The organism is Massilia endophytica, assembly GCF_021165955.1.
GTDB classification, from domain to species: Bacteria; Pseudomonadota; Gammaproteobacteria; order Burkholderiales; family Burkholderiaceae_D; genus Rugamonas; species Rugamonas endophytica.
The window spans coordinates 5,135,920-5,189,843 of sequence record NZ_CP088952.1; the positions used below are offsets into that span (position 1 = coordinate 5,135,920).

General features: G+C 63.9%; 59 protein-coding genes and 1 pseudogene (2 of these 60 only partly in view). 43 read left to right on the forward strand and 17 right to left on the reverse strand.

Annotation, left to right across the window (positions count from 1 at the left end):
- Nucleotides 1-1,463: the 5' portion of a TonB-dependent receptor plug domain-containing protein gene (locus LSQ66_RS23490; protein WP_231767581.1), read on the reverse strand. The gene continues 976 nt to the left of window position 1, outside the view; only the first 1,463 of its 2,439 coding nucleotides appear in the window; its start codon is at nucleotides 1,461-1,463; its stop codon lies off the left edge, out of view.
- Nucleotides 1,464-1,748: 285 nt separating this feature from the next.
- Between LSQ66_RS23490 and LSQ66_RS23495 the strand changes: the two genes are divergently transcribed.
- Nucleotides 1,749-3,593: a glycosyl hydrolase family 18 protein gene (locus LSQ66_RS23495; protein WP_231767582.1), complete on the forward strand. Its 1,845-nt coding sequence runs from the start codon at nucleotides 1,749-1,751 to the stop codon at nucleotides 3,591-3,593.
- A 19-nt stretch (nucleotides 3,594-3,612) separates the two neighbouring features.
- On the opposite strand, the gene LSQ66_RS23500 is transcribed toward LSQ66_RS23495, so the two are convergent.
- From LSQ66_RS23500 to LSQ66_RS23530, 7 genes are read right to left on the reverse strand one after another with little or no spacing between them, the layout of a single operon-like run.
- Nucleotides 3,613-4,371 carry a fused MFS/spermidine synthase gene (locus tag LSQ66_RS23500; RefSeq protein ID WP_231767583.1) on the reverse strand — a complete coding sequence of 253 codons (759 nt, stop codon included), beginning with the start codon at nucleotides 4,369-4,371 and terminating at the stop codon, nucleotides 3,613-3,615.
- A 25-nt stretch (nucleotides 4,372-4,396) separates the two neighbouring features.
- The gene (locus tag LSQ66_RS23505) at nucleotides 4,397-5,788 is read right to left on the reverse strand and encodes a sensor histidine kinase (protein ID WP_231767584.1); all 1,392 of its coding nucleotides are present in this window, start codon (nucleotides 5,786-5,788) and stop codon (nucleotides 4,397-4,399) included.
- On the reverse strand, nucleotides 5,788-7,137 hold the full coding sequence (locus LSQ66_RS23510; RefSeq protein WP_231767585.1) for a sigma-54-dependent transcriptional regulator: 1,350 nt from the start codon (nucleotides 7,135-7,137) through the stop codon (nucleotides 5,788-5,790). The genes LSQ66_RS23505 and LSQ66_RS23510 overlap by 1 nt, the downstream gene beginning before the upstream one ends.
- 30 nt (nucleotides 7,138-7,167) lie before the next feature.
- Entirely contained in the window at nucleotides 7,168-8,409 is a 1,242-nt protein-coding gene (locus tag LSQ66_RS23515) for an ABC transporter permease (protein ID WP_231767586.1), read from the reverse strand.
- An 8-nt stretch (nucleotides 8,410-8,417) separates the two neighbouring features.
- Nucleotides 8,418-9,728: an ABC transporter permease gene (locus tag LSQ66_RS23520; RefSeq protein WP_231767587.1), complete on the reverse strand. Its 1,311-nt coding sequence runs from the start codon at nucleotides 9,726-9,728 to the stop codon at nucleotides 8,418-8,420.
- A gap of 9 nt (nucleotides 9,729-9,737) precedes the next feature.
- On the reverse strand, nucleotides 9,738-10,430 hold the full coding sequence (locus LSQ66_RS23525; protein ID WP_231767588.1) for an ABC transporter ATP-binding protein: 693 nt from the start codon (nucleotides 10,428-10,430) through the stop codon (nucleotides 9,738-9,740).
- 23 nt (nucleotides 10,431-10,453) lie between these two features.
- Nucleotides 10,454-11,725 carry an efflux RND transporter periplasmic adaptor subunit gene (locus tag LSQ66_RS23530; RefSeq protein ID WP_231767589.1) on the reverse strand — a complete coding sequence of 424 codons (1,272 nt, stop codon included), beginning with the start codon at nucleotides 11,723-11,725 and terminating at the stop codon, nucleotides 10,454-10,456.
- A 200-nt stretch (nucleotides 11,726-11,925) separates the two neighbouring features.
- Here LSQ66_RS23530 and LSQ66_RS23535 point away from each other — a divergent pair, with 200 nt between their 5' ends.
- Nucleotides 11,926-13,335, forward strand: coding sequence for a MutS-related protein (locus LSQ66_RS23535; RefSeq protein WP_231767590.1), 1,410 nt, complete (start codon nucleotides 11,926-11,928; stop codon nucleotides 13,333-13,335).
- A gap of 2 nt (nucleotides 13,336-13,337) precedes the next feature.
- Here the strand turns inward: LSQ66_RS23535 and LSQ66_RS23540 are convergent, their stop codons facing one another.
- The 3 genes from LSQ66_RS23540 to LSQ66_RS23550 form a co-directional block, all read right to left on the reverse strand.
- The gene (locus LSQ66_RS23540) at nucleotides 13,338-15,146 is read right to left on the reverse strand and encodes a phosphoethanolamine transferase (RefSeq protein ID WP_231767591.1); all 1,809 of its coding nucleotides are present in this window, start codon (nucleotides 15,144-15,146) and stop codon (nucleotides 13,338-13,340) included.
- A 102-nt stretch (nucleotides 15,147-15,248) separates the two neighbouring features.
- Nucleotides 15,249-15,380 (reverse strand): type II toxin-antitoxin system RelE/ParE family toxin, encoded by a 132-nt coding sequence (locus LSQ66_RS23545; RefSeq protein ID WP_231767592.1) that lies wholly within the window; start codon nucleotides 15,378-15,380, stop codon nucleotides 15,249-15,251.
- A gap of 1 nt (nucleotide 15,381) precedes the next feature.
- Entirely contained in the window at nucleotides 15,382-15,630 is a 249-nt protein-coding gene (locus LSQ66_RS23550; RefSeq protein ID WP_231767593.1) for a ribbon-helix-helix domain-containing protein, read from the reverse strand.
- 266 nt (nucleotides 15,631-15,896) lie between these two features.
- On the opposite strand from LSQ66_RS23550, the gene rpsL reads away from it, so the two are divergent.
- The 7 genes from rpsL to LSQ66_RS23585 all read left to right on the forward strand — a co-directional run bounded on the left by rpsL (nucleotide 15,897) and on the right by LSQ66_RS23585 (nucleotide 22,168).
- A complete protein-coding gene (rpsL, locus tag LSQ66_RS23555; protein ID WP_231767594.1) occupies nucleotides 15,897-16,280 on the forward strand; it encodes a 30S ribosomal protein S12 in 384 nt (127 codons plus the stop codon).
- Nucleotides 16,281-16,394: 114 nt separating this feature from the next.
- Nucleotides 16,395-16,865 (forward strand): 30S ribosomal protein S7, encoded by a 471-nt coding sequence (gene rpsG, locus LSQ66_RS23560; protein WP_050409780.1) that lies wholly within the window; start codon nucleotides 16,395-16,397, stop codon nucleotides 16,863-16,865.
- 102 nt (nucleotides 16,866-16,967) lie between these two features.
- On the forward strand, nucleotides 16,968-19,073 hold the full coding sequence (fusA, locus tag LSQ66_RS23565) for an elongation factor G (protein WP_231767595.1): 2,106 nt from the start codon (nucleotides 16,968-16,970) through the stop codon (nucleotides 19,071-19,073).
- A gap of 71 nt (nucleotides 19,074-19,144) precedes the next feature.
- Entirely contained in the window at nucleotides 19,145-20,335 is a 1,191-nt protein-coding gene (gene tuf, locus LSQ66_RS23570; protein ID WP_231767596.1) for an elongation factor Tu, read from the forward strand.
- A gap of 109 nt (nucleotides 20,336-20,444) precedes the next feature.
- Nucleotides 20,445-20,762: a 30S ribosomal protein S10 gene (rpsJ, locus tag LSQ66_RS23575; protein ID WP_028101676.1), complete on the forward strand. Its 318-nt coding sequence runs from the start codon at nucleotides 20,445-20,447 to the stop codon at nucleotides 20,760-20,762.
- 119 nt (nucleotides 20,763-20,881) lie between these two features.
- Entirely contained in the window at nucleotides 20,882-21,535 is a 654-nt protein-coding gene (locus LSQ66_RS23580) for a MarR family winged helix-turn-helix transcriptional regulator (RefSeq protein ID WP_231767597.1), read from the forward strand.
- Nucleotides 21,536-21,625: 90 nt separating this feature from the next.
- Complete coding sequence (locus LSQ66_RS23585; protein WP_231767598.1) at nucleotides 21,626-22,168, forward strand: carboxymuconolactone decarboxylase family protein; 543 nt, start codon at nucleotides 21,626-21,628, stop codon at nucleotides 22,166-22,168.
- Between the two features lie 24 nt (nucleotides 22,169-22,192).
- Here the strand turns inward: LSQ66_RS23585 and LSQ66_RS23590 are convergent, their stop codons facing one another.
- Genes LSQ66_RS23590 through LSQ66_RS23605 form a run of 4 tightly spaced genes read right to left on the reverse strand, consistent with a single transcriptional unit; the run spans nucleotide 22,193 to nucleotide 25,312 of the window.
- Nucleotides 22,193-23,083: a hypothetical protein gene (locus LSQ66_RS23590; RefSeq protein ID WP_231767599.1), complete on the reverse strand. Its 891-nt coding sequence runs from the start codon at nucleotides 23,081-23,083 to the stop codon at nucleotides 22,193-22,195.
- 12 nt (nucleotides 23,084-23,095) lie between these two features.
- On the reverse strand, nucleotides 23,096-23,563 hold the full coding sequence (locus LSQ66_RS23595; RefSeq protein WP_231767600.1) for a DUF2269 family protein: 468 nt from the start codon (nucleotides 23,561-23,563) through the stop codon (nucleotides 23,096-23,098).
- Entirely contained in the window at nucleotides 23,560-24,660 is a 1,101-nt protein-coding gene (locus LSQ66_RS23600) for a saccharopine dehydrogenase family protein (protein ID WP_231767601.1), read from the reverse strand. The genes LSQ66_RS23595 and LSQ66_RS23600 overlap by 4 nt, the downstream gene beginning before the upstream one ends.
- 19 nt (nucleotides 24,661-24,679) lie before the next feature.
- Nucleotides 24,680-25,312, reverse strand: coding sequence for a LysE family translocator (locus LSQ66_RS23605; RefSeq protein ID WP_231767602.1), 633 nt, complete (start codon nucleotides 25,310-25,312; stop codon nucleotides 24,680-24,682).
- Between the two features lie 86 nt (nucleotides 25,313-25,398).
- Here LSQ66_RS23605 and LSQ66_RS23610 point away from each other — a divergent pair, with 86 nt between their 5' ends.
- The 11 genes and pseudogenes from LSQ66_RS23610 (at nucleotide 25,399) to LSQ66_RS23660 (ending at nucleotide 41,320) form a co-directional block, all read left to right on the forward strand.
- Nucleotides 25,399-26,280 carry a LysR substrate-binding domain-containing protein gene (locus LSQ66_RS23610; RefSeq protein ID WP_231767603.1) on the forward strand — a complete coding sequence of 294 codons (882 nt, stop codon included), beginning with the start codon at nucleotides 25,399-25,401 and terminating at the stop codon, nucleotides 26,278-26,280.
- 107 nt (nucleotides 26,281-26,387) lie between these two features.
- Complete coding sequence (locus LSQ66_RS23615) at nucleotides 26,388-27,662, forward strand: serine hydrolase domain-containing protein (RefSeq protein ID WP_231767604.1); 1,275 nt, start codon at nucleotides 26,388-26,390, stop codon at nucleotides 27,660-27,662.
- A gap of 33 nt (nucleotides 27,663-27,695) precedes the next feature.
- Nucleotides 27,696-28,697: a LacI family DNA-binding transcriptional regulator gene (locus LSQ66_RS23620; RefSeq protein ID WP_231767605.1), complete on the forward strand. Its 1,002-nt coding sequence runs from the start codon at nucleotides 27,696-27,698 to the stop codon at nucleotides 28,695-28,697.
- A gap of 117 nt (nucleotides 28,698-28,814) precedes the next feature.
- Entirely contained in the window at nucleotides 28,815-29,765 is a 951-nt protein-coding gene (gene rbsK, locus LSQ66_RS23625) for a ribokinase (RefSeq protein WP_231767606.1), read from the forward strand.
- Between the two features lie 80 nt (nucleotides 29,766-29,845).
- A complete protein-coding gene (locus LSQ66_RS23630; protein WP_231767607.1) occupies nucleotides 29,846-32,011 on the forward strand; it encodes a TonB-dependent receptor in 2,166 nt (721 codons plus the stop codon).
- Nucleotides 32,012-32,033: 22 nt separating this feature from the next.
- Nucleotides 32,034-32,816: pseudogene (locus LSQ66_RS23635) on the forward strand (HpcH/HpaI aldolase/citrate lyase family protein); the annotation flags it as partial.
- 9 nt (nucleotides 32,817-32,825) lie between these two features.
- On the forward strand, nucleotides 32,826-34,091 hold the full coding sequence (locus LSQ66_RS23640) for a CaiB/BaiF CoA transferase family protein (RefSeq protein WP_407659652.1): 1,266 nt from the start codon (nucleotides 32,826-32,828) through the stop codon (nucleotides 34,089-34,091).
- 29 nt (nucleotides 34,092-34,120) lie between these two features.
- Nucleotides 34,121-36,595 (forward strand): sodium:solute symporter, encoded by a 2,475-nt coding sequence (locus LSQ66_RS23645; protein WP_231767608.1) that lies wholly within the window; start codon nucleotides 34,121-34,123, stop codon nucleotides 36,593-36,595.
- Between the two features lie 14 nt (nucleotides 36,596-36,609).
- Entirely contained in the window at nucleotides 36,610-38,799 is a 2,190-nt protein-coding gene (locus tag LSQ66_RS23650) for a formylglycine-generating enzyme family protein (protein WP_231767609.1), read from the forward strand.
- Between the two features lies 1 nt (nucleotide 38,800).
- Nucleotides 38,801-40,654 carry a glycoside hydrolase family 127 protein gene (locus LSQ66_RS23655; RefSeq protein WP_231767610.1) on the forward strand — a complete coding sequence of 618 codons (1,854 nt, stop codon included), beginning with the start codon at nucleotides 38,801-38,803 and terminating at the stop codon, nucleotides 40,652-40,654.
- A 30-nt stretch (nucleotides 40,655-40,684) separates the two neighbouring features.
- The gene (locus tag LSQ66_RS23660; protein ID WP_231770188.1) at nucleotides 40,685-41,320 is read left to right on the forward strand and encodes an SAM-dependent methyltransferase; all 636 of its coding nucleotides are present in this window, start codon (nucleotides 40,685-40,687) and stop codon (nucleotides 41,318-41,320) included.
- Between the two features lie 133 nt (nucleotides 41,321-41,453).
- Here the strand turns inward: LSQ66_RS23660 and LSQ66_RS23665 are convergent, their stop codons facing one another.
- Nucleotides 41,454-42,098 carry a glutathione S-transferase family protein gene (locus tag LSQ66_RS23665; RefSeq protein ID WP_231767611.1) on the reverse strand — a complete coding sequence of 215 codons (645 nt, stop codon included), beginning with the start codon at nucleotides 42,096-42,098 and terminating at the stop codon, nucleotides 41,454-41,456.
- A gap of 72 nt (nucleotides 42,099-42,170) precedes the next feature.
- Nucleotides 42,171-42,638 carry a MarR family winged helix-turn-helix transcriptional regulator gene (locus LSQ66_RS23670; RefSeq protein WP_231767612.1) on the reverse strand — a complete coding sequence of 156 codons (468 nt, stop codon included), beginning with the start codon at nucleotides 42,636-42,638 and terminating at the stop codon, nucleotides 42,171-42,173.
- A 139-nt stretch (nucleotides 42,639-42,777) separates the two neighbouring features.
- Here LSQ66_RS23670 and LSQ66_RS23675 point away from each other — a divergent pair, with 139 nt between their 5' ends.
- The 23 genes from LSQ66_RS23675 to rpmD all read left to right on the forward strand — a co-directional run.
- Nucleotides 42,778-43,788 (forward strand): alpha/beta fold hydrolase, encoded by a 1,011-nt coding sequence (locus LSQ66_RS23675; RefSeq protein WP_269449116.1) that lies wholly within the window; start codon nucleotides 42,778-42,780, stop codon nucleotides 43,786-43,788.
- A gap of 22 nt (nucleotides 43,789-43,810) precedes the next feature.
- A complete protein-coding gene (locus tag LSQ66_RS23680; protein WP_231767613.1) occupies nucleotides 43,811-44,611 on the forward strand; it encodes an alpha/beta fold hydrolase in 801 nt (266 codons plus the stop codon).
- A gap of 123 nt (nucleotides 44,612-44,734) precedes the next feature.
- The gene (locus LSQ66_RS23685) at nucleotides 44,735-44,989 is read left to right on the forward strand and encodes a type II toxin-antitoxin system prevent-host-death family antitoxin (RefSeq protein ID WP_231767614.1); all 255 of its coding nucleotides are present in this window, start codon (nucleotides 44,735-44,737) and stop codon (nucleotides 44,987-44,989) included.
- The gene (locus LSQ66_RS23690) at nucleotides 44,979-45,290 is read left to right on the forward strand and encodes a type II toxin-antitoxin system RelE family toxin (protein ID WP_231767615.1); all 312 of its coding nucleotides are present in this window, start codon (nucleotides 44,979-44,981) and stop codon (nucleotides 45,288-45,290) included. Before LSQ66_RS23685 ends, LSQ66_RS23690 begins: the two co-directional genes overlap by 11 nt.
- A 174-nt stretch (nucleotides 45,291-45,464) precedes the next feature.
- Nucleotides 45,465-46,121 carry a 50S ribosomal protein L3 gene (rplC, locus tag LSQ66_RS23695; RefSeq protein ID WP_231767616.1) on the forward strand — a complete coding sequence of 219 codons (657 nt, stop codon included), beginning with the start codon at nucleotides 45,465-45,467 and terminating at the stop codon, nucleotides 46,119-46,121.
- Between the two features lie 3 nt (nucleotides 46,122-46,124).
- Nucleotides 46,125-46,745, forward strand: a complete 621-nt coding sequence (gene rplD / locus LSQ66_RS23700; RefSeq protein ID WP_231767617.1) for a 50S ribosomal protein L4 — start codon at nucleotides 46,125-46,127, stop codon at nucleotides 46,743-46,745.
- Nucleotides 46,742-47,056 carry a 50S ribosomal protein L23 gene (rplW, locus tag LSQ66_RS23705; protein ID WP_231767618.1) on the forward strand — a complete coding sequence of 105 codons (315 nt, stop codon included), beginning with the start codon at nucleotides 46,742-46,744 and terminating at the stop codon, nucleotides 47,054-47,056. Before rplD ends, rplW begins: the two co-directional genes overlap by 4 nt.
- The gene (gene rplB / locus LSQ66_RS23710; RefSeq protein WP_231767619.1) at nucleotides 47,056-47,883 is read left to right on the forward strand and encodes a 50S ribosomal protein L2; all 828 of its coding nucleotides are present in this window, start codon (nucleotides 47,056-47,058) and stop codon (nucleotides 47,881-47,883) included. Before rplW ends, rplB begins: the two co-directional genes overlap by 1 nt.
- A gap of 9 nt (nucleotides 47,884-47,892) precedes the next feature.
- The gene (gene rpsS / locus LSQ66_RS23715) at nucleotides 47,893-48,168 is read left to right on the forward strand and encodes a 30S ribosomal protein S19 (RefSeq protein WP_130315950.1); all 276 of its coding nucleotides are present in this window, start codon (nucleotides 47,893-47,895) and stop codon (nucleotides 48,166-48,168) included.
- Complete coding sequence (gene rplV / locus LSQ66_RS23720; RefSeq protein ID WP_207232949.1) at nucleotides 48,165-48,497, forward strand: 50S ribosomal protein L22; 333 nt, start codon at nucleotides 48,165-48,167, stop codon at nucleotides 48,495-48,497. Before rpsS ends, rplV begins: the two co-directional genes overlap by 4 nt.
- A 9-nt stretch (nucleotides 48,498-48,506) precedes the next feature.
- Nucleotides 48,507-49,307, forward strand: coding sequence for a 30S ribosomal protein S3 (gene rpsC, locus LSQ66_RS23725; protein ID WP_231767620.1), 801 nt, complete (start codon nucleotides 48,507-48,509; stop codon nucleotides 49,305-49,307).
- A gap of 2 nt (nucleotides 49,308-49,309) precedes the next feature.
- Nucleotides 49,310-49,729, forward strand: coding sequence for a 50S ribosomal protein L16 (rplP, locus tag LSQ66_RS23730; protein WP_231767621.1), 420 nt, complete (start codon nucleotides 49,310-49,312; stop codon nucleotides 49,727-49,729).
- Nucleotides 49,730-49,741: 12 nt separating this feature from the next.
- On the forward strand, nucleotides 49,742-49,933 hold the full coding sequence (rpmC, locus tag LSQ66_RS23735; protein WP_231767622.1) for a 50S ribosomal protein L29: 192 nt from the start codon (nucleotides 49,742-49,744) through the stop codon (nucleotides 49,931-49,933).
- Nucleotides 49,930-50,196 carry a 30S ribosomal protein S17 gene (rpsQ, locus tag LSQ66_RS23740; protein WP_231767623.1) on the forward strand — a complete coding sequence of 89 codons (267 nt, stop codon included), beginning with the start codon at nucleotides 49,930-49,932 and terminating at the stop codon, nucleotides 50,194-50,196. The genes rpmC and rpsQ overlap by 4 nt, the downstream gene beginning before the upstream one ends.
- Before the next feature lie 257 nt (nucleotides 50,197-50,453).
- Nucleotides 50,454-50,822 (forward strand): 50S ribosomal protein L14, encoded by a 369-nt coding sequence (gene rplN, locus LSQ66_RS23745; RefSeq protein ID WP_107144090.1) that lies wholly within the window; start codon nucleotides 50,454-50,456, stop codon nucleotides 50,820-50,822.
- 9 nt (nucleotides 50,823-50,831) lie between these two features.
- The gene (gene rplX / locus LSQ66_RS23750; protein WP_231767624.1) at nucleotides 50,832-51,146 is read left to right on the forward strand and encodes a 50S ribosomal protein L24; all 315 of its coding nucleotides are present in this window, start codon (nucleotides 50,832-50,834) and stop codon (nucleotides 51,144-51,146) included.
- Nucleotides 51,147-51,152: 6 nt separating this feature from the next.
- Nucleotides 51,153-51,692, forward strand: a complete 540-nt coding sequence (gene rplE / locus LSQ66_RS23755) for a 50S ribosomal protein L5 (RefSeq protein ID WP_231767625.1) — start codon at nucleotides 51,153-51,155, stop codon at nucleotides 51,690-51,692.
- A 6-nt stretch (nucleotides 51,693-51,698) separates the two neighbouring features.
- Nucleotides 51,699-52,004, forward strand: a complete 306-nt coding sequence (rpsN, locus tag LSQ66_RS23760) for a 30S ribosomal protein S14 (protein ID WP_231767626.1) — start codon at nucleotides 51,699-51,701, stop codon at nucleotides 52,002-52,004.
- A 14-nt stretch (nucleotides 52,005-52,018) separates the two neighbouring features.
- Complete coding sequence (gene rpsH / locus LSQ66_RS23765) at nucleotides 52,019-52,414, forward strand: 30S ribosomal protein S8 (RefSeq protein ID WP_231767627.1); 396 nt, start codon at nucleotides 52,019-52,021, stop codon at nucleotides 52,412-52,414.
- Between the two features lie 13 nt (nucleotides 52,415-52,427).
- Nucleotides 52,428-52,961: a 50S ribosomal protein L6 gene (gene rplF / locus LSQ66_RS23770; protein WP_231767628.1), complete on the forward strand. Its 534-nt coding sequence runs from the start codon at nucleotides 52,428-52,430 to the stop codon at nucleotides 52,959-52,961.
- A gap of 13 nt (nucleotides 52,962-52,974) precedes the next feature.
- Nucleotides 52,975-53,337 carry a 50S ribosomal protein L18 gene (gene rplR / locus LSQ66_RS23775; protein ID WP_231767629.1) on the forward strand — a complete coding sequence of 121 codons (363 nt, stop codon included), beginning with the start codon at nucleotides 52,975-52,977 and terminating at the stop codon, nucleotides 53,335-53,337.
- Nucleotides 53,338-53,347: 10 nt separating this feature from the next.
- The gene (rpsE, locus tag LSQ66_RS23780; RefSeq protein ID WP_049817602.1) at nucleotides 53,348-53,866 is read left to right on the forward strand and encodes a 30S ribosomal protein S5; all 519 of its coding nucleotides are present in this window, start codon (nucleotides 53,348-53,350) and stop codon (nucleotides 53,864-53,866) included.
- Nucleotides 53,867-53,875: 9 nt separating this feature from the next.
- Nucleotides 53,876-53,924 carry the 5' portion of a 50S ribosomal protein L30 gene (rpmD, locus tag LSQ66_RS23785; protein WP_050409754.1) on the forward strand. It continues 128 nt past the right edge of the window, so 49 of the gene's 177 nt are visible here — the first part of the coding sequence; it begins with the start codon at nucleotides 53,876-53,878; its stop codon lies off the right edge, out of view.

The following is a 53,924-nucleotide window of genomic DNA, read 5'->3' on the forward strand; positions in this document are numbered from 1 at the left end:
CGTACCGCGCCTGCCAGCAGCAGGGTGTCCACCGGGCGGTGTTCCACGTCCAGGTAGAGGGCGATATTGTGGCGGCCCGCATCCACGGCGGTGGCCGGCGTATAGCCCGGGAAGCCCTGGGTGCCGGAAGCAGCCACGCCCCCGGTCTGGTCGCGGATCACAACGGCCGGGTTGTTGGTGCGGCCGTACTGGTAGGAGACCGGGTCGCCTGCCACGATCTGGTAATTGTCCTCGCGCCATTCGAAGCCGGTGGCCAGGAAGATGTTCGCGCCGCCGATGTTCAGCGGGCCTTTCAGGTCGGCGTTGAAGGTGGTCTGGTCGAATTTCAGCTTGCCGGTATCGGCTTCCAGCGGCGAGGCGGCGTAGATGCCGCCGCCCGGCTTGGGCTCGTACCAGTAGCTCACGTTGATGGTCTGGCCTTCGTGGAAGCCCAGTTCGCTGCGGCCGTGGTTGACGCTGATGTCGGCCTTCCAGTCGTTTTCCAGGTCGCGGCGGTAGCCCACGGCGAAGGAAGCATCCTTCACGGTGGTCAGCAGATTTGGCAGGAAGCCGTTCGGATACACGGCGGGCACGGTGCGTCCGTCGCCGGCGGAACGGTAGAAGCCCGAGGAGTCGCCCTTGCGCTTGGAGGCGCCGCCGAAGGAATAGAATTCGCCCTTGGCATCGGTGGGCACTGCGGCGTTCCACCACAGGTAGGCGTCTTTCGCATCGCTGTCGCCGATGCGCTGGGTCACGCGCGGCGGCGACACGCGCAGTTCGTCGGGACCGGCGCGGTTGGTTTCCTTGCGGTGGCGGCCTTCCACCGACACGTTGATGTAGCCGCCGTTTTCGCCCAGCGACCAGCCGCGGTTTACGCTGCCGGAGATCAGGTCGCCGTCGCCTTCGGAGGTGGTGCCCAGGGTGCCGCTCAGGGCCGTTTCATTCACATTGGATTTCAGGACGATATTGATCACGCCTGCAATCGCGTCCGAGCCGTACTGCGCGGCGGCGCCGTCGCGCAGCACCTCGATATGGTGGATGGCGGACAGCGGAATCGCGTTGATGTCCGTACCGGCCGAACCGCGGCCCACGGTCTGCTGCACATTGACCAGGGCCTGCTGGTGGCGGCGCTTGCCGTTCACGAGCACCAGCAGCTGGTCCGGGCCCAGGGAGCGCAGCGTGGCGGGGCGGATGATGTCCGTGCCGTCGCTGATGAAGGTATTCGAGAAGTTGAAGGACGGGTCCAGGGTCTGGAGCAGCTTGCCCAGTTCCAGCGGGCCTGCCGTCTGCATGTCCTTCAGGTTGATCAGGCCCACAGGTGCCGCGGTGTCGAGGGCGGTCTTGGCGGCGGAGCGGGAACCCAGCACCACCACGGTTTGCTGTTCGGGGACGGCGGCGCTGTCGCTCTGGGCATAGGCGCCGCTGGCGGCCAGCAGCGCTGCGCTGGCAAGGAGGGTACGGCGGAACAGGAAGGGCTTTTTCATGGGCTTTTCTCTGGTTTGTATTGGCGAATGAATGACGCTCTGATATTGCTGCGCTGGCAATCCTAGCGCGCCCGGCCGCGCACCACCAAGGTGCATGTATCGTATTGTTGCGAGAATCGCACGGTCGTAAATATTGCGTGCTCATCATTAAAATTTACCGTAATCTTATGGCCCCATAACTAGTGGCTATCTACAAAAGACCTACCGTTCGGGACATTTTTCAGACAATTCCCCTTCCTCCTTAGCGTTAAAGTTGCCGTACGGCAAAATTCAAAGGAGCGAAGAATGCAAACGAAAACCATCAAAATGGCGGCAGCGGCGCTGCTGGCCTTCTCCGCCTGGAGCGGCGGCGCCCAGGCGCAACAGTCCAGCCAGTGGGTGACCGGCTACTACGGCGGCTACTTCTGGAGCAATCCCGACTACCAGGCGCCCCAGCACGTGGACATGACCGCGATGACGCACTTCGTCTTTGCGCGCATCGGCCCCGGAGGCGGCAAATTCGGCGGCCAGCCCGGCGAGGTGCTGTACGGCGCGGAGGACGCGCAGACCAACCGCCATATCGGCCCCGGCGCCCCCTACCGCACCGTGGAGCAGTTCATGATCGACAAGGCCCACCACGTGGGCACCAAGGCCCTCATCATGCTGGGCGGCGAGGGCGACAACGCGGGCTTCACCGCCTCCACCGCGCCTGCGGTGCGCGCCCAGTTCGTGAAGAACCTGGTGGACTTCATGGTGGCGCGCGACTACGACGGCATCGACGTGGACTGGGAAGGCATCGACAGCAAGGACACGGAAAGCCAGGCCCGCCTCGAACAGCTGATCATCGACCTGCGCGCCGAAGCGAACTCGCGTCCGCGCTACCAGGACAAGCCCGTCATCATCACCTTCCCGGCCGGCACGCTGAACCCGAACTACCAGAAGGCCAGCGCACACGATGCGCGCGTGGCGGCGCTGGTGGACCAGTTCAATATCATGAGCTACGGCATGGCATGGTTCGGCGAGGGCTGGGACACTACGACATTCGCGCCGCTGACCGGCCGCACCGGCTCGCGCCCCACGGACATCGCCAGCAGCGTGAAGCTGTATACGGACGCCGGTATCCCGCGCAGCAAGATCGGCATGGGCATCGGCTTCTATGGGCTGGCCTACAAGCCCCCGTTCACGCATCCCGGCATGGCGACCGCGGGCTACGACTTCAATTCCTTCTCCGTCAACGACGTGACCTGGAACTACGCGCAGCTGAACAAGCACGGCTATCTCTCGAACGGCATCTACGCTTTCGAAGCCTCGTCGCAGATGGGCTACCGCACCTACCCGGGCGGCGGCTACACGCCAACGACGCGCAATACCGGAACCACCGGCTACGTGAGCTATGAGGACGAGAACAGCATCGCCGCCAAGGGCGCCTGGGCGCAGAGCACCCGCGAGGGCGAAGGCGTGGGCGGCACCATTATCTGGCTGGTGAACTACGGCACCACCAACGGCACCAGCAATCCGCTGCTGTTCGCGGTGAAGAAGGCCTTCCTCGATCCGAACGCCACCGATCCGGGCCCGAACCCGAATCCCCTGCCGCCCGAGCCGCCGCCGCAGCTCTCCACCAGCCTGAACGTCAACAACGACTGGGGCAGCGGCTACTGCGCCGCTCTGGTGGTGAAGAATATCGGTGACCGTCCGGGCATCTGGTCGGTTTCCCTGCCCTTCAAGGACAAAATCAGCTCGCTGTGGGGCGGCGTCTATTCCGTGGCGGACGAGAAGCTGAACGTGTCGGGTGCGGAGTGGAACAAGTTCATCGAACCCGCCGAGACCCGCGAAGTGGGCTTCTGCGCCACCCGCAGCGCGCCGCCGCCATCGAACGATCCGCCGCCGCCCGCAGGCTCGCTCAGCGGCAGCGTGACCATCACCAACGACTGGACCAGCGGCTACTGCGCCAATATCGTGGTGACCAACAGCTCTTCGGTGAAGGCGGTGAACTGGTCGGTCCCGGTGCAGGTGGTGGGCACGGTGAACTCCCTGTGGAACGGCAAGTTCACGCAGAGCGGCAACACCATCCAGCTCTCCGGTCCTGACTGGGCCAAGGACCTGGCGCCAAACGGCAGCTACCGCGACGTGGGCTTCTGCGCCACCCGCTGATGTGTGAAGGGGTCGACGGCTACTGGTGGTCCAGCATCCAGGCCTTCAGTCCGTTGACCCAGTTCTTTGCGTTCATGTTGTACTGCTTCTTGATGGCGCCCGCCCGCTCGTAGAGCACGCTGAAGTCCAGCGAGGGCGACTGCTTGAAGGCGATCACGATCACATTCGCATCGTGCACCTCGGGCAGCCAGACCACGGCGTCGAACACCAGCTCCATGGCCTGGATGTTCTTGGCATAGTTGGAGAAATCCCCGAACACATTGGTGGTCATGATGCCGTCCGGCGCCAGGCAGTCGGAGCAGGCCTGGTAGAACTCGGGCGTGTCCAGCACGGGGCCGCGCGCCTCCTCGTCGTACAGGTCCGCCTGCAGCACGTCCACCTTGCCATGGTTGGCCGGATCGGTCACGAAATCCATCGCATCCATCTGCCGCACATGCAGGCGCCCGTCGTTCGGCGGCAGGGCAAACAGCTCCTCGCAGATGGCGATCACATTGGGATTGAGCTCGATGGCCGTCACGTCGGCATCGGGAAAGCGGCGGTAGCAGAACTTGGTGGCGGCGGCGCTGCCCAGGCCCAGCTGCACGATGCGGCGCGGATCCTGCTTGAAAAGCATCCACATCATCATCATGCGCACGTATTCCAGCTCGATCACATCGGGGCGCGAAAGGCGCATGGCGCCCTGCACCCACGAGGTGCCAAGGTGGAGGGAACGCACGCCCTCGTATTCGGTAATGGTGGCGGGAGGGTAGCCTGGCTGGTCGAAACGTCGGGTCATCATGGCGGCAGTTTACCAGCCGCGCCCCTTATTCGCCCGCGGCGACCATGGGCAGGATGATGGTCACGGTCAGGCCGCCGCCTTCGCGGTTGGCCAGCGTGATGCGGCCGCCATGCGCTTCGGCGATTTCGCGCGCCAGCGCCAGGCCCAGGCCCGTGCCGCTGCGCTTGGTGGAGTAGAAGGGCACGAGGGCGTTGGTCAGCACCGCGTCGCTCATGCCCGGGCCCCGGTCCTGCACCTCGATGCGCACCATGTCCTGCACGCGCCGCACGTCCATGGTGACGCCGTTGGCCGGAGAGCCGGATTCGTGGGCGTTCTTCAGAAGATTGAGCAGGGCCTGTTCCATCTGGGCCGCGTCGAAGAGCATCTGGCCCTGCGGCGGCTCGCCGCTGCGGCGGAAGGGCACCTGCTCCGCGAGCTTGTCGAGGAAGGTGTTCCAGTCCACCGCTTCCAGGCGGGGCGATGGCAGCTTGGCGAAGCGCGCATAGCCGAGGATGAAGCTCTCCAGGTGGCGCGTGCGTTCCTCGATGGTGGCCAGGATCTGCGGCAGGCGCTCCGTCTGGCCGCGCCGCACCAGCTCCGCTCCCGAGTGCGCCAGGGATGTCAGCGGCGCGAGCGAGTTGTTGAGCTCATGGCTGATCACGCGGATCACCTTCTTCCAGGTCTGCACCTCCTGGCGCCGCAGTTCCAGCGTGAGCTGGCGCAGCAGCAGCAGCTCGTGGCGCCGCCCGTTCAGGTTGAAGCGGCGGCGGGCCAGGTGATAGACCTCTTCTTCCTCATTGTCGCCGGTGGTGAACAGCCCGTCGCCGCCGCGCTTCATGGCTTCGCGCAGCGCGGGGTTGGCATGCTCCAGCAGTTCCTGCAGGTGGTGGCCTTCCAGGCGCCGCCCTTCGTTGAGCAGGTGGCGGGCGGCGACATTGCCGTACACGATGGCGCCGCCGTCGCCCACCAGCAGCATGGCCACCGGTGTGTTCTGCACCATGGTATCCAGCAGCAGCTCGCGCTGCACAAGGTTCAGGCGCTGCTCGCGCAGCACATTGCCAAGCTGGTTGTGCGCCTCCACCAGGTCGCTCAGCTCATCGTTCTGCGGCCAGTGCAGGCTGAAGGAAAAGTCGCCGTCGCGGTAGCTGGTCACCGTGCCGCCCAGGGCGCGGTACAGGGACAGGATGGGCGCCATCTGCGCGCGGATGGTGATGAGGGACAGGGGCACCACGCACAGCAGGCTGGCGCCCAGCACCAGCCAGGGCTTGTCCGGGAAGAGGTGGTTCAGGCCGAGCGCGATAAGGATGCCGATGGTGAGCAGGGTGCCGATGAGGGCGGACCAGCGCGTCATCAGCGACAGGCGCATGCCGCGCGGGCGGCGGGACGCGGGGCGCTTGCCCCGGCTGCGCCGTTCGGCGGCTTGCGGCTCGCGTTTCATCAGGGGCGGACGATACCGAGCCGCTCCATGCGGCGATACAGGGCCTGCCGCGACAGCCCGAGATCGGCCGCCGCCTGCGCCACCACGCCGTTGGCGCGGTTCAGCGCCTGGGTGATGGTGTCCTTGTCAGGCTCGCCGTCGCCGTTCGGCGCGCTGTGGTTACCCGGCGAAACGGCGGGCAGGCCGAGCGCCGCCACGTCGATGCTGCTGCCCGGGGTGAGCAGGGTGGCGCGCGCCATCACGTTTTTCAGCTCGCGCACATTGCCCGGCCATGGGTGGGCCAGCAGCGCGGCTTCCGCGGCGGGCTGCAGGGTCTTGCCGCCGCCGAGGAAGTGGCGCGCCAGCGGCAGGATGTCCGCCGGGCGGCTGGCCAGGGGCGGCAGTTTCAGTTCGATGAGGTTGAGGCGGTAGTACAGGTCTTCGCGGAAGGTGCCCGCGCGGATCATGGCGGGCAGGTCGGCGTTGGTGGCGCTGACGACGCGCACCTTTACCTGGCGTTCGCGGTTGGAGCCCAGGCGCTCGAAGCGGCCCGTTTCCAGCACGCGCAGAAGCTTCATCTGGCCTGCCAGCGGCAGGTTGCCGATTTCGTCGAGGAAGAGGGTGCCGCCGTCCGCCGCTTCGAACTTGCCTTCGCGCGCCTTGGAAGCGCCCGTGTAGGCGCCCGCGTCGGCGCCGAACAGCTCCGCCTCGATCAGTTCCGCGGGCAGGGCGCCGCAGTTGAGCACCACGAAGGGGCCCTCGCGCACGGCGGAATTGGCCTGGATGATTTCCGCGATGCGTTCCTTGCCGGTGCCGTTCGGACCGCTGATCAGCACGGGCACGTCGGCGCGCGCGACCTGGCAGGCCAGGGTCAGCACGCGTTCGGTCGCCGGGTCGGCCCACACCATGCCGCGCAGGTCGTACTGTTCCAGCTCGCGGCGCTGGCGCAGCTCGCCCTGCAGGCGCTGGCGCAGCGCCTTGTTGGCCTGGCCAAGTTCGATCAGGTTCTTGACGGTGGCGATCAGGCGGTTGTCGTCCCAGGGCTTGGCCAGGTAGTCGGCCGCCCCGGCCTTCACCAGGTCCACCGCCGCATCGAGATGGGTCCACGCCGTCAGCAGGATGACCGGCAGGTCGGGATAGCGCTGGCGGATATCGCGGAACAGGGCCACGCCTTCCTCGCCGGACGTGGTGTCGGCGGTGAAGTTCATGTCCTGGATGACGAGGTCGATGCTGGCGCCGCGCTGCGCGAGCAGCGCCAGGCCTTCCTCGGGTGAACCCGCGCGCAGCGCGTCGATGTCGTGCAGGGAAAACAGGACTTCGAGCGCTACGGCGACTGCGGCATTGTCGTCGATGATCAGGGTAGTAGGCATGCCGTCAGCATAACATCAAAGACGGCTTCCTCAGACGACGCCGCGGGTGGCGGTGGCCGGGGAGATGCTGGCTGCGCGCCATGCCGGGCCGTACACCGCCGCCACGCCGAGGGCGAGGAAGATGGCTGCGCCGCCCAGCAGGTAGTCTGCCGGCAGGCGGGCCATTTCCAGCTTGGTCACGAGCAGCTGGTTGAGGGCGAGCGCGCCCAGCAGGCCCGCCGCCACGCCCGTCGTCGTGATCATCACGTTCTCGGTGATGAAATAGCGCAGGATGTCGGTCTTGCGCGCGCCCAGGGCGCGGCGTACGCCGATCTGCTTGCGGCGCTGCGTGACCCACAGGCTGGCCATGCCGACGATGCCGCTGGCCGTCACCAGCATCAGCAGCACGCTGACGGTGACCAGCATCCAGGACAGGCCTTTGTCCGCGCGGTAGCGGTCATTGCGGTCCTGCTCCATGGTCTTGGTGCGCACCACCACCTGGTTGTTGCCCGCCTTGCGCAGGGCTTCCTCGGCATCCTTCATCACGCGGTCGCGCTGGCCCGGCTCGGCGCGCAGCGTGAACATGGCGCGCGGCCCGCTGATGGCGCGCATCGGCTGGATGACGCTCATCTCGCCGCGTTCGCCCACCTCGGCGCCGGTGGACTGCATGCGTTCCACCACGCCCACCACGCGCACCTCGTCGGCGGTGTCGCCGGTGCCGAAGTAGAAGGGCTTGCCCAGGTAGTTGTCCGTATCGGGCCAGAGCTTCTTCGCCAGGGCCAGCGGAATGATCACCGAACGCGGAATCTCGTTGGTGTTCTTCTCGTCGATGTCCATGTACTCGGTGGGCAGGAAGTCGCGGCCCTGCACGAGGCGCAGGCCCCAGGTCTTGACCAGCGAGTCCGGCGTGAAGAACTGGCCGGCGCCCGTGTTGACCTTCTCCTGCTTGCGGTCTGCCGCCACGCCGCTGTTGCGGCCGGAGCGCGAAAGGGGCGTCTGGCTGACCTGCGCCACCGACACCACGCCCGGCACGGCGCGCAGAACCTGCGCCTGCATCTTCTGCGTTGCCAGGATTTCGTTGAAGGGCGCCTCCGTCTTCAGGTCGCCGACCCGGATGTGGATGATTTCTTCCTCTTTCTCGATGCCGGAAGGGCGCGACACCACTTCCTGGCGCACCTTCACAATATGCAGTGCATTGGACAGGATGGCCAGGCTGATGGCCACCTGCAGGGCCACCAGGATAGGGCCGGTCTTGTTGCGCATCAGCGCGGAAAGGATGGGACGGATTTCCATGGTGGTCCTCACTGGGATTTGAGTTGCAGGGCAGGCGTCACCTGGCAGGCGCGCCAGGTCGGCAGCAGGCCGGCGAGAATGGCGGAACCGACGGCCATGGCGAAGGTCACGATCAGCATGACCCAGTCCATGTGCGCCACGATGGTGAGCGCCTTGGACTGCATGGCGATCAGGGCCAGCGCGCCGAAGGAGAGCGCGAGACCGAGCACGCCGCCCACCAGGCCCACGACCGCGGTTTCGACCAGGAACTGGTGGAAGATTTCCTTGCGCGAGGCGCCAAGGGCGCGCCGCACGCCGACTTCGGAAGCGCGCACCGAGAACTTCGCCAGCAGCAGGCCGATGGTGTTCACGAGGCAGAGCACCAGGAAGCCGAAGGCCAGCCAGGCGGACAGCTTGTTGTCGTTGCCGACGATCTTCAGGTATTCCATCCACTCCATCAGGTCGAACAGCTTGTTGGGAGCATTGCGCTGCAGGCGGCCCAGCTTGCGCTGCTCGGCGGCGTAGGCGTCCAGCCAGTTCTGCAGGTCGGCGCGGTCGCTGGCCGAGCGCAGCTCGAACCAGAACTGCAGCCAGGTGCATTCCGAATCCAGGAAGGCCTGGTAGCCCGGCGCGCGGTCGGCCGTGCAGTTGGTATTGCCGCTGTTGAAGATCTCGTGCCGCGTCGCGCTGCTCAGGGGGATGAAGAATTCATCCTCGGTGCTGAAGGCGCCCGCGCCCACCACGCGGTAGAAGCGTGGGATGGGATCCCACTTGTCCATGACGCCCGTGATCAGGAACTCGTGGCCGTTCAGCTTCATGCGGCGGCCTACGGGAACCTCGTCGCCGTAGAGCTTCTCGGACAGCTTGCGGGTCAGCACGATCACGTCGGCGCCCGCCTTGTCGTCGGCTTCCGACCATGCGCCGCCGTGCAGGAAGGGCACGTCGAACATGGCGAAGAAGTCCTTGGTGGGGCCCGCGCCAGTGGCGATGAACGCGCCGACGTCCTTGCGGTCAGGCTCGATGGAGGCGCCGATGCCCATGATGGCGGTGCGGCGCTCGCCCTTGCCGGAGGCCAGCAGGCGCTGCACGTCGCCGTAGCTCAGCTGGTTGTCGTTCGGTTCGTCGCCCGGCGCGTAGCCCTTGGTCGGGCCGTTGTCGAACAGCGGCACGATCAGGCGGTTGCTCTTGTGCGGCATGGGATCGCCGGACATGACGTGCAGGATGGTGAGGGTGCTGATGCTGGCGGCCACGCCCACGGCGAGGGTCAGCACCATGAGCGCCGTCAGGGCCGGATTGCGGCGCAGGTTGCGCAGGCCCAGTTTGAAGTAGTAGCTGAACATGAACGCTCCTTAGGCCACCAGGGTCGGGGTCTTGCGCACCAGGTCGGATACCTGGCCGTCGATGATGTGCACATTGCGCTGCGAACGGGTGGCCAGCTCGGGGTCGTGGGTCACCATCAGGATCGTCGTGCCCTGGGCGTTGATCTCCTCCAGCAGCTCCATCACGCCGCGCGCCATGGCCGTGTCCAGGTTGCCGGTCGGTTCGTCGGCCAGCAGCAGCTTGGGCGAGCCGGCCAGCGCGCGCGCGATCGCCACGCGCTGCTGCTGGCCGCCGGACAGTTCGGCAGGGTAGTGCTTCATGCGCGAGGCCAGGCCCACCTTGGCCAGCGCGTCCTCGATGCGCTCCTTGCGCTCGGCGGCGTTGTAGCCGCGGTAGCGCAGCGGCACGTCCACGTTGTCGAACAGGGAGAGGTCGGGAATCAGGTTGAAGCCCTGGAAGATGAAGCCCAGCTTCTCGTTGCGCAGCTTGGAACGGGCGTTGTCGTCCATGCCCTTCACATTGATCCCGTCCAGGATGTATTCGCCGTCCGTGAATTCCTCCAGCAGGCCGGCGATGTTCAGGAAGCTGGTCTTGCCTGAGCCGGAAGGACCGGTCACGGTCACGAACTCGCCCTGCTTGACGTGGATCTCGAAGCCGCGCAGCGCGTGGGTTTCGATCATGTGGGTACGATAGACTTTGCTCAGGTTGGTCATGCGCAGCATGGTGGCCTCTCTTCTTGGAAGTGTTAGTTGTTGATCGAAACGCGCGGGGCGTTCTCGAAGGTTTCGGTGCCGGCGACAACCACTTTGTCGCCCTGTTTCAAACCGCTGATGATTTCGACTGCATTCACGCTGGTGGCGCCCATCTTGATCGGCGTGCGCACGGCCACGCCATCCTCGACGCGGTAGGCATAGCGCCCGCCCTCGGACTCCACGAAGGGGCCGCGCGGCACGATCAGCACATTCGGCTTCTCGTCGATGAGCAGGCGGGCGGACACGCGCTGGCTCTGGCGCAGGCCGTCCGGCTGCTTGCCGTCGAAACGCACGCGCGCCAGCACCTGGTTCTTCACCACTTCAGGCGACAGGGCGGAGAGCTTGCCCGTGACCTGCTTGCCGTTCACCACAATCTCGGCGGTCATGCCCAGGCCCAGGTCGTTCACATAGGTTTCCGGCACTTCCAGCTCGACCTCCAGTGCGGACAGGTCCACCAGCGTCATGAGCGGCGTGTTGGCCTGCACCACACTGCGGTTGGCGACCGACAGCGTGCCGATGAAACCATCCACCGGCGCGCGCACGGTCAGCTCGTCCACGCGGCGCTGCGCGTTGGCGAGGTTCAGCTTCTGGCGCTCCATCTGCGCCAGCTTCGTTTTCAGCTCCAGCTCCACGTTGTCTTTCTCCAGCGTAGAGGCCTGGTTCGCATGCTTGGCGCGAATCTCGGCGGCTGCAACGGCGTCCTTGGCCTTTTGCAGGTCGATCTTCGCGATGATGTCCACGTTCGACACGCTCTCGTAGCGCTGCAGCACGCGCAGCGCGGAGAGGCGTTCGATTTCGGCGGTGTCCGCGTCGCGCTGGGCCAGCAGGCGCTGCTTGCGCGCCAGGATCTGCTGGCGGCCCACTTCGGCCACCAGTTCCTGGTAAGTGGACTGTTCCTTTTTCAGTTCGTCCTGCAGGTCGGGCGACTCCAGCACGGCCAGCACGTCGCCGCGCTTCACGGTGTCGCCCGCCTTCACCTTCAGCGTCACGGTGGAAGAGGGAGCGGTCGAATACAGGGTCGGGCTGACGGCGGCGACGATGCGGCCGTTGACGGCGGCGTCGCGGATCAGCGTGCCGCGCGTGACTTCGGCAATGCGCAGGCGGGCGATGTTGACGGACTGGCTGCTGCCGGCCCAGCCGCCGTACAGATAGACGGCAGCGGCAATCAGGGCGGCGGCGCCGGCGGCGATGGCCGCATTGCGCTTGAGCTTCTGCCCCGCGGGCGCGGCAATGACTGCATCTTGATGGGATGTATCGCGAATCATGTACTTGGTCTTTTGGACAGGTGAGTGATGTCCCATCCTTATGCAGAAACCGTGCCAGCGGCTAAGTGCTTGATTTGGAAGGTTTCGTCCCTGCCGAAACAGGCGTCCGCCTGTCCGCCGCTGTCCGCCTGTCCGGGCCGCATCTTGATTGTTTGCCAAGGCAGCCCTATCTTCCTGTTTCCACCACTGCGGAGCATTTCTTGGACTATCCCTTCGCGCGCAGCGACATTGCGCGCTACGACGCGCTGACCGGCGCCCCCGTGATCGACGAGCAGACCTGGAAGGACATGCTGCTTGATTCCTATCTTGCGCTATTGAGCAGGGGCGTCAGCATCTTCGGCCAGCAGATGCTCTATCACCGCCTGCGCAGCGGCGCCGCCGACGCCGGCGGGCTGCGGACGCGGCTCGCGGACAGCGCCGGACGCGCGGACATGGAACGGGCCTGCCGCCCCTTGCGCGAGGCGGACGCGGAAGTGAGCGGCACCCTGTTCGGCGAGGCACTCGCCGCCGCTCCCCGCTGGGCGGCCTGGCTGCCCGCGCTTCCAGTGTTGCTGGCCGCAAGCATCGCATGCGGGCTTCAATGGGGACTCTGGTGGATTGCTGCGCTGGGCGTATGCGCGCTGATGCTGGCCCTGCAGGCGGTCTGGCACGACCGCATCGGCCAATGGCGGCGCGAGCTCCTTTCCCTTCGGCTGATGCTGAATGCCTGCCACGCGCTGTGGCCCGGCGACAGGGCGGCGGCCCGCCTGAGCCGCCAGCTGGCGCCTCCCGTTCTCGAACAAATGCCCCTGCTGCGCGAGTACAGCGACTGGCTCCTGCTGCGCAATGTCAGCCACTACTTCGCGAGCAGGAAGGTGGTGGCAGGCCAGCTGCCCTTCCTGCGCAGCTGCTACGTGAAGCTCGCCGCCGTCGAAGCCGACCTTGCACTGGCCCGGCATCTCGACGGCGCGGCGCGTTTCTGCTGGAGCGGGCGCGCCGATGGCCGTGAGCTGGAACTGCGCGGCCTTGTGCATCCGCTCCTGCCCGACCCGGCGCCGCTCGACCTGGCCTTGCGGGACAAGGGCGTTTTCATCTCGGGCCAGAACGGCGTGGGCAAGAGCACTTTCCTGCGCGCCGTGGGCCTGAACGCCATTGCGGCGCGCGCTTTCGGCTTCTGCTACGCGGAGGCCGCGCGCCTGCCGGACATGCCCGTCCATTCGAGCATGCAGAGCGAGGATGCGCTGGACGAAGGCGAGAGCCTCTACATTGCCGAACTGCGGCGCGCGCGCGAACTGCTGGCGATTGCGGAAGCGGGACCTTCGCTCTTCATCGTGGACGAGATCTTCCTCGGCACGAACCATCTGGAATCCGTGTCGGCGGCCACCGCGGTCATGGAAGCGCTGGCCGCACGCGGCACGGTGCTGGTCTCTTCGCACAACCTGGTCCTGGCCTCCCTGCTCAAGGAATGGCTCACACCCGTATGCGTGGCGCAGACGGAGGACGGCCTGCGCCTGCAGCCGGGCATTCTGGGCGAGACCAACGGCTTGGCGCTGCTGGCGCAGAAAGGCTTCAGCGTGGAGATCCAGAACAAGGCGGCGCGGGTCTACAGCGAGCTGCTTGGCGCTATCTAGCTTCAGCGGGGCAGCGGCTTGTCCTTGTCGATCACCTCGCGGCAGTCGCCCCTGAAGGTGGAGTTGTCGTAGTTGGACCAGCCGTAGCTGTCCACGTAGCGCTTGTGCCGCTTGAACTGCGCGCTGAGGAAGCTCCATTCCAGGCGGTCGTCCGGATAGCGGATGTCCGCCATGTCCAGCAGGGTGTGGAACATGTTTTCCGTGGCCAGCGGCGTCTTGCGGTGCCTTGCCAGCTGTTCCACCTTGTCCGGATAGCGTTCGAGGTACTGCCCGGAGTACCACACGAAGGCGGGCACGTGGAACTCGAACTGGGTATTGTGGCCGTGGAAGGCGAGGCGGCAGCTGCCGTCGTACAGCGTCTGTCCATGGTCGGCCACATACAGCATGGCCGCTGACTGTTCCCCGCCTTTCAGCGTGGCGATCACCTGGGACAGGAACCAGTCCGTATACAGGATGGAGTTGTCGTAGCTGTTGTTCAGCTGGGGCTTGATATCGAGGTCGGTGTAGACCGGCTTGTCGATGCCGAACAGCGAAGGCTTCCACTTGTCGAAGGACTGCGGGTGGCGCTGGCTGTAGTTCCAGTGGCTGCCGAGCGTGTGGAGCACGATCAGCTTCTTCGGCGACGGATCGGCCAGGGCATGGCGCAGCGGCTCGAACAGGATCTCGTCGAAGTTCGAGTTGTTGTTGAAGGTGCCCAGGTTCAGGAACTGGATCACGTCCGCCTCTTTCGCGAACACGGAAACAGGCGTGTCGAATTTGCCGAAGGAGATCTGGTTGGACAGCCACCAGGTCTTGAAGCCAGCCTCTTTGTAGGCGCTGACGAAGGACTTCTCGGTGAACCCGTCCTTCAGGCTTTGCATGGCCGGCTTGCGCGAGATGATGACGGGGACGGAGAGGCGCGTGGCCGCCACCGAGGTCACCACATCGCTCAGGGGCACCAGGTTCTCTTCCTGCGACAGCAGGGGATTGGTTTCGCGCTTGTATCCGTTCAGGCTCCAGCGGTCGTAGCGCGAGGATTCGCCCAGCACCAGGACCACCACCTCGGGCGCCGTGTCCGCGCTGGCCTGCTGCGCGCCGAAGCGGAAGCGGCTGCTGCGCTCGTCCAGCTCCGCCAGGTAGCGGCGCTCCTTGTAGAAATCGATGCCGCGCGCCATCAGGCCAAAGGGCCAGGAGCGGATGAAGGCGTCGAACTCCACCGGAACCTTGGCCCAGTGGGGCAGGGGAGGCAGGGTCCAGCCCGTCGCCGAGGCGGCGGGAACAGACGCTGGCTTGTCCGCGCTGGCGGACGCGGCAGCGGACACCGGCGCCTCCGGCTTCACCCCGAATTCCCAGCCGTATGCCCCCAGCGCGGCGAACAGGGCCAGCAGGCCCATGGCCACCCAGCGCGAGGAATCATGCCAGTCCAGTTCGCGCGTCTGGCGGGCTGCGCGGAAAGTGAGCACCCACCATGCGGCAACGGCGATCATAATCGCCAGCATGCTCCACACCTTCCGGCCGAGGAACTCCATCGCCTCCCTGGGCGAGGTTTCGGCCAGGATGCCGAGGTGGTGGGTGGAAATGCCCTGGCCGTAGAACACGATCAGGTAGATCTCGGTGGGCAGGGCCATGAAGGCCGGAATCAGGAACCAGTGAAAGCGGGCAGGGCGCTTGAACAGGGCCCAGACGGCGGCCCAGGCCACGATTTCGATGCCCAGCACCTGCCAGGCCTCCGGCACCGGCTTGCCCATCGCCAGTGGAATGAAGGGCACGGCCGACAGCGCCAGGTAGCTGAGCAGAAGAAAAAGGTGGGCGGGACGCAGCAGGAAACGCATACAGGGCAGGAATCGGAAATTGCCCGCTATTATCGGCCCAATCGGCCGGCCCGCAGCTACAGCGTGGAAAAAATGTCCCGCGCACCGTGCGCGATGCGAAGTTCAAATCCGCCTGCATTGCCGGCGCAGCTCGTCGATGAAGCTCACCGCTCGCCGGGGATTGTCGAGGGCGATATAGTCCGCTATTTCTTCCAGATCGCTGATGGCCTGCGGTAGAAGTAGCAGACTGCGCATTTCATTTGGCTGCGTCTTGCAAAGCCGCCTGGTATTTCTGCTGCAACCGGTCAAATGCCTCGTCGCCGGGCTCGGGAGTTCCGCTGTCTGCACCTTGCGCCACGAAGTCCCGCAGCTGCCGGTCGCGCTCCTCGAGCAGGCGCAGCCCTTCGGCCACGAGGTCGTCCGCGCTGAGCGCGGGCTGGTCCTGGCATTTGCTCACGATATAGTTGCTTAAATGATCACTAAGGGAAATGGTAAGTGTTGGCATGATGCGCTCCGCCCCGGCTTGGATCCGAGTATAACGTTTCTCCACTGGCACCTGCTTAATTTTTCCGCAAATCCGTTGACCGGACCATGCGGACCGTATATACTCGCGAGTTCTCAATTTAGTCTGCGCTTCGTTTACGCATTCGCTCAGCCGCCCCGCTGTGGGTGGCTTTTCGTGCCTGTGAGCCGGACCAGACAGAGATCGGTTTTAGCCCCCGGGCCCTGGGCCTGGGTTGTCAACGCTGTAATTTTGTTGGATTTAGAACGATGCCAACCATCAATCAACTGATTCGCAAACCACGTACCGCTGCGGTCGTGAAGAGCAAATCGCCGGCACTTGAAAACTGCCCGCAAAAGCGTGGCGTGTGCACCCGTGTGTACACCACCACTCCTAAGAAGCCTAACTCGGCACTGCGTAAGGTCGCCAAGGTGCGCCTGACCAACGGTTTCGAAGTCATTTCGTACATTGGCGGTGAAGGCCACAACCTGCAGGAACACAGCGTCGTGCTGCTGCGCGGCGGTCGTGTGAAAGACTTGCCAGGTGTGCGTTACCACATGGTCCGCGGCTCTCTGGATACCCAGGGCGTGAAAGACCGTAAGCAGGCTCGCTCGAAGTACGGTGCGAAGCGCGCTAAAGCAGCCAAGAAGTAATTCTGCAGTTTAATTTGAGTTGAGGCGGTCGCGAGACCGAGTAAGTGGATGGTCATGATGGCCACCGCGAGTGCCAAAACAGTGGCGCTCAACTGAAGACAGGAAGGAAATAAAATGCCACGTCGTCGTGAAGTACCCAAGCGCGAGATTCTGCCGGATCCAAAATTCGGCAACACCGAAGTCGCCAAATTCGTGAACGTTCTGATGCTGTCCGGTAAGAAATCGGTCGCAGAAAACATCATCTACGGTGCGTTCGACCACATCCAGCAAAAGTCCGGCAAGGACCCTCTGGAAGTGTTCGCCGCAGCGATCAACAACGCCAAGCCGCTGGTGGAAGTGAAGTCCCGCCGCGTCGGCGGCGCCAACTACCAGGTGCCTGTGGAAGTGCGTCCCGTGCGCCGCCTGGCCCTGTCCATGCGCTGGCTGCGCGAAGCTGCCAACAAGCGCAGCGAAAAATCCATGCCACAACGCCTCGGCGGTGAGCTGATGGAAGCTGCGGAAGGCCGCGGCGGCGCAATGAAGCGCCGTGACGAAGTGCACCGCATGGCTGAAGCGAACAAGGCGTTCTCGCACTTCCGCTTCTAAAAACTTTTGGCCGGCAGTGCCGGCCTTCGTTGTACGAGCCGGGCACATTTTTGAGTTGAAAATGCTGCCCGGTTTTGTCCATTCAAAGATTTAGGATTAATTATGGCCCGCAAGACCCCCATTGAGCGCTACCGCAACATCGGTATCTCCGCTCACATCGACGCCGGTAAGACCACCACTACCGAGCGCGTGCTGTTCTACACCGGCGTGAACCACAAGATTGGTGAAGTGCACGACGGCGCAGCCACCATGGACTGGATGGAGCAGGAACAAGAGCGCGGCATCACCATTACCTCCGCAGCGACCACCTGCTTCTGGAAGGGCATGGCCAACAACTTCCAGCCGCACCACATCAACATCATCGATACCCCGGGCCACGTGGACTTCACCATCGAGGTGGAGCGTTCCATGCGCGTGCTGGACGGCGCCTGCATGGTGTACTGCGCCGTGGGCGGCGTGCAGCCGCAGTCGGAAACCGTGTGGCGCCAGGCTAACAAGTACAAGGTGCCCCGCCTGGCCTTCGTGAACAAGATGGACCGTACCGGCGCCAACTTCTTCAAGGTCTACGAGCAGATGCGTGCCCGCCTGAAGGCCAACCCAGTCCTGATCCAGATCCCGATCGGCGCCGAAGATTCCTTCGCCGGCGTGGTCGACCTGGTCAAGATGAAGGCCATCATCTGGGACGACGCTTCCCAGGGCATGAAGTTCGACTACAAGGACATCCCATCCGAGCTGCAGGCGCAAGCGCAAGAGTGGCGCGAGAAGATGGTGGAAGCCGCCGCTGAATCCAGCGAAGAGCTGATGAACAAGTACCTGGAAGAAGGCGATCTGTCGGAAGAAGACATCAAGAAAGCCCTGCGCCAGCGCACCATCGCATCGGAAATCGTGCCGATGCTGTGCGGTACCGCGTTCAAGAACAAGGGCGTGCAGGCCATGCTCGACGCCGTGATCGAATACCTGCCGTCGCCAGTGGACATTCCGCCGGTCGCAGGCACCGACGACTCCGAGCAGCCGGCTACCCGCAAGGCCGCCGACGACGAGAAGTTCTCGGCGCTGGCATTCAAGATCATGACCGACCCGTTCGTCGGCCAGCTGGCCTTCTTCCGCGTGTACTCGGGCACCATCAACTCCGGCGACACCGTGCTGAACTCGGTGAAGAACCGCAAGGAGCGCCTGGGCCGTATTCTGCAGATGCACGCCAACCAGCGTGAAGAGATCAAGGAAGTGCGCGCTGGCGACATCGCCGCTGCCGTGGGCCTGAAAGACGTGACCACCGGTGAAACCCTGTGCGACCCGTCCTCGATGATCATCCTGGAGCGCATGGAGTTCCCTGAGCCCGTGATCCAGCAGGCCGTCGAGCCGAAGACCAAGGGCGACCAGGAAAAAATGGGCCTGGCGCTGAACCGCCTGGCACAGGAAGACCCGTCCTTCCGCGTGAAGACCGACGAAGAATCCGGCCAGACCATCATCGGCGGTATGGGCGAGCTGCACCTGGAAATTATCGTGGACCGCATGAAGCGCGAATTCGGCGTGGAAGCGACCGTCGGCAAGCCACAGGTGGCCTACCGCGAAACCATCCGCAAGACCGTGACCGACGTGGAAGGCAAGTTCGTCAAGCAGTCCGGCGGCCGCGGCCAGTACGGCCACGCCGTGCTGACCATCGAACCGCAGGAAGCAGGCAAGGGCTTCGAGTTCGTGGACGCCATCAAGGGCGGCGTGGTGCCGCGCGAGTACATCCCTGCAGTTGAAAAGGGTGTGCGCGAAACCCTGAACACCGGTGTTCTGGCAGGCTACCCAGTGGTGGACGTGAAGGTCACCCTGACCTTCGGTTCCTACCACGACGTGGACTCGAACGAAAACGCGTTCCGCATGGCCGGTTCCATGGCATTCAAGGAAGGCTGCCGTAAAGCCTCCCCGGTGATCCTGGAGCCGATGATGGCCGTGGAAGTGGAAACGCCGGAAGACTACGCCGGTACCGTGATGGGCGACCTGTCGTCCCGCCGCGGTATGGTGCAGGGCATGGACGAAATCCCGGGCGGCGGCGGCAAGATCATCAAGGCCGAAGTTCCGCTGTCCGAAATGTTCGGTTACTCGACCTCGCTGCGTTCCGCAACCCAGGGCCGTGCAACCTACACGATGGAATTCAAGCACTACTCCGAGGCGCCCAAGCACGTGATCGACGCGATCGTCACCGCTAAAGCTAAGTAATCAGTAATTGAAGGCCGGGGGCGATCCTCCCGGCCGGCAACCTTAAATCATAGTTCTAAGGAAGAATCAAAATGGCAAAAGAAAAGTTCGAGCGGACTAAACCGCACGTGAACGTTGGCACCATCGGTCACGTTGACCACGGCAAGACCACCCTGACCGCTGCAATCGCAACCGTTCTGTCGAAGAAGTTCGGCGGCGAAGCGAAAGCTTACGACCAGATCGACGCTGCTCCGGAAGAAAAAGCACGCGGCATCACCATCAACACCGCCCACGTCGAGTACGAAACCGCCGGCCGCCACTACGCCCACGTTGACTGCCCAGGCCACGCCGACTACATCAAGAACATGATCACCGGCGCAGCGCAGATGGACGGCGCGATCCTGGTGTGCTCCGCTGCTGACGGCCCCATGCCGCAGACCCGCGAACACATCCTGCTGGCCCGCCAGGTTGGCGTGCCTTACATCATCGTGTTCCTGAACAAGTGCGACCTGGTGGATGACGCCGAGCTGCTGGAACTGGTGGAAATGGAAGTGCGCGAGCTGCTGTCCAAGTACGAGTTCCCGGGCGACGACCTGCCGATCATCAAGGGTTCGGCCCGTATGGCCCTGGACGGCGACACCGGCGATCTGGGCGAGCAGGCCATCATGCGCCTGGCTGAAGCCCTGGACTCCTACATCCCGACGCCAGAGCGCGCTGTGGACGGCGCCTTCCTGATGCCAGTGGAAGACGTGTTCTCGATCTCCGGCCGCGGCACCGTGGTGACCGGCCGCGTCGAGCGCGGCATCATCAAGGTCGGCGAAGAGATCGAAATCGTCGGCATCAAGGACACCGTGAAGACCACCTGCACCGGCGTGGAAATGTTCCGCAAGCTGCTGGACCAGGGCCAGGCTGGCGACAACGTCGGTCTGCTGCTGCGCGGCACCAAGCGTGAAGACGTGGAGCGTGGCCAGGTTCTGGCCAAGCCGGGCTCGATCAAGCCGCACAACCACTTCACCGGCGAGATCTATGTTCTGTCGAAGGATGAAGGCGGCCGTCACACCCCGTTCTTCAACAACTACCGTCCTCAGTTCTACTTCCGTACCACGGACGTGACCGGTTCCATCGAGCTGCCAGCCGACAAGGAAATGGTGATGCCTGGCGATAACGTGTCGATCACCGTCAAGCTGATCAACCCGATCGCCATGGAAGAAGGCCTGCGCTTCGCCATCCGCGAAGGCGGCCGTACCGTGGGCGCCGGCGTGGTTGCCAAGATCATCGCTTAATTAAGCTTTGATTGAAGCGGGGCCGACCTGTGATATCATGTCGGCCCCGCTAGCAGTACTTTATACATTGCCGGGACCCGATTCCGGTTCGTTCTTTTAAGGAAATAGCATGTCCGCTCCAAACCAGAAAATCCGCATTCGCCTGAAGGCTTTCGACTACAAACTGATCGACCAGTCCGCTCTGGAAATCGTCGACACCGCCAAGCGCACCGGCGCCGTGGTAAAAGGCCCAGTTCCTCTGCCGACCCGCATCCAGCGTTACGACGTGCTGCGTTCCCCGCACGTGAACAAGACCTCGCGCGACCAGTTCGAAATCCGCACCCACCAGCGTCTGATGGACATCGTGGACCCGACCGACAAGACCGTTGACGCGCTGATGAAGCTGGACCTGCCAGCCGGCGTGGACGTCGAAATCAAACTGCAGTAATCGAATTGCGGCAGGATGGCGCAAGCCATCCGCCAGGAAAAGCCGGCCCCGCTCACGCGGGCCGGCTTTTTTGTTAATAAGTGTTTACTTAGGAATCCTGAGTAATGTAGAATGGTTTTATGGAAATTAAACCGGAAACGCCGTGGGACGGCACGCCAGACCTTTCGGCCCGCATCATTGTGGCCTTGGGCCGCATTTCGAGCGTGCTGCGGGCCGGCGTGTGGGAGTTCGCGACAGCTGAAAACCTGAATCCGGCGCAGGCCGAAATCCTGCAGCTGCTCCGGGGCCGCACGCATGGGGTAAGGCTGTCCTGGCTGGCGACCCAGCTGTCGGTATCGCCTGCGAGCGCCAGCGATTCCGTGGCTGCCCTCGTGCAGAAAGGGCTGGTGCGCAAGGACCGCGCGGACGACGACCAGCGCGCGCGGGCCCTGTGGCTGACGGAGCAGGGCAGCGCTCTGGCGGACAGGATGGCCAAGGCCCTGGGCTTTGCGGACGATGCCGCTGCCGCTCTCGACCGCCAGGTCCAGCAGAACCTGCTGGTCGGCCTGTTCAAACTGATTGCCGAATTGCAGAAGACCGACCGCTTCCCCGCCATGCGCGCCTGCCTGTCCTGCCGCTTCTTCGAAGCCAACGCCTTCCCGGGCAGCCCGGCGCCGCATCACTGTGGCCTCGTGAAGGCTCCCCTGCCGATCGCCTTCCTGCGCATCGACTGTGCCGAGCACGAACCGGCGGACGCGCTCACGGAGCGCAGAAACTGGGCAAGCTTCGCCTGAAATTTTTTTGAAGTCTATCTTTAGGACTCCTACTGATAAGTGCCTGGCCCGCCTTGTCAGTCCCCCAACGGCCACATGAAAGGAAATCGTATGTCCCGCGTAGAACTTCTCTCTTCCGAAAACGCTCCCGGCGCATCGCGCCAACTGCTGGAGCAAGTGCATGGCGCCTTCGGCGCGACACCGAACATGTTCCGCGCCGTCGCTAACTCGCCAGCGGCGCTTGCGAGCATGTGGGGCAGCTTCGGCGCCCTTGGCGGCAGCACGCTGGGCGCGAAGCTGGGCGAGCAGATCGCCGTGGCGGTCGCCGATCTGAACGACTGCGAATACTGCCTGGCTGCGCACACTGTCCTTGGCCGCAAGGCTGGCGCAAGCGCCGAGGAAATGGCGGCAGCGCAGGCTGGCCAGTCGCACGATCCGAAAACCGCTGCGGCGCTGAGCTTCGCCAGCAAGGTGGTAAAGCAGCGCGCAAAGATTGGGGCAGACGATGTCGCGGCGCTGCGCCAGGCTGGTTATGGCGATGGCGAGATCGTGGAAATCATGGCCCACATCGCGCTCAATCTCTTCACGAACTATGTGAACGTCGCCTTCGCCGTGCCGGTCGACTTCCCGCAAGTGAAGCTGAGCGCCAAATGATCCCGGGGACCGCGGGCTGCCAAGCTAGCGGTTTGCTGCCGCGGAGGCGCTCGCGATCCCGACTTCCGCGAGGGCCTCGATGATGTCGGGTATGCGTTGCGGCCCTCGCCAGCCGTGCAATGTCCGCTTCAGCACACCGTCCTTGAAGAAGTAGAAGACCGGGGTCTCCTTCGTGTCCAGTTCGGGCCATTGACTGTTCTGGTGCAGAACGCTCATTGGAAACTTCGGGTGATCCTTGTTCCAGTCATGCCAAAGCTTGAGCGTCAGGTCGCCGGTCTGCGGAATGACCCATGTGCTGTAACGCTGAAGCGTGTCGGCAAGGGCGGCGTTCTGCGCGAGATCGCTTGCCGCCCTGGGTGTGAAATGGCATTGCGGGTGGCCGACGACAAGCACATAGCCTCCCTTCGGAAACGCGAAGGATTGCATCGACAGGCCTGAGTCCTTGGCTACATGGAGCGCCCGGTCCACTCCTTCCGATGCGGGCAGCGCGAGGACATCGCTCGCAAGACCGTGCCTTCGCTTGAAGCGCTCGAGGTGCTCACCCAGATGGGCGGCCGCAAATGCTTGGAGCACGCGCGCCCCGTCTTCGGAAGTCAGCTTTCCCCGGCGGGCCAGTTCATCGGCCGCCGCTTCCAGGCGTTCGGCAGCCTGTCGACCGGGCACGTACGAGGCCACGATGTACAAGGCCTTGAACAGTTGCGCCAGATCGCCGGTGGCCATGCTTTGCGGCTGCAATTGCGACATCGTCGCCAGCGATTTCCTGCAATACTCGTCCACGCCAATGTCCATGCTCTGCGCCAGCTCGCCGTAGCGCTTCAGGAACTCCTGCACGACGCTGGCGGCCTGCGCTGACGGATTGAAAGCCAGCCCAGCAAGCAGCAATGAGGCAGACATCAGCAAGGCGCGGGTTCTCATGATCGTGGGCCCTCAGGCTGGTTTGTTAAGCATCAGCCAGAATACGGCGACGAGAGCGCTGAAAGCGGGAATGCCAAGCAGGACCCACAGCCGCGCATGCTGCCAATACAGCGGCGGCAGCGGCTCGCCTGAGGCATCGGCGGCCCGTGCGATGTCGCGCATCCGGATCTGGAGCCAGACCACGGGAAGCCAGCAGGCGCCTGCCAGCAGGTAGAGAAGCAGCGAATACAGAAGCCAGGCGCTGGTCAGGGGATATCCTGCGACCAGCGCCATGGCGATGCCTGTCACTGGCTGCACGATCACGGCGGGCGTGGTGAAAATCCAGTCGGCCAGCACCGTGCGTTCGGTGACGATGCGGATGGCGCGCACGTCGCCGCTGCGGTCCGTGATCCACTTGAAGAAGGCGATGCCCATGCCTGTCCCGAAGAGGACAGTGGAGCTGAGGACGTGCAGGAGCTTCAGCAGCATGTAGAGGCTCATGCGGGGACCTCGCGCACATCGAGGCCCTTCAGCGCGCCCAGGTATTCCTCCACGCTGAGCAATCCAACGCAGGGCATGGCGCCGCGCGGCAGCGCATCGCCGCGTGCGAGCTTGCGGGCCAGTGCAATGGCGGCCCCGCAGGGAATGTGCGGCCCGTGGTTGCGCGCTGCCAGCACATGCCAGTGCAAGGCGAGCGGCGCGCCATCGTGGCCGACGCCCTCCATCTCCACGAACATGCCGCCCTTGTCGCTGACCAGCGGCTCCATCCAGCGGGCGATGCGGTGCAGAGGGCGCGCCCAGCTGCGCATGCTGCGCAGCAGCCCGAAGCGCACGCCTTGCGCGCCTGCCCATACGACGAGGTGGCCGAGCATGCTGGCGAAGCCCGCCTGAAAGCTCACGGAACGAAGCTGGGGATAGCGCTGAGGGAACAGCACGAGGTCGGGCACGTCGCAGGCGCCCAGCAGGCGGTTGCCGACTGGATGGGGAAAGCGGTAGCGCTCCAGGCCCAGCCAGCCGCGCGCGGAACGCCATTGGCCGTCGTGCAAGCGAGTAAAAGGTTTGCCGCAATAGGAGAAGATGCCCGTCATGGTCGCCAGCCCCGGCGAGCGCGCGCCCGAGGCGATGCCGTGCCGTATGCGCTCCAGGCGGGCGAAGCGCGGCGCGTAGCGGTCCACCACCGCGGAAGACAGGGCGGGAAGTGAACTGGCGCCGCTGGTCACCAGTACACCCCGTGCGGCCGCTTCCGCATTCAGGCTGCCGATATTGGCAACGAAGTCGCGCCCATCGGCCAGGTCGATATAGTTGGCGCCTGCCGCGATGGCGGCCTTCGCAACAGCGTAATCCTGCCCCTGGAATGGTCCCGCGGTATGGATCACCGTGTTCACCTGCAGCTCGGCCAGGCGCTGCGCCAGCGCAGGATCGCGCGCATCAATCCCGACGGCGTGGGTGTGACCGAGCCCCAACTCGTCGCACAAGGATCGCGCCTTCGCGAGCTGGCGCCCGCCTATCAGCAGGCGAATATCTTCGTTCCCATGCAGCGCAGCGCAAATCCGCCCGCCGAAAAATCCGTAGCCACCCAGAACGAGTATTGTGTGCATCAGCCGATTATAAGCCTGATCAATTCCCCTCTGCCGTGGTCAGCAGGCGCAGACCGAGCGCGCCGACGGCGACAGCTGCGAACCGGTCGATGAGTGTTTTCGAGCGCAGGTAGAGCGCGCGGGGCGCTTTGCTCGAAAAGCAGAGTGCTACGGTGCCATACCAGCCCGCCTCGACGCAGAATACCAGCACAGGCAATGCCACCGTTATCCAGAAGGGAGGGCGGGCTGGTAGCAGGGCAGCGAAAATACTGCCGTAGACCAGCGCTGTTTTGGGGTTGGTGAGCTGGGTGCCCAAGCCTGTGCGGAATGAGCGCAACAGCGAGCGCTGCGCCTCCAGTGCGTCCTCGTTCATGACCAGGGGCTTCGGAGCTCCCCGCCAGATTTGCCATGCAAGGTAGAGCAGGTAGGCGCCGCCAGCGGCCTTCAATATGGCGTACAGCCATCCGACTGTGGCCAGCAGCGAATATAGGCCCAGTACGGCGAGAAGACTGAACAGCATCCCTCCGGCACCCATGCCCGCTGCGGTAGCGAGGCCGTCGCCGCGCGACAGGCCAACAGCATTGCGTGCCACCAGCACAAAGCTGGGACCAGGGCTCATTGCGCCAAGCAGCAGGGCGGCCAGAATTGCGCCGAGTGCGCCGAGTGTCGTCATGTGCGTCTCCATGAATGTGGTGGAGCTCGAGTATGACGTGCGGCGTGTTGATAAGATAGCGCACCGATCGATATGGAGGTGTGAATATGGATCACAGCAAAGAATCACGGCCGCCCTTGGCCAACCTCGAAACAGTGTGCCTGGTTGCGCGTACCGGCTCGCTGACCGCGGCGGCCGGCCACGCGGGTTTGACTCATGGGGCGGTCAGCCGCCGGGTAGCGGCAGTGGAGAATTGGCTGGGGACAGCCCTGTTCGAGCGCCACGGGCGGGGTGTGCGGCTTACGCCTGAAGGGCAGCGCCTGGTTGCACGCTTCGATCAGGCCTTCGGCATTATTGACGCGGCGGCCGACCAGTGGCGGCTCCGCGGCGGCACAGGAGTGGTCAAGCTAAGCGCGGGCGCTTCCTTCGCACGGCTATGGCTCCTGCAGCGCCTGCGGCAGATCGAAGAAGGCGAACCGCGTCTCCGCATTGAGCTGCAGATCGGCTATCTGAATGCCGATGTGGCGGCAGGCGAGGCCGACATGGCGGTGCGCTATGGGACAGGCCAGTGGCCCGGAGTCGATGCGGAGCTTCTCATGAGCGAACAGCTGTTTCCCGTTGCGAGTCCGGCGCTGGCGGCGAAGGCCAACCGCGCGAGTGGCGCCGGCCTGCTCGACTTCCCCTTGCTCCACGACTCTGACCTGAGCGGGTGGCGGGCATGGGCCTCGGAACACGGCGTTGCACTTCGGCCGCGCAGCCAGGACCGCCGTTTCGAGGACTATTCCACGGTGCTCGCAGCTGCCGAGGCGGGACTTGGCTTGGCACTCGCGCGGTCCCCACTGGCAAACGATTTTCTGGCGCGCGGAACTCTGGTGCGCGTGAAACGAGCCCAGGTTCCCAATCCCCTGTCCTTCTATCTCGTCACAGCGCGCAAGGAGCAGCGCCCCGCCGTGCTTGCCGCCATTAGCCGTATCAAGGCCTTACTTTGATGGCCTGCGTCAGACTGTTGTGAACGCGACATTGGAGAGTGTGAAATAAAGTTGTCTGATAGCTAGTGCGGAGTACAATGGCCCTGTTTGGTCATCGCCCGGACTTCATGAGAACACTGCTCAGCGTCGCCGCCCTTGCTGTCTCCTGCGCCATGCCCGCCCTTGCCGGGACGCCGCTGCCATACATGCCCCCTGCCTCGCAGGGCATCTCCCCGGACCGCCTGCACCGCGTCGATACCTTCGTCGAGCAGGCCATCCAGCGCAATGACTACCTGGGCGCCGTCGTGCTGGTGCTGCGCAACGGGAAGGTAGTGGACTTCAACGCTTACGGCCACCGCGACCTGGCGCGCAGCGAGCCGCTGCAGCGCGATGCGATTTTCCGCATCCGCTCGATGACGAAGACCATCACGGCAGCCGCGATCCTCATCCTCATGGAAGAGGGCAAGCTGGTGCTGGACGATCCGGTGTCGAAATACATTCCCGAGTTCGCGGACACGCGCGTGTTCGCTGGCGGTTCGGCCGAGGTGCCGGAAACCCGCCCGCCCACGCGCCCGATCACCATCCGCCAGCTGCTCACGCACACACCGGGCTTTGCTTCCTACGGCGACCGCAGCCTGCCGGTCAACCGCATCTTCGACGCAGCGGACCTGGAGAGCTCCCCGGATCTCGACACCTTCGTGAAGCGCCTGGCTAGGCTGCCGCTCGCCCACGAGCCCGGCGACGAGTTCCATTACGACGGTACGGCCACGGTGGTGGCGGGCCGCATCGTGGAGGTGCTGTCCGGCATGCGCTTCGACGCCTTCCTGCACAAGCGCCTGTTCCGTCCCCTGCAGATGCCGGACACCTGCTTTGTGGTGCCGCCGTCCAAGCGCGCCCGCGTGGTGGACATGACGACCACGGATGCCAGCGGGCGCCTCAGCGCCACGGCGCCGGGAACGGTGGTGGAAGGCGGCGCGCGCCAGAACCCGTATATCAGCGGCGCGGGCGGCCTGTATTCCACGGCCGGCGACTACGCCCGCTTCGCCCAGATGCTGCTGAACGGCGGCCGCCTGGATGGCGTGCAGATCCTCGGCCGCAAGAGCGTGGAAATGATGATGTCCAACCACCTCACCCACCTGAACCCGCCAGTCCACGAGTACAGTCCGGCGGAAGGCTTCGGTTTGGGCGGCGCCGTGGTGCTGGACGTCGCGCGGCGGGGGCGCCTGGGTTCGGTCGGCCAGTTCGGCTGGTCCGGTTCTGCCTCCACCTATTACACGATCGACCCGAAGGAAAAACTGGTTGCACTGCTCATGATGCAACACTTGCCGCAGGGCTTAGGCAACGATCCAGTCAAGTTAAACGTTAAATTTTTTAATCTGGTGTACCAATCGTTGATCAAATGATACATAATCGGATGCCCCTATAAGGATAACGAAATGGCAACGATGAAGCAGGTGGCGGAACGCGCAGGCGTCTCTACCACGACGGTATCTCATGTCCTGAACAACACGCGCGCGGTGAGCGAGGACGTCAAGGAGCGCGTGCGCGCGGCCATGGCCGAGATGCGCTACATCCCCAGCGCCGTGGCCCGCAGCCTGAAGAACGACAAGACGCACACCATCGGGATGATGATCCCGAATAACACGAATCCCTACTTCGCCGAGCTGATCCGCGGGATCGAGGACGCGTCCTTCAAGCAGGGCTACAACGTCATCCTCTGCAACGCCTACGACGACACGCGCAAGCAGTCGGCCTACCTGCAGGTGCTGATGGAAAAGCGGATCGACGGCCTGATCCTCGTGGCCTCGGGCGCGGACGACGAGCTCTCCACCCGCCTGCAGCACCAGCCCATTCCCACCGTGCTGGTGGACCGGGAAGTGGAGGGCGTGCAGGCCGACTTCGTGGAAGCCAACCACGAAGAGGGCGGCTACCTCGCCACCAAATACCTGATCGAGCTGGGCCACAAGGATATCGCCTGCGTGTCCGGCCCCATCGACCTGCTGCCTTCGCGCGCCCGCGTGGAAGGCTACCTGCGCGCCCTGAAGGAAGCGGGCCTGCGCTTCCGCCTGGACTACCTCGTGCGGAGCGACTTCACCAGCGAAGGCGGCTTCCAGGCCTTCCGCCAGCTGCTCTCCCTGAACAAGCCCCCAACGGCGATCTTTGCCAGCAACGACCTGATGGCGATCGGCGGCATCTGCGCGGCCAGCGCGGCGGGCGTGCGGGTGCCGGATCAGCTTTCCGTTATCGGCTACGACGATATCGCGCTGGCATCCTTCACCACGCCGCCGCTGACCACCATGGCCCAGCCGAAGTACGAGATGGGCGAGCTGACGGCCCGCGTGCTGCTCGACCGCGTATCCGGCCGCAGCCAGCCCCTGCGCCGCGAAATGCTGCATACGCAGCTGGTAGTCCGGCAATCGACGGCGGCTCCCCGTTAACCGAAAAGCCACATTCCGAAAGAATGTAATTGACTTGAGAGCGTAGCCGAGGTTCAATAGCAATCGTTTGCGCAATCGATTGCGCGTTGCATATAAGAATACCGGAGACTTCAAAGCATGACGCCCCGCATCACCATAGTCGGCAGCATCAACATCGATCTGGTGTTCCGCACCCCGCGCATGCCCATGCTCGGCGAGACCATCAGCGGCGAAGGCTTCCGTCAGGTCGCAGGCGGGAAAGGCGCCAACCAAGCCGTGGCCGCGGCCCGCCAAGGCGCCGAGGTGCATTTCGTCGGCGCCGTGGGCGACGACGCCTTCGGCCGCAGCGCCCTGGACGGCCTGCGCGGCGACGGCATCGGCACCGGGGGCATCGCTGTGGTGCCCGGCGTGGCGACCGGCGTGGCGGGCATCTTTGTCGACGACAGCGGCGCCAACAGCATCGTCATCGCGCCCGGCGCGAACGACACCCTGGACGTGGCCCAGGTGGAGGCTTGCGCCACCACCATCACCGGCTCCTCCTACCTCGTTTGCCAGTTGGAAACCCCGCTCGCCACTGTCACGCGCGCCATCGAGATCGCCCGCGCCGCGGGCGTGAAGGTGGTGCTGAACGCTGCGCCCGCGGCCGATCTGCCGGGCAGCCTGCTCGCCATGTGCGACTACCTGGTGGTCAATGAAACCGAAGCCTCCCAGCTGAGCGGCGTGGACGTGCGCGGCAGCGACGACGCGGTGGCGGCGGCCCGCGCCCTGTGCCGCCGCGGCGCTGGCGCCGTCCTCCTGACCATGGGAGAATCCGGCGTCGTCGTGTCGGACTGCGGCACCCAGCATCTGGTCCCGGCGGCGAAGGTGCAGCCGGTGGATACCACGGCAGCGGGCGACACCTTCGTCGGCGCCCTCACCGTGGCGCTGGCGCGCGGCCTGACCCTGGAAGCGGCCACGCGCGAAGCGCAATACGCCGCCGCGCTGGCCGTAACCCGCATCGGCGCCCAGACCTCGATTCCGACGCGCGAAGAATTGCAGCAATTTATCGATAGCCGGGGCGGCCGCGCGGCCCTCGGCCTCGACCTGTAAGGAGGACCTGCCACCCCGCATGACCTGCCGTGCCATGACTGAAAGAGAGCCCGCCCAGACCGGGCGCCTGAACAAACTCTATGAGCGATAAGAAAATCATGAAGAATATGAGCGAGACCATCAAATTGACCCCCATCGCCGCTGCCGTAGCCGCCATGCTGTTCGCTGGCGCCGCCTCCGCCCAGCAGGCTTCCGCCGCCGACGAGCAGAAGGCGGACGACAAGAGCAGCACCACCGTGATCGTGACCGGTACGCGTACCGCCAAGGCGGTCGACAAGATTCCTGGCGCCGTGAACGTTATCTCCTCCGCCGAGGTGGCCCGTTCGCTGGCCATCAGCGAAGACGCCACCGCCGTGCTGGCGCGCGTGGTTCCCGGCTATGCCGAAGCCACCCAGGCCATGAGCAACACCGGCGAGACCCTGCGCGGCCGTATTCCGCTGCGCCTCTTCGACGGCATTCCGCAAAGCTCCCCGCTGCGCGAAACCCAGCGCAGCGGCTCCTTCACCGACCTGGGCGTGGTGGGGCGCATCGAAGTGATCAACGGTCCTTCCGCTTCGGAAGGCGTGGGCGCTGCGGGCGGCATCATCAACTACGTGTCGAAGACGCCGACCAAGATGGGTACGGAAGTCACGGTGACGAGCAAACTGAGCTCCCAGTTCGAAGACGACAGCATGGCCTGGAAAGTGGGCGCCAACGTCGCGCACAAGGAAGAGGCCTACGACCTGCTGTTCGCCACCTCCGAAGTGGACCGTGGCGTGCAGTACGACGCGCACGGCCGCCGCATCGGCATGAACGCCTCCGGTTCGCTGAACGACACCGAAGGCCGCAACCTGTTCCTGAAGGCGGGCTTCAACCTGAGCACCAGCCAGCGCGTGGAACTGCAGGCCAGCCGCTTCAAGCTGAACGGCAAGGGCAACTACGTCTACCAGGAAGGCAACCGCGCCACCGGCCTCACCGACACTGCGGTGCCGGGCAAGCCTTTCAACGGCCAGGCCGAGTTCAACGACTTCCGCCAGTACGCCGCGAACTACACCAACGACGATATCCTGGGCGGCACCTTCACAGCGCAGGCCTACAAGGCGCAGCAGGCGATGCGTTTCGTTGCGGAGAAGGGCGGCGCCGACAAGCAGGACCCGCTGATCGCTCCGCTGGGCACCCTGGTCGACCAGTCCGAGGTGTTCTCGAAGAAGCGCGGCCTGCGCACCGGCTACACCCGTCCGGACTTCCTCACTTCCGGCCTGGAACTGCGCGCCGGTGTGGACATGGTGCGTGACCAGACCGAGCAGCGTCTGGCGCTGACCAACCGCACCTGGGTGCCGCCGATGGTCTACACCAGCACCGCGCCGTTCGGCCAGCTGTCCTACGACATCGGGAACGTGACCCTGAGCGGCGGCTATCGCCGCGAATCCGGCGAGCTGGAAGTGAACAGCTACACCACTACCTACTTCAACAACCGCGTGAACGTGGAAGGCGGCTCGCTGGACTACGAAGCGAACCTGCCGAATGCCGGCGCCGTATGGCGTTTCGCTCCGGGCTGGTCCACCTATGTCTCTTACGGCAAGGGCTTCGCGCTGCCGAACGTGGGTATTCCGCTGCGTAACATCAAGGTGCCCGGCCAGAGCGTGAAGGGCATCCTCGACCTGCAGGCCATCATCGTGAAGAACAAGGAGATCGGCGCGAACTGGAAGGGCAAGATGGGCAGCCTGGCGGCTTCCTACTACCAGTCCGATTCCGACTTCGGGGTGTCGCTGTCCATCGATCCGAAGACCGGCGACTTCATCATGCAACGCGCGCCGGTACGCGTGAAGGGCTATGAGATTGCGGGCGAATACAACGTGACCCGCGACCTGCGCCTGAACGGCGCCTTCGCCCACATCCGCGGTGTGACTGCGTCGCGCCTGGGCGGCCCGCTGGATACCGAGCAGGGCATCGCCACCATCGGCCCGGACAAGCTGACCACCGGCGTGAACTGGCAGTGGTCCGAGCGCGGCAACGTGCGCCTGGACTCCACCACCTTCAAGGGCCGCGAAACCAACCCTGGCAAGTCCTCGCGCGAGAAGACCGGCGGCTACACGCTGTTTGACCTGACCTCCTCGTACAAGACCCGTTACGGCGACCTGACCCTGGCGGTCGAGAACCTGGCCGACCGTTACTACATCCTGACGTGGGCGCAGGTTCCTGGCTTCCAGAACTACTTCGCAGGCCGCGGCCGTACCATCTCGCTGACCCACAGCATCACCTTCTAAGCGAGAGGCCACACAGACCGCCATGCGCAGCAAACTCTTTGTGCCGGGCTCGCGCCCGGAGCTTTTCGCCAAGGCGCTGAATGGACAGGCCGATGCCATCTCGATCGACCTGGAAGACGCAGTGCCCGAAGCGCGCAAGGAGGAGGCCCGCGCGGCGGTTGCCGAGTTCCTGCGCTCGCCGCAGGCGCTTGAAAGCGGGAAGCTGATCATCGTTCGCGTGAACGCGATCGGCACCCCGCATTTCGAAGCGGACGTGATGGCTGTGACGCAGCCATCACTGGGCATGCTGAATCTGCCGAAGGCGGAATCGGCTGCCGATATTCATACGGTGTGCGCCACCCTGGCGCGCGCCGAAGCTGCAAACGGCGTGGCGCGCGCGGTGCGCGTGCTGGCCAATATCGAATCCCCCCTTGGCCTGCGGCGCGCGGCGGAAATCGGCGCCGCCGATCCGCGCGTGGCGGGCCTGCAGCTCGGCTTTGCCGACCTGTTCGAATCCAACGGCATCGCACGCCGCGACACGGCCAATGTGCACGCGGCGATGTTCGCGCTGCGCATGGCGGCCGCCGAAGCGGGCGTGTTCGCCTATGACAGCGCCTTCCCCGACATCAAGGATGCAGACGGCTTCCGCGCCGAGGCGCAGATGTCGAAACGCCTGGGATTCTGGGGCAAGAGCTGCATCCATCCCTCGCAGGTGGCGCTGGCCAATGAGGTGTTCGGCGCCAGCGCTGCAGAGTACGAACATGCGGTGCGCGTGCTGGAAGCGGCCCGCGCCGCCGAGGCATCCGGCGCCGGCGCCTTCACCGTGGATGGCAAGATGATCGACCTTCCCTTCATCCGCCGTGCCGAAGCCGTGGTCGCGGCAGGCGCTCCGGCGCAAGGCGCAGCGCCTGCGCAGGTAGGTTCCACCAAACGCCTGCCATTGGCGGGTATCCGCGTTCTGGACCTCAGTGCCTATATCGCAGGGCCCTACGGCTGCACCCAGCTGGCGGACATGGGCGCGGAGGTGATCAAGGTCGAACCGCCGGTGGGCGATAACCTGCGCAAATATCCATCCACGCTGGAAGCGGAAAGCCGCGCCTTCCTCGGCGTGAACCGCAGCAAGCGCGGCATCGTGATCGACCTGAAGCAGCCGGACGGCCTGGCCGTGCTGCAGAAGCTGGTGGACACGGCCGACGTCCTGGTCCACAACTTCCGCCCCGGCGTGCCGGAGCGCCTGGGCATCGGCTATGAACAACTGAAGCAGCGCCGCCCGCAGCTCGTGTACTGCGCCGTCACGGGCTATGGCGAAACGGGCCCGATGAAAGACAACGCAGGCTACGACCAGGTGCTGCAGACCTTCACCGGCATCTGCGCCCTGCAAGGCCCGGCCGGCGGAGAACCGCAGATCGTCTACGGCAGCGTGGTGGACTACTACGCCGCCGCGCTGGTGGCGTCGGGCGTCAGCGCCGCGCTGTTCGAGCGCGGCCGCAGCGGCCAGGGCCAGTATGTCGGCGTGTCCCTGCTGCGCAGCGCGCTCGCCATGCAGTCCGCGCGCCTGATCAAGGCGGACAATGAACCGCTTGCGATCGGCCGCGACATGCGTTCCGGCGGCATCACGGGCATCCACCCCGCGCGCGAGGGCTATATCTACCTCTCCGCCAACACGGCCCATTTCTGGGCCACGCTGTGCGAGCGCGTGGGACTGCCGGAACTGGCGGCGGACGAGCGTTACGACACCGTGCGCAAGCGCGCCGAGAATGCGGACGTGCTGGTGCCGAAGCTGCGCGCCGCGCTGGCTGCGCGTACCGCGCGGGAATGGGAACAGGTGTTCGGCAGCGATGTGCCCTGCGCCGCCGCGCGCCAGCTGGAAGAGATGTTCGATCACCCGCAAGTGCTGGCGGAAGGAATGATGGCGGCCATGCATCATCCCGCAGTCGGCAGCTATCAGGGATTCACCGAAGTGGTCCGCTTCGGCAACGCCCCCGCACCCGCGCCGTTTGCGGCGCCCGCGCTGGGACAGCATTCGGACCAGATACTCGCCGCCAACGGCTATTCGCCCGAAGAGATTTCGCGCCTGCGTGCACTCGGCGTCATACGCTGATGCGCTCCGGCCCACTACAGGTTGACCAGATGACCAAGCAATCCCTCCATTCCGCGCGCACTGCGGCTGCGCCTTTCATCATGCCTGCGGCTGGCATGATGCTGGCCATGCTACTCCTGCTCTGCATGCTGCTCGCGCCCCGCGCGGCGCTGGCGGACAATCTCGCGTCCATGCGCAATACGGAGCTGCCCACGCTGCCCGTGAAGCAGACGGCTGCGCGCTTCATCAGCCTCGAAGGCCGCCTGCTGGCGCTGACGGACGACCGCAGCTGGCTCCTGAGCGAAGACCGCAAGTCCTGGACCGCGCTCGAGTACCGCGCGCCTTATGCGCTGGCGTCGGCAGCCGGGGAGAAGCAGAGCTATCTGATTTCCGGCTCGGCAGGCGCGATGCAGGTGGTGAGCAAGGTGGAGCGCCTCAAGCTGCGCAACTCCACCGTGGAAGCCAGCGACCTGCCTCCTCTCCCTCCGCTGACGCAGGCTTTCGCGGCGGCCCTGGGCGACAAGCTCTATGTGGCGGGCTACGGCGCCTCCGGCGCGCCGCAGCTGCTGGCGCTGGACACCGCGGCGCCAGGCGCCAGCTGGGAAACCCTGCCCGCGTGGGACGGCAAAGGTGCATCGATCTCCTCGCTGGCCGCCCAGAACTCCTCGGTTCTGCTGACGCTGCGCGGCGCAGAAGGACAGGGCGACCGCTTGCTGCGCTGGAAAGCGCGTACCGGCTGGGAGGAAATGAAACCCGTGCCCGGAGCCGTGCTGCCAGGCGCCGCCCGCGCCACCGGACAGGCCCACGTACTTTATCTGGCGCGCCCGGCGGGCAAGGCGAACGCCGCGCCGGAACTGCATACCTATCACACTATCACCGGCTCATGGGCCGTATCGTCCATTCCGCCCGGCGCGCCCGAAGCGGCGGCGCAGCAGAGCGGTGAGCTGGCCGCGGGCTGGGCCAACGGCCTGCTGCACGCCTACACTGGCGCCGATGGTTCGCAGCACATCGCCTACACCGAAATCGTGTCCGGCAAACGCCTGCTGAAAACATTCGACTGGTTCGTGATCGTGGCCTACCTGGCGGGCATGCTGGGCATCGGCTGGTATTGCTACATCCGCGAGAAGCGCAACTCCACCTCCGATTTCTTCGTGGGCGGCCGCTCCATTCCCTTCTGGGCTGCGGGCATCAGCCTGTACGCCGCGAACACCAGCTCCATCAGCTACATCGCCATTCCCGCCAAGGCCTTCGAGACCAATTGGCAGTACATGACGAACAACCTGGTGGCTGTGGTGGCGCTGACCTTCGTCGCCGTGGCCGTGGTCCCGCTGCTGCGCCGCCTGGACCTGATGTCGGTGTTCCACTACCTGGAGATCCGCTTTCATCCCTCGATCCGCATGATCGCGAGCCTCATCTGCATCCTGGTGCAGATCGGCAGCCGCATGAGCGTGATCCTGCTGCTTCCTTCGCTCGCCATTGCCACCATCACCGGCATCGACGTCACCTGGAGCATCATCATCATGGGCGGCTTCACCATCATCTATACCGCGATGGGCGGCATGAAGGCCGTGGTGTGGACCGACTTCGTGCAGCTCTTCGTGAAGATGGGCGGCGCGCTCTTCGCCATCGGCTTCATCATCTGGAAGCTGGATGGCGGCGTGATGGAGTTCGTGAACGTTGCCGCGGCGGAGAGCAAGACCAAGCTGTTCGACTTCAGCTGGGACCTGACCCAGCCCACCGTCTGGGGCTTCATTTTCCTCGTGCTGTTCGACGTGGTGCTCACCTTCCCCAAGGACCAGGTGCTGATGCAGCGCGTGCTGTCCACCAAGTCGGCCAAGGAAGCCACCCGCTCGATCTGGACCTTCGCCGCGATCTCAATTCCCGGCGGCTTTATCTTCTACACCATCGGCACCGCGCTCTACACCTACTACAAGAGCCACCCGGAGCGCATGAATCCCCTGCTGAATGTGGATGCGACCTTCCCCCTCTTTATCGCGGCCGAACTGCCGACCGGCATCACGGGCCTGATTATCGCGGGCATCCTGGCCGCCGCCATGGCCACGCTGTCCGGCATCATGAACAGCGTCGCCACGCTGGCCTCGGTGGACTTCTACGAGAAGCTGGTGAAGAACCCCACGCCGAAGAAGAGCGTGGTGTTCGCCGAAGCGGCCACCGTGGCCACGGGCCTGATCGGCATTGCCGCCGCGTTGCTGCTGTCGCGCTTCAACGCCCACTCGCTGTTCGACGTGTCGATCGAACTGGCAGGCCTGCTCAGCGGCGGCTTCGCCGGCGCCTACACGCTCGGCATGTTCACGCGCCGCGCCAACTGGCAGGGCGTGGCCATCGGCATCGTGTGCAGCTCGATCCTGACCACCGTCTGCTGGACCTTCAAGATCGTCCACCCCTACTTCTACCTGCCGATCTCGATCATGCTGTGCATCGTGTTCGGCTATCTCGCCAGCTATCTCTTCCCTGCGCCGAAGCAGTCGCTGGCAGGCCTCACCATCTACGCTGACAAACCCTAACACCGAAGAAGATCATGACTAGCAAGCGCCCACCCACCTACGATACCCGCACCGTGCCCGCCAAGGAGCCGAAGCACTGGGATACGCCGCTGCCGCACACGCTGCCAGCGCATCTCCCCACGCCGGGCAAGGCGCCCGACTGGCCCTACATCAACATCGGCAAGTGGAAGATCGACGTCAACAACTACGCGGACAGCTGGCGCAAGGAGCTCACGATCTGGCGCCACGAGCACAAGATCCGCGCGGGCTACGACGGCTCCCGCTACGACCGCGAGGACCTCGCCTGGTCGCAGCGCAATTTCGTGCACACGCAGATGATGGTGGAGGACCGCTACTTCTACGATCCGGTGAAGGGCGAGTACACGGTGGACCGCTACCTGGACGACCTGGAGCGCCGTTTCGGCGGCATAGACAGTGTGCTGATCTGGTACGTGTACCCGAACATCGGTATCGACAACCGCAACCAGACCATGCTCGCCAGCGACATGCCCGGCGGCCTGGAAGGCCTGAAGAAGGCGGTGGAAGCGTTCCAGAAGCGCGGCGTGCGCGTCTTCCTGCCCACCATGCCATGGGATAACGGCACTCGCCCTGAAGGCAAGGAAGACTGGGAAGCGGTGACCGACCTTGCCGTCAAGCTGAATGCCGACGGCGTGAACGGCGACACCTACAATGGCGTGCCGCGCGTCTATGCCGACTGCGCCGACAAGGCAAAACAGCCGCTGATCTTCCAGCCCGAAGGTTCGCTGACGGCCGACGAGGCGCTGCAATGGAACCAGCAGACCTGGGGCAAGGCATCGACGGAAACCATTCCCGCAGTGAGCAAGGTGAAGTGGCTGGAATCGCGCCACATGGTGAATCTGGAAAACCGCTGGTGCCGCGACCGCACGGACGATTTCCATTACATGTTCTTCAACGGCGTGGGCTATACCGCCTGGGAGAACGTATGGGGCATCTGGAACCAGTTCACGGACCGCGACGGCGAGGCGCTGCGCCGCATCTCCACCATCTACCGCCAGTTCCCCGAACAGCTGGTGAGCCCCGGCTGGGAGCCGTATGTGACGGCCCTGCAGCAGAACGTGTTCGCCAGCCGCTTCCCGGCCAATGGCGTCACGCTGTGGACCATCGTGAACCGCAATGAATACGAAGTGAATGGCGAGCAGCTGATCGTGCCGCATACCGAAGGCCGCCAATACTATGACGTGTGGAACGGCGTGCCCATCGCCCCGCGCATCCAGGGCGAAGGCGAGGCCGCAACTGCCAGCTTCGACCTCACGCTGGAAGTGAAGGGCTTCGGCGCCATCGTCGGCGTGGACAAGGGCATGGCCGTGCAGGGCATGGACGCTTTCCTGAAGAAGATGGCGGGCATGGCCGCACAGCCCCTGCGCAGCTTCTCCGGTGCGTGGAAGCCGCTGCCGCAGAAGATGATCGATATCGCGCCGACCAAGCCTGCGGCCGCCGCGCCGGAAGGTATGGTCGCCATCCCTGCCGGTACTTTCGATTTCGTCGTGACCGGCATCGAGGTGGAAGGCTACACCTGGGCAGGCATGGACTTCCAGTACCCATGGGAGAGTATCGCCCGCCGCGCGCACCGCCGCCGCATGGACATGAAGCCCTTCTATATCGACAAATACAACGTCACCAACGCCCAGTTCAAGGCCTTCCTCGACGCTTCCGGCTACAAGCCGCGCGACGCGCACAACTTCCTGAAGGACTGGGACAACGGCGCGCCGCGCAAGGGCTGGGAGAACAAGCCCGTGACCTGGGTGGGCCTGGAAGATGCGCGCGCCTATGCCGCCTGGGCGGGCAAGCGCCTGCCGCACGAGTGGGAATGGCAGTATGCCGCGCAGGGTACGGACGGCCGCCTCTATCCATGGGGCGACCAGTGGAACGATGCAGCGGCGCCCGCGAAGAATAAGGGCCGCGAACTGCTGCCGCCAGCCGACGTGGATGCGCATCCCCAAGGCGCCAGCCCCTTCGGCGTCATGGACCTGGTGGGCAATGTGTGGCAATGGACCAGCGAGTTTGAGGACGAGCACACGCGCGCCGCAGCGCTGCGCGGCGGCAGCTCCTACTTCCCGCAAACCTCGCACTGGTACTTCCCTCAGGCGCACCGCCTCGACCAGCATGGCAAGTACCTGCTGATGGCGCCAGCCAAGGACCGCTCCGGCATGCTGGGCTTCCGCTGCGTGGTGGACGCTGCCTGACATGAAACCAGCCGTTTCCCCATTCCCCGCTCCGTCCCAGGTGCAGCTGCAAGGCCTGCTGGGCGAGGCGCTGGACGCCAACCTGCGCGGCCGCCTGTCCCACTTCATCGAAGACGAGCACAGCCCGGCCATTGCCCTGTTCTCGCCTGAGCACAAGTGTTGCAACCATGAAGGCGACTGGTACGGCGAGCATGCCGGGAAGTGGCTGTACGCCGCGGCGCGCGCCGCCAGCCGCAGCGCGGACTCTGCGATCCCGCTGCATGTGCAAAGGGTGGCGGACTATCTGGTGTCTGTGCAGGAAGCGGACGGCTACCTCGGCACCTACGCCCCCGAGCGCCGCTTCGTGCAGAAGCAGCCGCGCGGTCCCCGCACCTGGGATGGCGCGCCGGGCAAACGCACCTGGGACATCTGGACTCACAGCTACCTGATCATCGGCCTGCTGGAGGTGCACAAGTACTTCCCCAATGACCGCTATCTCGCCGCAGCGCGCAAGATCGGCGACCTGTGCCTGCAGGCGCTCACCTCGGGCGGCATCGACATCACGGAGCTGGGCAACCATCACGGCATGTCCGCCACCATCCTGCTCGATCCGGCGGCGGAGCTTTACCTGCGCACCGGCGAGCCGCGCTACCTGCAACTGGCGGAACTGATCGTGGAGCAGGCCGACGCGCGGCCCGAGCTCAATCTGCTGACGCAGGCCTCGAGCGGCGTGGATGCCGCGGAGATCGCCACCGGCAAGGCCTACCAGCTGTGCTGGAACATGGTGGGCATGGCCAAGCTGCACCGCGCTACCGGCAAACAGCAGTACCTGGACGCCGTGCGCAATGTATGGCGCAGCGTGCGTGAATACCACCTGACCCTGGGCGGCGGCCCCTGGGGCGGCGTGGCCCACCGTTCGCGCGAGGTCTTCAACCATCACGGCGCGTTCTCGCCATACGGCTACATTGAAACCTGCTCCACGCTGGCGTGGATGCAGATGAACCGCGAACTGCTTGCCATCACGGGCGAAGCGCAATTCGCCGAGGAGATCGAGCGCTCCGCCTACAACGACCTGCTTGCCGCCCAGGCGCCCAATGGCGAAGACTGGTGCTACTACATCTTCCCGAACGGGAAGCGCGTTTACACGACCTACTGGCGCTGCTGCAAATCCAGCGGCTCCATGGCGCTGGAAGAACTGCCGGGCGTCGCGTTCACCCAGCGCGCTGCCGACGAAATCGCGGTGAATATCTACGGCCCGGGCACCGCTTCGCTGGATACCGCCTCCGCAGGCCGCGTGCTGCTCACCCAGCAGACTGCATATCCGGCCGACGGCGCGGTGAGCATCGCGGTGCAGCCCGAGAGGGCAGGGCGCTTCACGCTCGCGCTGCGGATTCCTTCATGGGCGGATGGCGCCTCGGTAATGGTCAACGGCACGGCGGCAGGCTCCGCGCGGCCGGGCGAATACCTGCGCGTCGAGCGTGAATGGCAGGCGGGCGATGTGGTGGAGCTGTCGCTGCCGATGGTTCCGCGCCTGCACCGCAAATTGAGCCAGAATACCCAGGAATCGCTGGCGCCGGACGGCTCGCCTGTGGCCCAGCAGGTCATGCGTTACGAATACGCGGCCATCACACGCGGCCCGCTGGTGTACGCGACAGGCCTGATCGACGGCTTCAAGACCGAGGAAACGGTGATCCTGGCCGAGGGTGATGCGCTGTCCATGGCCCCCGACGCCTTGCCGCAGGATGCCAACGGCCCCGCCATCCGGCTCAAGCTCGCGTCGCGGGGAGACCTGATCTTCGTGCCTTATTACGAAGCGGGCGGACGGCGCGACGGGACCTGGCGCCTTACCTGGCTCCAGCTCGCCCCGCCGCTCTGATGACTGGGGAGCATGCTGTATCATCTGCGCATGCTCATCATCACCATCAAACAGGGCAAGGAAAAAAGCCTGCTCTCCGGCGACCCTTTGATTTATCTCTCCGCCGTCGAAAGGGTCGACGGCAAGCCGCAGGAGCGCAGCAAGCAGGGCGCCACGGCCCTCGTGCAGACCTCGTCGCGCCAGTTCCTGGCCCGCGCGGCCTATAACGCCAAGTCGCAGGTCGCCGCCCGCGTCTGGACCTTGCGCGAGGACGAGCCGGTCGACCACGCGATGATCAAGCGGCGCGTCCAGACCGCCGTGCAGCTGCGGGCCGATGGCCTGCGCGATGCGGACCCGCAGGCGCTGTTTCCGCTGATCGATGGCGACAGGGACGGCCTGCCCGGTCTCCTGGTGCACAGCTACGGCGGCCCCCAGGGCTATCTGGTCTGCCAGTTCAATGCTGCCGGTGTGGATCTGTGGAAGGTGGCCGTGGTGCAGGCGCTTCTCAAGGCTACCGGCTGTCCCAACGTCTACGAATATTGCGACCCTTTGCTGCGCAAAGGCGAAGGGCTTCCCCTCACGCGCCGCGTGCTGGCAGGAGAAGAACCGCCCCAGCGCCTGATGGTGCGCCAGGATGGCAGGCTGGTGCCGATGGACATCCGCACAGGCTTCACCTATCCGCGCTGAAAAGCCCCCGGCGCCGAAGCCACCTGGTTTTGGGGGACAGTGGCATAGATCAGCAACTCGCCAGACGCCCCGATGCTGACTAGGGCAGCCCAAACGTACGCTCTGTATTTCTTCATGGCGAGGCCTCCCGTTTTCAGTGCCTGGCGGTGTTGAACGCCAGCTGGTCGGCGAAGGCCCGCTTGTACGCTGGACGCGCTTCCCCGCGCGCCACATACGCGGCCAGGCTGGGGAATTCGTCCAGGATGCCCGACGGCCTTGCCCTGAGCAGCACCGACACCATCAGCAGGTCGCCCGCGCTGAAATTCCTGTCCAGCCATTCTGCATCGCCCAGCCGCGCCGAGAGCTGGTTCAGGCGGGTGCGGATGCGGCCCTTAATCAGGGGCATGCGTTCCTGGCTCCAGGGTTTGTCGCCCTCAATGAACTTGGCGATGACGATTTCCAGGATCGGCGGCTCCACCGTGTTGAGTGCGGCGAACATCCAGGTGATGGCCCGCGCCCGCGCATTCTCGTCCTCCGGCAGCAGGCCCGGATGGCGCGATGCGATATGCAGGATGATAGACCCCGACTCGAAGAGGGCGAGATCGCCTTCTTCGAAGGTGGGAATCTGGCCGAAGGGATGAAGGGCCAGGTGCGCTGGCTCCTTCATCGCGGCGAAGGAAACCGGACGGACCTCGTAGGCCAGTCCAGCTTCTTCCAGCGCCCAGCGTACGCGCGTATCGCGGGCCAGGCCCATGCCGCCGTCGGGCGAGCGTTCAAAGGCAGTAATAGTGATAGTCATCGCGGAATCTCCTGGTGATTGCGGGTCTGCATAGGCACGACGAACGAGGAATCGCCAGATCGACAAGTCCGGTCAGGAATTTGAACCGGCTGCGTCGATGAGATTGGTACGCAGCTTGACCACGGCCTTTTGCAGGGTCCGGAACTCATCGGGTGTGAGCCCCGCCGCCCTGGCGGTGATCTCCCGATAGTCGAAGGCCTTCTCCCGCAGCTGGCGTCCCGCCTCGGTGAGCGACACCCGTACGCTGCGTTCGTCTTCCGTGTCGCGCTCGCGGCGCACATAGCCCATCGCTTCCAGGCGCTTCAGCATCGGCGTGAGCGTGCTCGGCTCCAGGAACAGCTTTTCGCTCAGGCCTTTCACGGTCTGCATGTCCTCTTCCCAGAGGCAGATGATGGTGACGTACTGCGGGTAGGTCAGGCCCAGTTGCTCCAGCACCGGCTTGTACACCCGCGAGTAGGCGAGGTTGGTGGAATAGACGGCGAAGCACATGAAGTCGCCCAGCTTGGCCGTGTTTTTGCTCCCTTGCTCTGGGTTGCTCATTTGACATCCTCTAAAAATAATTATCGCGATAATGATTATCGTACTTGAAAAATCCGAAAACTGCGTATAAAGTTGCTTTCATAATGATTATCGTCATAAATACCTGCGAGAAACTTTCCTTATCGACATCGGAGAATTCATGAGCACACACAACAAGCCTTCCCGGATCCGCAATCTCGCCGCCGCCGCCCTGGCCGCAAGCCAACTCGCCATGGTGGACCTGGCCCAGGCGCAAACGCCGGCCCAGCCGCGCACCTTCACTGCGATCAGGCAGATCGACGCCGGCGACCTGAACGTCGGCTACGTGGATGAAGGCCCCGCCGGCGGACCGGTGGTGATCCTGCTGCACGGCTGGCCCTACGACATCCACAGCTACATCGATGTCGTGCCCCTGCTGACGAAGGCTGGCTACCGCGTGATCGTGCCGCACCTGCGCGGCTATGGCAGCACCCGCTTCCTGGACCGGAATGCCGTACGCAACGGCGAGCCCGCGGCGCTCGCGGCCGACCTGGTCGCGCTGATGGACGCGCTGAAGATCGACAAGGCCGTCCTGGCGGGCTACGACTGGGGCGCGCGCACGGCCGACATCGTTGCCGCCTTGTGGCCCGAGCGCGTAAAGGGCCTGGTCTCGGTAAGCGGCTACCTGATCGGCAGCCAGGAGGCGGGCAAGCAGCCCTTGCCGCCGAGCGCCGAACTGCAATGGTGGTATCAGTTCTATTTCGCCACCGACCGCGGCCAGGCGGGCTATGAGAAGAACCGCCACGATTTCGCGAAGCTGATCTGGCAGACAGCCTCCCCGCAGTGGCGCTTCGATAACACCACCTTCGACCGCAGCGCCGCGGCGCTGGACAATCCCGACCACGTGGCCATCACGGTCCACAACTACCGCTGGCGCCTCGGCCTCGCGGCGGGAGAAGCGAAGTATGCTGGCCTGGAAGCCCGCCTCGCCCAGTTCCCGTCGATTTCCGTGCCCACGATCACGATGGAAGGCGACGCCAACGGCGCGCCGCACCCCGACCCGGCTGCCTATGCCAAGCGCTTCACCGGCAAATACAAGCATGAACTCATCTCGGGCGGCATTGGCCACAACCTGCCGCAGGAAGCGCCGCGCGCCTTTGCCGACGCCGTGATCGAAGTCGACCATCTCTGATACCGCCAAAAAGGAAATGACCATGAAAAAAGTACTGCAAGCCACCGCCGCCAGCGCGGTCTTTGCCACCGCCTTCAACCCGGCGCATGCCGCGCCCATCACGGCGGTGCCGGGCACGCCCGCCAAACCGACCATCATTCTCGTGCACGGGGCGTTCGCCGATTCGAGCAGCTGGGACGGCGTGGCACGGAAGCTCGTGGCGAAGGGGTACCCCGTGCTGAGCGTCGCCAACCCCCTGCGTGGCGTGGATGCGGACGCCCGCTATGCCGCGAGCGCGATCCAGGCTGTGAAAGGCCCCGTCGTCCTGGTCGGCCACTCCTATGGCGGCATGGTCATCTCCAAGGCGGCGGAGGGCAATGCGAACGTGAAGTCGCTGGTGTATGTGGCGGCCTTCGCGCCGGAGCAGGGCGAGACTGTCGCAGGCCTGGCGAACCGCTTCCCCGGCAGCACGCTGGGCCAGGCCCTGGCCGATCCGGTGGCGCTGGATGGAGGCGAGGATCTCTACATCCGCCAGGACAAGTTCCACGAGCAGTTCGCCGCCGACGTTCCGGCAGCGCAGGCCGCCCTGATGGCTGCTAGCCAGCGCCCGATCGCCGTTGCCGCGCTCGAAGAGCAGACCACCGGCACGGCGTGGAAGCAGTTGCCGTCCTACTTCGTGTACGGCAGCGCGGACCGGAACATTCCCCTCGAAGCCTTGCGCTTCATGGCCAGGCGCGCGGCGGCAAAGGATGTGGTGGAAGTCAAAGGCGCATCCCACGTGGTCATGGTTTCCCACCCGGACGCGGTGACGAAGCTGATCGAAGAAGCAGCGGCAGTTCGGTAATCCGAAAGGACATGCTTCGGGTAAATTACCCAAAAAAATGCACGAAATAACGTGCATTTCCGGGCCCGCAGTAGTAGTCTTGTTCCGATTGCTGCTACCACTACAACTATTGCGGGCTTAAGTATGGCGATAACGAATTCGATCTACGCCAAGGCGACGGTAAGCATCACCGAGCTGCGGCGCAATCCCGGCCAAGTGATTGAGGAGGCAGGCGACGCAGCTGTTGCGATACTTAACCACAACCGCCCAGCGGCCTATCTCGTTCCCGCCAGCGTGTACGAGCAACTGCTGGATCTGCTGGAAGACGCCGAGCTCGCTGAGCTGGCGCGCTCCCGCCGCAGCGAGGCAACGATCAAGGTCGCGCTGGATGAGCTATGAACTGGAGTTCACCAAAAGCGCGCTCAAGGAATGGCGTGATCTGGATCCGGGCATAAGAGAGCAATTCAAAAAGCAGCTTCACAAGCGGCTCGAGAATCCCCACGTTCCCTCCGCCCGCCTTCATGGCTCCGGGATGGGAGATCTCTACAAGGTAAAGCTCAGGGATGCAGGCTACCGGCTGGTCTATGAGGTGCTGGACCAGCGTATCGTGGTGCTGGTCCTGGCCGTGGCCAAGCGCGACAAGGGGCTGGCCTACCATCTGGCAGAGCGGCGAAAGCGCGCAATCTTGCCAGAAAGGTAATTCGCGGCAAATGGCGCGGCGCCAAGCCGACATACCTCGTACATACTTGTTGCGTCAAGAGTCTTTTCAGGCTAAACTAGCCGGCTTCGGTATGGATTCGTCTTTTTATTGGTCCGTACTTCTTTTTGTAGTTAAACAAAGCCCCGCCCAATCGTAGGTGGGAATGGAGAAAAAATGAGCCTTGGCCTCCTCGGTCGCAAGGTTGGCATGATGCGCATCTTCACGGATGACGGGGATTCGATCCCTGTGACCGTGCTGGACGTATCGAACAACCGTGTTGCGCAAATCAAAACTCCTGAAACGGATGGTTATTCCGCTGTTCAGGTCGCATTCGGTCAGCGTCGCGCTTCCCGCGTGAACAAAGCCGCTGCGGGTCACTACGCTAAAGCTGGTGTGGAAGCCGGTACTCTGCTGAAAGAGTTCCGTGTCGACGCCGCTAAAGCCGCCGAACTGAAAGCTGGCGCCGTTGTCGCCGCCTCCCTGTTCGAAGTTGGTCAGAAAGTCGACGTGCAGGGCGTTTCGATCGGTAAGGGCTATGCCGGTACCATCAAGCGCTACAACTTCTCGTCCGGCCGTGCCACCCACGGTAACTCCCGTTCGCACAACGTACCAGGCTCCATCGGTATGGCGCAGGATCCGGGCCGCGTCTTCCCAGGCAAGCGCATGACCGGTCACATGGGCGACGTCACCGTCACCACCCAGAATCTGGAAATCGCCCGCATCGACGCTGAACGCCAGCTGCTGCTGGTGAAAGGTGCAGTACCAGGCGCGAAAAACGGCCAGGTGGTTGTATCCCCAGCCGTTAAAGTCAAAGCAAAGAAGGGAGCTTAATCGATGGAACTCAAGCTCTTGAACGCGCAAGGTCAAGCCGCGTCGAACGTGGCAGCCGCTGACACCGTCTTCGGCCGCGACTACAACGAAGCGCTGATCCACCAAGTCGTGGTCGCCTATGCAGCGAACGCCCGCAGCGGCAACCGCAAGCAGAAGGACCGCGAAGAAGTCCACCACACGACCAAGAAGCCATGGCGCCAGAAAGGCACCGGCCGCGCCCGTGCTGGTATGTCGTCCTCGCCACTGTGGCGCGGCGGCGGCCGCATCTTCCCGAACTCGCCTGACGAGAACTTCACCCACAAAGTGAACAAGAAGATGTACCGCGCCGGCCTGTGCTCGATCCTGTCCCAGCTGGCTCGCGAAGAGCGCCTGGTCGTGATCGAAGATCTGGCCCTGGAAGCCCCGAAAACCAAGCTGCTGTCGCAAAAGCTGACCGGCATGGGTCTGGATTCCGTGCTGATCATCACCGACACCATTCAAGAAAACCTGGAGCTGGCTTCCCGCAACCTGCCGAACGTGCTGGTTGTCGAGCCGCGCCACGCAGATCCAATGTCGCTGGTCTTCTACAAGAAGATCCTGGTCACCAAGGCGGCACTGGCACAGATCGAGGAGTTGCTGGCATGAGCGCCGTCAAAATTAGCGAAGAGCGCCTGATGAAGGTGCTGCTGGCGCCGGTCATTTCCGAAAAGGCCACCATGGTCGCGGAAAAGAACGAACAGATCGTGTTCCGTGTTGCACAGGACGCGACCAAGCCAGAAATCAAGGCCGCCGTTGAACTGCTGTTCAAAGTGGAAGTGGAATCGGTGCAGACCGTGAACCGCGAAGGTAAGGTCAAGCGTTCCGGCCGTTTCATCGGTCGCCGCAACCACACCAAGCGCGCTTTCGTGTGCCTGAAGCCCGGCCAGGAAATCAATTTCTCCGAGGAGGCTAAATAATGGCACTCGTTAAGATGAAGCCAACCTCGCCAGGCCGCCGCGGCATGGTGAAGGTGGTGAACGCCGACCTGTACAAGGGCCGCCCGTTCGCCGCTCTGGTTGAGAAAAAGTCGAAGACCGCCGGCCGTAACAACAACGGCCACATCACCACCCGCCACATCGGCGGTGGCCACAAGCATCACTACCGCCTGGTCGACTTCAAGCGCAACAAGGACGGCATCCCCGCGAAAGTGGAACGCATCGAATACGATCCGAACCGCACCGCGCACATCGCCCTGCTGTGCTACGCCGACGGCGAGCGCGCCTACATCATCGCCTCCAAGGGCATGGCCGTGGGCGACACCGTGCAGAACGGTTCGGAAGCGCCGATCAAGGCCGGCAACTGCCTGCCCATCCGCAACATCCCGGTCGGCACCACGATGCACTGCGTCGAAATGCTGCCAGGCAAGGGCGCCCAGATGGCCCGCACCGCCGGCGCCGGCGTCGTGCTGATGGCCCGCGAAGGCACCTACGCCCAGGTGCGCCTGCGCTCCGGCGAAGTGCGCCGCGTGCACATCGAGTGCCGCGCTACCGTGGGTGAAGTCGGCAACGGCGAGCACAACCTGCGCAAGATCGGCAAGGCCGGCGCCATGCGCTGGCGCGGTGTCCGCCCGACCGTCCGCGGTGTGGTGATGAACCCGATCGACCACCCGCACGGTGGTGGTGAGGGCCGTACCGCCGCTGGTCGTCATCCAGTGTCGCCATGGGGCCAGCAGACCAAGGGCAAGAAGACTCGCAGCAACAAGCGCACTTCTTCGATGATCGTCTCGCGCCGCGGCAAGAAATAAGGATAAATCATGACTCGTTCATTGAAAAAAGGGCCGTTCTGCGACGCCCACCTGGTGAAGAAGGTCGAAGCCGCGCAAGCGTCGAAAGACAAGAAGCCAATCAAAACCTGGTCCCGTCGTTCGACGATCATGCCTGACTTCATCGGCCTGACCATCGCTGTGCACAATGGCAAAGTCCACGTGCCGGTGTATGTGTCCGAGAACATGGTTGGTCACAAGCTCGGCGAATTCGCGCTGACCCGCACCTTCAAGGGCCACGCTGCTGACAAAAAGGCGAAGAAATAATGGAAACCAAAGCAATCCTCAAAGGCGTGCGCCTGTCGGATCAAAAAGGTCGCCTGATCGCTGACCTGATCCGTGGCAAGAAGGTTGACGCTGCACTGAACATCCTGCAGTTCAGCCCGAAAAAAGGCGCGTTCATCGTCAAGAAAGTGCTGGAGTCCGCTATTGCGAACGCCGAGCACAACGACGGTGCCGACATCGACGAGCTGTTCGTGAAAACGATCTACGTCGAAAAGGGCCCGATCCTGAAGCGCTTCACCGCGCGTGCAAAGGGCCGTGGCGACCGTATCTCTAAACAATCCTGTCACATTTATGTGACCGTGGGTAATTAAGGAGCCGCGATGGGACAGAAAATTCATCCAACCGGCTTCCGCCTGGCAGTCACCCGTAACTGGGCTTCGCGCTGGTACGCGACCAACGGCAACTTCGCTTCCATGCTGAACGAAGACCTGAAGGCGCGCGCATACCTGAAGAAGAAGCTGAAGAACGCTTCCGTCGGCCGCATCGTCATCGAGCGTCCTGCGAAGAACGCCCGCTTCACCGTGTACAGCTCCCGTCCGGGCGTTGTGATCGGCAAGAAGGGCGAAGACATCGAAGTGCTGAAGTCCGACCTGACCAAGATCATGGGCGTGCCGGTGCACGTCAATATCGAGGAAATCCGCAAGCCGGAAATCGACTCGCAGCTGATCGCCGATTCGATCTCGCAGCAGCTGGAAAAGCGCATCATGTTCCGCCGCGCCATGAAGCGCGCCATGCAGAACGCCATGCGCCTGGGCGCCCTGGGCATCAAGATCATGTCCTCCGGCCGCCTGAACGGCATCGAGATCGCCCGCACCGAATGGTACCGCGAAGGCCGCGTGCCTCTGCATACCCTGAAGGCGGACATCGACTACGGCACCTCCGAAGCGTCCACCACCTACGGCATCATCGGTGTCAAGGTGTGGGTCTACAAGGGCGACCGCTCCGCCACCGGCGAAGCGCCCGTCATCGAGACCCCGGCCGACGAGAAGAAGCCGCGCGGTCCCCGTCGCGACGATGGCAAGCCAGCTGGCCGCCCACGTCCAGGTCCAGGCGCTAAACCAGGCGCACCAGCCGCCCGCCGCGCTGCCAAGCCGGCTGCAGCTGAGAAAGCAGGAGAATAATCATGCTGCAACCAAGCCGCAGGAAATATCGTAAAGAGCAGAAAGGCCGCAACACCGGCATTTCGCACACCACCGGCACCTCGGTGTCGTTCGGCGAGTTCGGCCTGAAGGCCGTGGCACGCGGCCGCATCACCGCGCGCCAGATCGAGTCCGCACGCCGTGCGATGACCCGTCACATCAAGCGTGGTGGCCGTATCTGGATCCGCGTCTTCCCGGACAAGCCGATCTCCAACAAGCCGGCCGAAGTCCGTATGGGTAACGGCAAGGGCAACCCGGAGTACTACGTGGCCGAAATCCGTCCAGGCAAGGTCCTGTACGAAATGGACGGCGTGGCCGAAGAACTGGCGCGCGAAGCGTTCCGCCTGGCTGCTGCCAAACTGCCGCTGGCTACCACCTTCGTGGTGCGCCAGGTCGGCCAATAATTGGAGTGAACTATGAAAGCATCTGAACTCCGCGGCAAAGACCAGGCAGCTCTGCAGAAAGAGCTGAACGACCTGCTGAAGGCGCAGTTCGGCCTGCGTATGCAATCCGCGACGCAGCAGCTGGGCAACACCTCGCAGCTCAAGAAGGTACGCCGCGATATCGCACGCGTAAAAACGGTAATGAACACGAAGGAAGCAAAATGACCGAGCAAGTAAAGCTGAAGCGTACGCTGATCGGTAAAGTTGTGTCCGACAAGATGGACAAGACCGTTACCGTGCTGATCGAACGTCACGTGAAACACCCTCTGTACGGCAAGATCATCGTCCGTTCCGCCAAGTACCACGCGCACGACGAGACCAACCAGGTCAAGGCCGGCGACACCGTGGAAATCGCGGAAGGCCGTCCGATCTCGAAGACGAAGGCGTGGACGGTGACCCGTGTAGTGCAAGCTGCACAAATCGTCTAAGCAAGTTGACCCTGCCGGGGCCGCGCGGCCCCGGTGACAACTTAATTAGTTCTTGCAGGCCCGCAGGTTTTATGTAATACTTGCGGGCTTCGTTCATGTATCGCCGCTAAGTGTCATTCCACTGGCGCGGTTCGCGGTCAGTACTTGTATGAAGATCAAGCACCCAATCAGTGCGCATCGTGCGCTCTGGCGGGACCAAGACTGACCGATGTCCGCATTGTGTGGATTCTTCGGCTTAAGTTGGGAAAGAGAATACTATGATTCAAACTGAAAGCCGGCTCGAAGTAGCCGACAACACCGGTGCCAAGGAAGTCATGTGCATCAAGGTGTTGGGCGGTTCCAAGCGCCGTTATGCTGGCATCGGCGACGTGATCAAGGTCACCGTGAAGGTGGCCCAGCCTCGCGGCCGTGTCAAAAAAGGTGAAATTTATAACGCCGTGGTTGTGCGTACCGCTAAGGGTGTGCGCCGCCAGGACGGTTCCCTGGTCAAGTTCGACGGCAATGCCGCCGTTCTGCTGAACTCCAAGCTGGAACCGATCGGTACCCGTATCTTTGGCCCAGTGACGCGCGAGCTGCGCACTGAGAAGTTCATGAAGATCGTGTCCCTGGCACCGGAAGTCCTGTAAGGAGTCGTAATGGATAAGATTCGCAAAAACGACGAAGTCATCGTCCTGACCGGCAAGGACAAGGGCAAGCGCGGCGTGGTGCAACAGCGTGTCGACGCTGAGCACGTCGTGGTGGAAGGCGTGAACGTGGCCAAGAAGGCCGTCAAGCCGAACCCGATGACTGGCGTTACTGGTGGCATCGTTGACAAGACCATGCCGATTCACGTGTCCAACGTTGCCCTGTTCAACGCTGCGACCGGCAAGGCAGATCGCGTGGGCTTCAAGGACGTGGACGGCAAGAAAGTCCGCGTGTACAAGTCCTCCGGCGAAGTAGTGAAGGGGTAATCAGAAATGGCCCGTCTGCAACAACTGTACAAAGACAAGGTCGTTACCGAGCTGACCGAGAAATTCGGCTACAAGTCGGTAATGGAAGTGCCGCGCCTGACCAAGATCACCCTGAACATGGGTCTCTCGGAAGCCGTGGCTGACAAGAAAATCATCGAGCACGCTGTGGGCGACCTGACCAAGATCGCCGGCCAGAAGCCGGTGGTGACCAAGGCCCGCAAGGCAATCGCCGGCTTCAAGATCCGCGAAGGCTACCCGATCGGCACCATGGTGACCCTGCGCGGCGCCCGCATGTATGAATTCCTGGACCGCTTCATCACCGTGGCCCTGCCGCGCGTGCGTGACTTCCGCGGCGTGTCCGGCCGTTCCTTCGATGGCCGCGGCAACTACAACATCGGCGTGAAAGAGCAGATCATCTTCCCGGAAATCGAGTACGACAAGATCGACGCGCTGCGTGGCATGAACATCTCGATCACCACGACCGCCAAGACCGACGACGAAGCGAAAGCTCTGCTCGCCGCATTCAAATTCCCGTTCAGGAACTAAACGATCATGGCAAAACTCGCACTGATTAACCGTGAACAGAAGCGTGCCGACCTGGTGGAGAAGTTCGCCGCCAAGCGCGCCGCTCTGAAGGCCATCATTGATGACCAGTCCAAGTCGGAAGAAGAGCGTTACGAAGCGCGCCTGAAGCTGCAGGCCCTGCCACGCAATTCCGCGCCGACCCGCCAGCGCAACCGCTGCGCCGTGACCGGCCGTCCACGCGGCACCTTCCGTAAATTCGGTCTGGGCCGTATCAAGCTCCGTGAATTCGCCATGCGTGGCGAGATCCCGGGTATGACCAAAGCCAGCTGGTAATAGGAGAATAAGCAATGAGTATGAGCGATCCTATCGCCGATATGCTGACCCGCATTCGCAACGCCCAGGGCGTGCAGAAAACGACCGTGGCCATGCCATCGTCGAAAGTCAAAGTCGCGATTGCCAACGTCCTGAAGGACGAGGGTTACATTGAAGATTTCGCCGTGTCGACCACCGACGGCAAAGCGGAACTGAAGATCGGTTTGAAATATTACGTTGGCCGTCCGGTCATCGAGCGCCTCGAGCGCGTGTCCCGTCCGGGCCTGCGTGTCTACAAAGGCAAAGGCGAAATCCCGACCGTGATGAACGGCCTGGGCGTTGCTATCGTGTCCACCCCGCAAGGCGTGATGACCGACCGCAAAGCGCGCGCTACCGGCGTCGGTGGCGAAGTCATCTGCTTCGTAGCTTAAGGAGTAATTGACAATGTCCCGAGTAGCTAAAATGCCGATCGCTGTGCCAGCTGGCGCCGAAGTCGCCATCTCCGCGCAAGCGATCACCGTCAAGGGCCCGCTGGGCACCCTGACCCAGAGCCTGAACGGCCTGGTCAAAGTAGAAAACAACGCTGGCACGCTGACCTTCGACGTCGCCAACGACAGCCGTGAAGCCAACGCCATGTCCGGCACGCTGCGCGCGCTGGTGAACAACATGGTAACCGGCGTGACCAAGGGCTTCGAGAAGAAGCTGTCCCTGGTCGGCGTGGGTTACAAGGCGCAGGCCGCAGGCGACAAGCTGAACCTGTCGCTGGGCTTCTCCCACCCTGTCGTTCACGCGATGCCAGCCGGCGTCACCGTCGCCACCCCGACCCCGACCGAGATCCTGATCAAGGGTATCGATCGCCAGAAGGTAGGCCAGGTGGCTGCTGAAGTGCGTGCTTACCGCTCCCCTGAGCCTTATAAAGGCAAGGGTGTCCGCTATGTGGACGAAGTGGTGAAGCTTAAAGAAACCAAGAAGAAGTAATTAGGGGCTGACGATGGATAAAAAAGAATCTCGTCTGCGCCGCGGACGTCAAACCCGCATCAAGATCGCGCAACTGAAAGTGAACCGCCTGTCGGTGCACCGCACCAACCTGCACATTTACGCGAACCTGATCAGCCCGGACGCCAAAGTTCTGGTATCGGCCTCGACCGTGGAAGCGGAAGTGCGCGCCGAACTGGCTGGCAAGTCGGGCAAGGGTGGCAACGCCGCCGCTGCCGCACTGGTCGGCAAGCGTGTCGCAGAAAAAGCACTGAAAGCGGGCATCACCGAAGTCGCCTTCGACCGCTCCGGTTTCCGTTACCACGGCCGTGTCAAGGCGCTGGCAGATGCCGCGCGTGAAGCCGGTCTGAAGTTCTAAGGGTACGATCATGGCAAAAATGCAAGCAAAAATGCAAAGCGACAAGCCGGATGACGGCATGCGCGAAAAAATGATCGCGATCAACCGCGTGACCAAAGTGGTCAAGGGCGGTCGCATCATGGGCTTCGCGGCGCTGACCGTGGTCGGTGACGGCGATGGCCGCATCGGCATGGGCAAGGGCAAGTCGAAGGAAGTGCCGGTCGGTGTGCAGAAGGCAATGGAAGAAGCCCGCCGCAACCTGATCAAGGTCCCGCTCAAGAACGGCACCCTGCACCACACCGTGATCGGCCGCCACGGCGCGTCGAAAGTGATGATGATGCCGGCCAAGCCGGGTACCGGCGTGATCGCCGGCGGCGCCATGCGCGCGATCTTCGAGGTGATGGGCGTGACGGACGTGGTGGCGAAATCCACCGGTTCCTCCAACCCGTACAACCTGGTGCGCGCCACCCTGGACGGCCTGTCGAAAATCAGCACTGCCGCTGACATTGCTGCCAAGCGCGGCAAGTCGGTGGAAGACATTCTGGCTTAAGGAACGACCATGAGCACTATCAAAGTCAAACTGGTGAAGGGCCTGATCGGCACCCGTC

Coding starts and splice junctions, on each gene's coding strand:
- LSQ66_RS23495 (WP_231767582.1), top strand. CDS start 1,749: ATGCAAACGAAAACCATCAAAATGGCGGCAGCGGCGCTGCTGGCCTTC.
- LSQ66_RS23500 (WP_231767583.1), bottom strand. CDS start 4,371: ATGATGACCCGACGTTTCGACCAGCCAGGCTACCCTCCCGCCACCATT.
- LSQ66_RS23505 (WP_231767584.1), bottom strand. CDS start 5,788: ATGAAACGCGAGCCGCAAGCCGCCGAACGGCGCAGCCGGGGCAAGCGC.
- LSQ66_RS23510 (WP_231767585.1), bottom strand. CDS start 7,137: ATGCCTACTACCCTGATCATCGACGACAATGCCGCAGTCGCCGTAGCG.
- LSQ66_RS23515 (WP_231767586.1), bottom strand. CDS start 8,409: ATGGAAATCCGTCCCATCCTTTCCGCGCTGATGCGCAACAAGACCGGC.
- LSQ66_RS23520 (WP_231767587.1), bottom strand. CDS start 9,728: ATGTTCAGCTACTACTTCAAACTGGGCCTGCGCAACCTGCGCCGCAAT.
- LSQ66_RS23525 (WP_231767588.1), bottom strand. CDS start 10,430: ATGCTGCGCATGACCAACCTGAGCAAAGTCTATCGTACCCACATGATC.
- LSQ66_RS23530 (WP_231767589.1), bottom strand. CDS start 11,725: ATGATTCGCGATACATCCCATCAAGATGCAGTCATTGCCGCGCCCGCG.
- LSQ66_RS23540 (WP_231767591.1), bottom strand. CDS start 15,146: ATGCGTTTCCTGCTGCGTCCCGCCCACCTTTTTCTTCTGCTCAGCTAC.
- LSQ66_RS23545 (WP_231767592.1), bottom strand. CDS start 15,380: ATGCGCAGTCTGCTACTTCTACCGCAGGCCATCAGCGATCTGGAAGAA.
- LSQ66_RS23550 (WP_231767593.1), bottom strand. CDS start 15,630: ATGCCAACACTTACCATTTCCCTTAGTGATCATTTAAGCAACTATATC.
- rpsL (WP_231767594.1), top strand. CDS start 15,897: ATGCCAACCATCAATCAACTGATTCGCAAACCACGTACCGCTGCGGTC.
- rpsG (WP_050409780.1), top strand. CDS start 16,395: ATGCCACGTCGTCGTGAAGTACCCAAGCGCGAGATTCTGCCGGATCCA.
- fusA (WP_231767595.1), top strand. CDS start 16,968: ATGGCCCGCAAGACCCCCATTGAGCGCTACCGCAACATCGGTATCTCC.
- tuf (WP_231767596.1), top strand. CDS start 19,145: ATGGCAAAAGAAAAGTTCGAGCGGACTAAACCGCACGTGAACGTTGGC.
- rpsJ (WP_028101676.1), top strand. CDS start 20,445: ATGTCCGCTCCAAACCAGAAAATCCGCATTCGCCTGAAGGCTTTCGAC.
- LSQ66_RS23580 (WP_231767597.1), top strand. CDS start 20,882: ATGGAAATTAAACCGGAAACGCCGTGGGACGGCACGCCAGACCTTTCG.
- LSQ66_RS23585 (WP_231767598.1), top strand. CDS start 21,626: ATGTCCCGCGTAGAACTTCTCTCTTCCGAAAACGCTCCCGGCGCATCG.
- LSQ66_RS23590 (WP_231767599.1), bottom strand. CDS start 23,083: ATGAGAACCCGCGCCTTGCTGATGTCTGCCTCATTGCTGCTTGCTGGG.
- LSQ66_RS23595 (WP_231767600.1), bottom strand. CDS start 23,563: ATGAGCCTCTACATGCTGCTGAAGCTCCTGCACGTCCTCAGCTCCACT.
- LSQ66_RS23600 (WP_231767601.1), bottom strand. CDS start 24,660: ATGCACACAATACTCGTTCTGGGTGGCTACGGATTTTTCGGCGGGCGG.
- LSQ66_RS23605 (WP_231767602.1), bottom strand. CDS start 25,312: ATGACGACACTCGGCGCACTCGGCGCAATTCTGGCCGCCCTGCTGCTT.
- LSQ66_RS23610 (WP_231767603.1), top strand. CDS start 25,399: ATGGATCACAGCAAAGAATCACGGCCGCCCTTGGCCAACCTCGAAACA.
- LSQ66_RS23615 (WP_231767604.1), top strand. CDS start 26,388: ATGAGAACACTGCTCAGCGTCGCCGCCCTTGCTGTCTCCTGCGCCATG.
- LSQ66_RS23620 (WP_231767605.1), top strand. CDS start 27,696: ATGGCAACGATGAAGCAGGTGGCGGAACGCGCAGGCGTCTCTACCACG.
- rbsK (WP_231767606.1), top strand. CDS start 28,815: ATGACGCCCCGCATCACCATAGTCGGCAGCATCAACATCGATCTGGTG.
- LSQ66_RS23630 (WP_231767607.1), top strand. CDS start 29,846: ATGAGCGATAAGAAAATCATGAAGAATATGAGCGAGACCATCAAATTG.
- LSQ66_RS23640 (WP_407659652.1), top strand. CDS start 32,826: ATGATCGACCTTCCCTTCATCCGCCGTGCCGAAGCCGTGGTCGCGGCA.
- LSQ66_RS23645 (WP_231767608.1), top strand. CDS start 34,121: ATGACCAAGCAATCCCTCCATTCCGCGCGCACTGCGGCTGCGCCTTTC.
- LSQ66_RS23650 (WP_231767609.1), top strand. CDS start 36,610: ATGACTAGCAAGCGCCCACCCACCTACGATACCCGCACCGTGCCCGCC.
- LSQ66_RS23655 (WP_231767610.1), top strand. CDS start 38,801: ATGAAACCAGCCGTTTCCCCATTCCCCGCTCCGTCCCAGGTGCAGCTG.
- LSQ66_RS23660 (WP_231770188.1), top strand. CDS start 40,685: ATGCTCATCATCACCATCAAACAGGGCAAGGAAAAAAGCCTGCTCTCC.
- LSQ66_RS23665 (WP_231767611.1), bottom strand. CDS start 42,098: ATGACTATCACTATTACTGCCTTTGAACGCTCGCCCGACGGCGGCATG.
- LSQ66_RS23670 (WP_231767612.1), bottom strand. CDS start 42,638: ATGAGCAACCCAGAGCAAGGGAGCAAAAACACGGCCAAGCTGGGCGAC.
- LSQ66_RS23675 (WP_269449116.1), top strand. CDS start 42,778: ATGAGCACACACAACAAGCCTTCCCGGATCCGCAATCTCGCCGCCGCC.
- LSQ66_RS23680 (WP_231767613.1), top strand. CDS start 43,811: ATGAAAAAAGTACTGCAAGCCACCGCCGCCAGCGCGGTCTTTGCCACC.
- LSQ66_RS23685 (WP_231767614.1), top strand. CDS start 44,735: ATGGCGATAACGAATTCGATCTACGCCAAGGCGACGGTAAGCATCACC.
- LSQ66_RS23690 (WP_231767615.1), top strand. CDS start 44,979: ATGAGCTATGAACTGGAGTTCACCAAAAGCGCGCTCAAGGAATGGCGT.
- rplC (WP_231767616.1), top strand. CDS start 45,465: ATGAGCCTTGGCCTCCTCGGTCGCAAGGTTGGCATGATGCGCATCTTC.
- rplD (WP_231767617.1), top strand. CDS start 46,125: ATGGAACTCAAGCTCTTGAACGCGCAAGGTCAAGCCGCGTCGAACGTG.
- rplW (WP_231767618.1), top strand. CDS start 46,742: ATGAGCGCCGTCAAAATTAGCGAAGAGCGCCTGATGAAGGTGCTGCTG.
- rplB (WP_231767619.1), top strand. CDS start 47,056: ATGGCACTCGTTAAGATGAAGCCAACCTCGCCAGGCCGCCGCGGCATG.
- rpsS (WP_130315950.1), top strand. CDS start 47,893: ATGACTCGTTCATTGAAAAAAGGGCCGTTCTGCGACGCCCACCTGGTG.
- rpsC (WP_231767620.1), top strand. CDS start 48,507: ATGGGACAGAAAATTCATCCAACCGGCTTCCGCCTGGCAGTCACCCGT.
- rplP (WP_231767621.1), top strand. CDS start 49,310: ATGCTGCAACCAAGCCGCAGGAAATATCGTAAAGAGCAGAAAGGCCGC.
- rpmC (WP_231767622.1), top strand. CDS start 49,742: ATGAAAGCATCTGAACTCCGCGGCAAAGACCAGGCAGCTCTGCAGAAA.
- rpsQ (WP_231767623.1), top strand. CDS start 49,930: ATGACCGAGCAAGTAAAGCTGAAGCGTACGCTGATCGGTAAAGTTGTG.
- rplN (WP_107144090.1), top strand. CDS start 50,454: ATGATTCAAACTGAAAGCCGGCTCGAAGTAGCCGACAACACCGGTGCC.
- rplX (WP_231767624.1), top strand. CDS start 50,832: ATGGATAAGATTCGCAAAAACGACGAAGTCATCGTCCTGACCGGCAAG.
- rplE (WP_231767625.1), top strand. CDS start 51,153: ATGGCCCGTCTGCAACAACTGTACAAAGACAAGGTCGTTACCGAGCTG.
- rpsN (WP_231767626.1), top strand. CDS start 51,699: ATGGCAAAACTCGCACTGATTAACCGTGAACAGAAGCGTGCCGACCTG.
- rpsH (WP_231767627.1), top strand. CDS start 52,019: ATGAGTATGAGCGATCCTATCGCCGATATGCTGACCCGCATTCGCAAC.
- rplF (WP_231767628.1), top strand. CDS start 52,428: ATGTCCCGAGTAGCTAAAATGCCGATCGCTGTGCCAGCTGGCGCCGAA.
- rplR (WP_231767629.1), top strand. CDS start 52,975: ATGGATAAAAAAGAATCTCGTCTGCGCCGCGGACGTCAAACCCGCATC.
- rpsE (WP_049817602.1), top strand. CDS start 53,348: ATGGCAAAAATGCAAGCAAAAATGCAAAGCGACAAGCCGGATGACGGC.